We start from the raw sequence: 55,279 nt of genomic DNA on the forward strand, positions 1-55,279 counted from the left end.
CTCGGCCTCGGCGGCGTATCCGCCCTTGGTGAGGAACTCGGTCTCCAGGCGCTCGTACCGCTTCATCGCCTTCTCGCGGGTGGCGCCCTGTCCGTTCGCCATCCGGTCCTCGTTCTCGCGCATCTTCTTCAGTACGGAGTCGAGGTCGCGGGCGGAGAGGATGCGGTCGCGGGCGAGGACGTCGAGGTCGCCGGTGCGCGGGTCCTGCGGGAGATAGCCGACCTCGCCGGAGCGGGTGATGGTGCCGGCGGCGGGGATGCCCTCGCCCGCGAGGCACTTGGTGAGGGTCGTCTTGCCCGCTCCGTTGCGGCCGACGAGACCGATGCGGTCGCCCTTGGCGATACGGAACGAGGCGGACTCGATGAGGACACGGGCGCCGGCGCGCAGCTCTACGCCGGTTGCGGTGATCACGGAAAGACTCCAGGGCGGTATGGACGGCGGAAGAGGGCAGGCGGACGGATTCTTCGACGCCGGCTAATGCACAAGGAGAAATGCCATACGGCCCAGTCTAGCGGGGCGGCGCAACTGCTGTGCCGGGGCGGGCTTCCCGGACGGCCCGCCACCAGGCACGGAGGACGGCTGTCAGTGGTCGGTGCGAGACTGAGACGCGTATCACAGAAGGACCTGAATCGGAGCAGGACCGTACGTACCGGACGGGGCACGGCTGTGCCCGTGCCCGTGAAGGGGTGATCAGCATGACCGGTGGACCGAGCATCTGTCCGTCGCTCCTCTACCAGGACGCGAAGGCCGCGATCAGCACGCTCAAGGACGCCTTCGGCTTCACGGAGGTGAGTGTGTACGAGGGCGAGGACGGCACGGTGCTCCATGCGGAGCTGGCCTACGGCGGCGGGGTGGTGATGCTGGGGTCCCGGAGCAGGAAGGGTGTCTTCGCCCGGGCGATGGCCGACGGCGGCCCGGTGGGGGTCTACGTGGTCGTGGATGACCCCGACGCGCACCACGCGCGGGCGGTGCGGCACGGCGTGGAGATCCTGCTGCCGCCCACGGACCAGGAGTACGGCGGGCGGGACTACATGGCGCGGGACGCCGAGGGCAACATATGGAGCTTCGGGACGTACGCGCCGGCGCTTCCGGGCTGAGGGGCACGGGCCCGCCGCCCCCGGGTGACCGGGGGCGGCGCCCCCGGCCGTGGGGGCGCCGGGCGCGTCAGGATCCTCCGGTGTGCACCTGGAAGGCGGCTCTGCGTACGGCCTTGGCCAGGGCCGGGTCGGGGTGTGCGGCGGCCAGCGCGACCAGGACCTGGACGGTACGGGGATGGCCCAGCGCCCTGACCTCGGCGAGCAGTGCGGGCACATTGCCCTGGACGGCGGATTCGAGGTGCCGGACCAGCAGATCGCTCTCGCCGTGGTCGGCGACGGCCGCCGCCGTGTCGACCCACAGCCAGGTCGACTCCTCCCGGGTCAGCACCTCGGAGGCGTCCTCGGGGTCGGCGCCCTCGTACTCCGCCAGCCAGAGCAGCGCGTAGGGCCGCAGGGAGGTGTCGTGGGCCGCGGCGCGCACGTCGGCCTCCGCGGGGGCGCCGACCACGCGCAGCGCCTCGAAGGCGAGCCCGCGCAGGAGGGCGTCCTCGCCCCGGGCGACGGTGAGGAGTTCGGTGACGGCGCTGCCGACGGTACGGGCGGCGAGCCAGGCCCGGTACTCGGCGCGGGCCGGGCCCGGGGTGAGCCGGGCGCAGCCGCGCAGCATGTGCTCCGCGGACTGCTCGATGTTGCCCGCGGGGCTCTGGGCGGCGACGCAGATCTGTTCGAGCTTGACCCAGACCGCCCAGTTGCCGAGCGGGGTGAGGGTGGCCTGGCCCTCGCCCCGGGTGAGGGCGCCGACGGCGGCCAGGCCGTCCAGGGCCCAGTCCAGGAGCGGGGGCAGCAGGGCCTCGTCCACCGGGTCGGGGGCCTGCGGCTCGGTGGTGGTGGGGGCAGGGGCGGGCTGCGGGCCGTAGGGGACCTCGCAGCGCCCCTCGTGAAGCTCCGCGACGCGCTGCTGGAGCAGGTCGAGCAGGGTCGGTACGAGCACGGGCCCGGCCGAGAGCTGGAGGAGGGAGAGCACCTGGGGAACGGCCTCGATGACCTCGGCGACCGTCGCGGGGGCGATGTCGGCGGGGCCGGGGTGGACGAGCGACCAGGCGTCGAAGAGGGCGACCCAGCCGCGCTGGACGGCGCTGTCGTCGCGGTCCCAGGCCTGGAGGCGCCAGCCGGGGCGCACGGTGCCGTCGTGGAGTTCGACGAGGCCGGCCAGCCTGGCCCGGTCCCATGCCGCGCTCACCTGCTCCGGGGTCAGCTCCAGCGCCGTCGCGGCCCGTTCGCGCGCCCCCTCGGTGAGCGCCCCCTCGGTGAGCGGGCCCGCGCCGGGGTCCCGGTCGACCGCGGCCCAGCGGGCCAGCCGTACCGCGTCGGCGAGGACGGCCCTCGCCTGCCGGGCCAGCTCCGCCGGGGGCGGAGTGCCCTGGGGCGGCCTCGGGGCGGGCCGGCCGCGCCCCTCGGCCACGGCCCGTCGGGCCGTGGTCAGCGGCCGCGCGCGGACGAGTCGGAGTGTGGAGTTGCGCGCCAATTGCTCATCAGGCTTTCGGGACGTCACGAGGGCAGTCTTCCCGGTGACTGCCCGAAAGCCCAAACGGAACCCCTTTCGGCGGTACCGGAACGGCGGAAGTGGCCCCTCGTGCGCAGCGGTCCCACCGGTGCGCGGGGGGCTCCGGATGTCTGTTCGGGGAGGTGGGGAGGGTGGCCGCACGGGGCCGGCCAGCGGTCGGCGCGGTCCGCGCGGGGGCGCGAAGGCGGCGCAAGGAGTCCAAGCGGAGGCGCGCCGGGCGGCGCGCCCGCCGCGTACCGGCCGGGCACGGGTGGAGGCGCGGGCGGGCGCTCCATGGCGGGCGCTACATGAGCGGGGTGAGGAAGCGTCGGAGGGTTTCCTCGTACCCGTCGGGGTCCGCGTTCCACATGGCCGCGTGCGGGGCGTGCGGGACGGTGTGGAGGGTGATCAGTCCCGGCCGGTGGGCGGCGAGTTCGCGTGAGGGGTTCCAGGACGCGATGGTGTCGTCGGGGCCGTGGAAGATCAGCGTCGGTACGTGGAGATTGCGCGGGTCGGCGGCTTCCAGCAGCCGGTCGCCGTGCAGCCCCGTCCGGCCCTGGGCGGCCCGCACCGCGAGCGGCAGCAGGGGTCCGGGGATCCGGCGGGCGGTGGCCAGTGCCCGCAGGGTGGCCTCCCAGTCCAGTACCGGCGAGTCGAGCACGAGTCCGGCGATGCGCTCGCTGAGGGCGGAGTTCGCTGCGGCGTGCAGGGCCATCGAGGCGCCGGTGGACCAGCCGTGCAGGACCACGCGCTCGGCGCCCAGGCGGAGGGCGTGGCGGATCGCCGCGTCGAGGTCGCGCCACTCGGAGTCGCCGAGGTGGCCGAGGCCGTCCGGGGAGCGGGGCGCGCCGGGGTCGCCCCGGTAGGCGAGGTCGAGGACGGGCAGGCGCTGGGCCGCGAGGAACTCCATGACGTTCAGGGGGTGCTCGCGGGTGGTGCCGAGGCCGTGCACGGTGATCACCCAGGTGTCGCGCGGCGCCGGCACGAACCACGCGGGCAGGGAGCCGAGTTCGCCCGGGACCCACACGTCCTGGTGGGCGAGGCCCAGGGCGGTGCCGGGGTCGCCGCTGTGCACCTGCGGGGTGAGCCGTACGCGGCTTCCCGGCACGAGGCTGCCGCGGGTGACCCGTTCCAGTCGGCGCACCACGGTGTCGGCCGGGTGCGGGACGCCGTCCAGGACAGGGCCGACGACGGCGTGCACGCCCGCCCCCTCGATCCCGTACGTTCCGGGGCGCAGGGAGGCGAGCGAACGGGTCAGGGTGACCTGTCCGGCGGCGATGGCGTGCACGGTGATCTTCGGGTCGCTGGGCAGGGGCCGCCCCGGCGGTGCCTTGAGCGCGGCATCGCTGGCGTACCGGCCGGCCGCGACCGCAGCCGCGCCGACCCCGAGCACTGTGGTGACGGCCGCTGCCGTCGCTGTAGCCGGGCGCACGCTCCCAGTGTCACCACCCGCGCCGGACCCGGCCAGCGGGCGGGGGCCGTCGGGGGCGGAAGGCGGACCCCGCCCGGCGCGGGCGCCACGGGTCCGGCGCCGCGGGTCCGGCGCCACGGCCTGCGGGCCCGCGCACCGGTGCCCGTCCCGGGGTCAGCTCCGCTGGCCGTAGCCCCGTAGCTTCTCCCCCACCTCCCGGACCTGCTCCTCCGACAGCAGCGAGGGCCGGTGTCCCGGCACCGCGCTCGCCGTGAGCCAGAGCTGGCACATCCATTCGAGCTGGGCGGTGCGGTCGTACGCCTGGGCGAGGGTGTCGCCGTACGCCACCGTGCCGTGGTTCCGCAGCAGGCAGGCCGTACGGTCCTCCAGGGCCTCGCACATCCCGCGGGCCAGCTCCTCCGAGCCGTACAGCGCGTACGGGGCGACGCGGACCGGGCCGCCGAGGGCCGCCGCCATGTAGTGGATCAAGGGGAGCTCGGGGACGAGGGTGGAGACCGCGGTGGCGTGCACGGCGTGGGTGTGGACCACGGCCGTCGCGGACGTGTCGCGGTAGACGGCCAGGTGTAGAGGGAGTTCGCTGGTGGGGGTGAGGGTGCCGAGCACCTGCCGTCCCGCGAGGTCGACCGCGATCGCGTCGCCGGGGGTGAGCCGGTCGTACGGCACTCCGCTCGGGGTGACGAGAATCAGCTCGCCGACCCGCACCGAGACATTGCCGGAGGTGCCGACGACGAGCCCCTCCGCCGCCGTTCTCCGGGCGGTGTCGACCAGCTCCGTCCAGGCCCGCTCCAGGGCGCCCCGCTCGACCGCCGACTCACCCTGTCCGCCGGTCAGTTCACCTTGCTCGCCGGTCCGCTCATCCGTCATACGCCGATCCTGCCAGGCGTCGCGGACATCTCCACGGAGTGGGTCACTCCGTAGACCCGCCCAGTTCATCTTCCGTTCACTCTGACTCCCTACGTTCACCGAGGCCACCGACGTCGAACGATTGCCTGGGTCCTGGGTCAATGGAACACATCACGCTGCTGCTCGCGATCGTGATCGTGACAGCTCTCGTGTTCGATTTCACGAACGGTTTCCACGACACCGCCAACGCGATGGCGACGACCATCTCGACCGGCGCTCTGAAGCCCAAGGTCGCGGTGGGTATGTCCGCGGTCCTGAATCTCGTCGGCGCGTTCCTGTCCGTGGAGGTCGCCAAGACGATCTCCGGCGGGCTCATCAACGAACAGGGCATCAGAACTGAAGTGATCTTCGCGGCGCTCGTCGGCGCCATCCTGTGGAATCTCTTCACCTGGCTGCTCGGACTCCCGTCCAGCTCCTCCCACGCGCTCTTCGGCGGCCTGATCGGCGCCACCCTGATGTCCGTGGGCGCCTCCGGCGTCAACGGCGGTGTGGTCGTCACCAAGGTCCTGATCCCCGCGCTCGCCGCCCCCGTGGTCGCCGGGCTCGCCGCCCTGCTGGCGACGAAGCTGACGTACCGGATCGGCCGCGACACGGACGACAAGGCCACCGCCAAGGGCTACCGGGCCGGGCAGATCGCCTCCGCCGGGCTCGTCTCGCTGGCCCACGGCACCAACGACGCGCAGAAGACCATGGGCGTCATCACGCTCGCCCTGGTCACCGGCGGCGTCCTCGCCCCCGGCTCCAACCCGCCCCTGTGGGTCATCGTCTCCGCCGGGATCGCCATCGCGCTCGGCACGTACCTCGGCGGCTGGCGCATCATCCGCACCATGGGCACCGGCCTCACCGACCTCCAGCCGCAGCAGGGCTTCGCCGCCCAGACCAGCGCAGCGACGGTCATCCTGGCCTCCTCGCACCTGGGCTTCTCGCTCTCCACCACGCAGTCCTGCTCCGGTGCCGTGATGGGCGCCGGGCTCGGCCGCAAGGGCGGAGTGGTGCGCTGGTCCACCGCCACCCGGATGTTCGTCGCCTGGGGGCTGACGCTGCCGGCCGCCGGTCTGGTCGCCGCGGGCGCCGAGTTCCTGACCGGCCAGGGCACCTGGGGCATCGCCGTCGTCGCGGTCCTGCTGGTCGCGGGCTCCGCCGGGATCTGGCTCGCCTCGCGCCGCCGTCCGGTCGACCACACCAACGTCACCGCCGGGACCGGCGCCGACACGGACACCGACCTCGCCGCCGAGCCGGCCGGAGTGGTGACCACCGCCATCGCGGCCGTCACCCCGCCTCCCCCGGCGGGCGCCCCCGGCCAGGACCTCTCGACCACCATCCCGGCCCCCGCGGCCACCACCCCGGGCCAGACCGGCGAGCCGGCCCGCCCCGCCACGGTGTAAGGAAGCGACCGTATGAACATCGACTGGGCAGCACTCGGCTCCGTCTTCGGCGTCAGCCTCGTGGCGACCGTCGCCCTCGTGGGCCTCTTCACCCTCGGCATCGTGGGCCTCGCCAAGCGGGGTTCCACGGCCCCCCAGGGCCCGGCCGGCACCTCGGCCGCCGCCTCCACCCCCGCCACCGGCTCCGCACCCCTCGCGGCCCGCGCCGGCGCCTACCTGTGCTTCGCGCTCTGCGTCGGGGCCGTCGCGTACGGGATCAGTCTCATCGTGGCCTGAGCCCACGAGCGGCCCTCAGAGGAGCCCCGCATCGGCCGACCGGTCCGATGTGGGGCTCCGCACACTGTCCCGTCGCAGGTCAAGGATGAGTTGACGGGTGTTGCACGGCGTGGTGGACTTCCGAGGCCATTGACGACGGCAGTAGAGGAAGCCGGTGCGAATCCGGCGCGGTCCCGCCACTGTCACTGTGAGTCTCGCCTCCAGGAGCCAGGAACTCTCGCCGTCGCACTACGTACGTCGAACCGGGGCGCGGACCCTGAGTGAGGACACTTCGCCATGCCTGGCTGCGGTTCCGCCGCGCGCGGCGGTTCAGCCGCCCCTGCCGCCGAGCGGGTCTTCGCGTACGGCGCCACCCTCGGCCTGCTGGGCGACCGGCTGTTCGGCGATCCGCGCCGGGGACATCCGGTGGCCGCCTTCGGGCGGGCCGCCGGGGCCGTCGAGCGCGCGCTGTGGCACGACCACCGCGGCTGGGGCGCGCTGCACACCGCGCTCTGCGCCGGAGGCGCCGCCGGGGCCGCGGCCCTGGCCGCCACCGCGGTACGCCGCGGCCCCGCCGCCTCCGTGGCGCTGACCGCCGCCGCCACCTGGTCCGTGGTCGGGGGCACCTCGCTGGGCCGCGAGGCGCGGGCCGTCGGCGCGGCGCTGGCCGCCGGGGACCTCGAAGGCGCCCGGCGGCGCCTGCCGCATCTGTGCGGGCGCGACCCGTACTCCCTGGACGAGGCGCAGATAGCGCGCGCCGTCGTGGAGTCCGTCGCCGAGAACACCTCCGACGCCGTCGTGGGCGCCCTGGTGTGGGGCGCGGTCGCCGGGGCGCCGGGGCTCGTCGGGTTCCGCGCCGTGAACACGCTGGACGCGATGGTGGGCCACAAGAGCGAGCGTTACCGCCGGTTCGGCTGGGCGTCGGCCCGCCTCGACGATGTCGTGGGGTGGCCGGGGGCCCGGCTGACCGCCGCGCTGGCCGTCGCCGCCGGGGCGGACAGGCGCGGCGCGCTGCGGGCCGTACGGCAGGACGCGCACCGCCATCCGAGCCCCAACGCGGGCCCGGTGGAGGCGTCGTTCGCCGGGGCCCTGGGCGTACGCCTCGGCGGGACGCTCACGTACGGCGGGCGGGTGGAGCACCGGCCCGTCCTGAACGGCAGGGGGCGCCCGGTCGGGGTCCCGGACATCGAGCGCGCCGTGCGGCTGGCCCGCCGGGTCAACGTGCTCGCTCTCGCGGCCTGTGTCACGGGCCGCCTCGTGTACGGCGCGGTGCGCGCGGCCGGGACCACCAGGAGGCGTGGATGAGCCGGAACAGCGGCGGCACCGGGCTCGGCGGAGGGCTGCTGATCGCCGGCACGACCTCCGACGCGGGCAAGAGCGTCGTCACGGCGGGGATCTGCCGCTGGCTGGTGCGCCGGGGCGTGAAGGTGGCGCCGTTCAAGGGCCAGAACATGTCGCTGAACTCGTTCGTGACACGCGAGGGCGCCGAGATCGGGCGCGCCCAGGCGATGCAGGCGCAGGCCGCGCGCGTGGAGCCGACCGCGCTGATGAACCCCGTCCTGCTGAAGCCGGGCAGCGACCGCAGCAGCCAGGTGGTGCTGATGGGCAAGCCCGTCGGGGAGCTGAGCGCCCGGGGCTACCACGGGGGACGGCAGGAGGCACTGCTCGGGCCCGTGCTGGCGTGCCTGGAGGAGCTGCGGTCCACGTACGACGCCGTGATCTGCGAGGGCGCGGGCAGCCCGGCCGAGATCAATCTCCGTCGTACCGACATCGTGAACATGGGGATCGCGCGGGCCGCGCGGCTCCCGGTGGTCGTGGTCGGGGACATCGACCGGGGCGGGGTCTTCGCGTCCTTCTTCGGGACGACCGCGCTGCTGAGCCCCGAGGACCAGGCGCTGGTCGCCGGGTATCTCGTCAACAAGTTCCGGGGAGATGTCTCGCTGCTGGAGCCGGGGCTCGACATGCTCCGGGGGCTGACCGGGCGGGCGACGCTCGGGGTGCTGCCCTTCCGGCACGGTCTGGGCATCGACGAGGAGGACGGTCTGCGGGTCTCGCTGCGCGGCGCCGTGCGCGAGTCGGTGGTGGCTCCCCCGTACGGCGCGGACGTGCTGCGGATCGCGGTCTGCGCCGTACCGCTGATGTCGAACTTCACCGATGTGGACGCGCTGGCGGCCGAGCCCGGGGTCGTGGTGCGGTTCGTGGACCGTCCCGAGGAGCTGGCCGACGCCGACCTGGTGATCGTGCCGGGCACGCGCGGCACGGTGCGGGCGCTGGCGTGGCTGCGGGAGCGCGGGCTGGCCGACGCGCTGGCCCTGCGGGCCGCCGAGGGCCGCCCCGTGCTGGGGATCTGCGGCGGCTACCAGATCCTCGGCGAGCGGATCGACGACGAGGTGGAGTCCCGGGCGGGTGAGGTGGCCGGGCTCGGACTGCTGCCCGTACGCGTCAGGTTCGAGCGGGAGAAGACCCTCGCGCGGCCGGTCGGGGTGGCCCTCGGCGAGCGGGTCGAGGGGTACGAGATCCATCACGGTGTCGCGGACGTGCGCGGCGGGGACGCTTTTGTCACGGACTCGGAAGGGCGGGCGCTGGACGGCTGCCGGGCCGGGTCCGTCCAGGGCACGCACTGGCACGGGGCGCTGGAGAGCGACGCGTTCCGGCGGCGGTTCCTGACGGAGGTGGCGCGGACGGCCGGCCGGCGGTTCGTGCCAGCGCCGGACACGAGCTTCGGCGCGCTGCGCGAGGAGCAGCTCGATCTGCTCGCTGACCTCGTCGAGGAGCACGCGGACACGGCCGCGCTGCTGCGCCTGATCGAGGAGGGCGCCCCGGCCGGGCTGCCGTTCATCCCTCCGGGGGCCCCGTGAGCACCGTAGGACTGAGCACCGTGGGACGCCGTCCGGTCATCGATGAGTCATTCGAAGGAGCGATCAGCCTATGAGCACCCCTTTTCCGTTCACCGCCGTGGTGGGGATGGACGATCTGCGGCTCGGCCTGCTGCTGAACGCGGTCAGTCCGGCGGTCGGCGGCGTTCTCGTACGGGGTGAGAAGGGCACGGCGAAGTCGACGGCCGTACGGGCGCTGGCCGCCCTGCTGCCCGAGGTGCCGGTGGTGACGGGGTGCCGGTTCAGTTGCGACCCGGCCGCGCCGGATCCGCGCTGCCCGGACGGTCCGCACGATCCGGACGGTCCGCACGGGAGCGTCCCCGGCGAGGCGCGGGCCGCGCGGATGGTCGAGCTGCCCGTGGGCGCGTCCGAGGACCGGCTCGTGGGGGCGCTGGACATCGAACGGGCGCTCTCGGAGGGCGTGAAGGCGTTCGAGCCCGGACTGCTCGCGGACGCGCACCGCGGGGTGCTGTACGTGGACGAGGTCAACCTGCTCCACGACCACCTCGTGGACCTGCTGCTGGACGCGGCGGCCATGGGCGCCTCGTACGTCGAGCGCGAGGGCGTCTCCGTACGGCACGCCGCGCGCTTCCTGCTCGTCGGGACGATGAACCCGGAGGAGGGCGAGCTGCGGCCCCAGTTGCTGGACCGCTTCGGGCTGACCGTGGAGGTCGCGGCGTCCCGCGAGCCCGACCTGCGGGTGGAGGTGGTACGGCGGCGGCTCGCGTACGACGACGACCCGGCCGGGTTCGCGGCGCGCTGGGCCGGCGAGGAGACCGCGCTGCGGGAGCGGATCGTCGCGGCGCGCGCGCTGCTGCCGGGCGTGCGCCTCGGGGACACGGCGCTGCGTCAGATAGCCGCGACCTGCGCCGCCTTCGAGGTGGACGGGATGCGCGCGGACATCGTGATGGCGCGGACGGCGACGGCGCTGGCGGCGTGGGCGGGGCGTACGGACGTCACCGCCGACGACGTACGGCAGGCGGCGCTGCTGGCGCTGCCGCACCGCAGGCGCCGTAACCCCTTCGACGCGCCGGGGCTCGACGAGGAGAAGCTCGACGACACGCTGGAGGAGTTCCAGGGCGACGAGGACGGCGAGGACCCGGATCCCGACGGCCCCGACGGGCCCGGAGGCGGGGGCGGGCAGCCGCCGCGCGGCGGCCCCGAGGCCCCCGACACGCCCGCGCAGGACGGTCCGGCGCAGGACGACACGCCCGGCCCTCAGGAGACGGACGCCCAGCCAGAAACACAGCCCGAGGGCGGGCAGCCGCGCGCCGGGGCCGGTGAGCAGGCCCCCGTACGGTCCGCCGAGCCGTTCCGCACGAAGGTGCTGAGCGTGCCGGGGCTGGGCGAGGGCGCGGCAGGGCGCCGCTCCCGGGCCCGTACCGAGCGCGGCAGGACGACCGGGTCGCGGCGGCCCCGGGGCGCGCTGACCAAGCTGCATCTCGCGGCGACCGTGCAGGCGGCGGCGCCGCACCAGCGGGCGCGCGGGCGCAGCGGTCCCGGTCTCGTGGTGCGCAGGGACGATCTGCGGCAGGCGACCAAGGAGGGGCGCGAGGGCAATCTCGTGCTGTTCGTGGTCGACGCGTCCGGTTCGATGGCGGCGAGGCGGCGGATGAGCGCCGTGAAGGGCGCGGTGCTGTCCCTGCTGCTCGACGCGTACCAGCGGCGCGACAAGGTCGGTCTGGTCACCTTCCGGGGGAAGGACGCGGAGCTGGCGCTGCCGCCGACGTCCTCGGTGGACGCGGCGGCGGCCCGGCTGGAGTCGCTGCCGACGGGCGGGCGCACCCCGCTGGCGGCCGGGCTGCTGAAGGCGCACGACGTGCTGCGGGTGGAGCGGATGCGGGACCCCGCGCGCCGTCCGCTGCTGCTGGTGGTGACGGACGGGCGGGCGACGGGCGGCCCGGACCCGGTGGCGCTGGCGGCGCGCGCGGCGCGGCTGCACGCGGCGGACGGGACGGCGTCGGTGGTCGTGGACTGCGAGGCGGGTCCGGTACGGCTCGGGCTGGCCGCCTCGCTCGCCGGCGAGCTGGCGGGGACGGCGATCACCCTGGACGAGCTGCGGGCCGACAGCATCGCCGGACTGGTCAGGGACGTACAGCAGAGGAGTGACGGACACCGCGAGGGTTACGTCACCGGGGACCCCAGGAGGGCCGCTTAATGCCGCAGGGACAGCCGGAGAACGTACCGGACGACGGTCTCACCACCCGCCAGCGCCGCAACCGTCCGCTGGTGCTCGTCCACACGGGCACCGGCAAGGGCAAGTCGACGGCGGCGTTCGGACTGGCGCTGCGCGCGTGGACGCAGGGGTGGCCGATCGGGGTCTTCCAGTTCGTGAAGTCCGCGAAGTGGAAGGTCGGCGAGGAGCAGGCGCTCAAGGTGCTCGGGGCGAGCGGCGAGGGCGGCTCCGTCTCCTGGCACAAGATGGGCGAGGGCTGGTCCTGGGTGCAGCGGGACGCGCAGTTCTCCAACGAGGAGGCGGCGCGGGAGGGCTGGGAGCAGGTCAAGCGCGATCTGGCGGCCGAGACGCACAAGCTGTACGTGCTGGACGAGTTCGCGTATCCGCTGCACTGGGGGTGGGTGTCGACCGACGAGGTGATCGAGGTGCTGCGGAACCGGCCCGGCACCCAGCATGTGGTGATCACCGGCCGCAACGCGCCGCAGGAGCTGATGGACTTCGCGGACCTGGTCACGGAGATGACGAAGGTCAAGCACCCGATGGACGCGGGGCAGAAGGGGCAGAGGGGCATCGAGTGGTGAACGTCCCGCGTCTGGTCATCGCCGCGCCGTCCTCCGGAAGCGGGAAGACGACGGTCGCGACGGGCCTGATGGCGGCGTTCTCGGAGCGCGGCCTCGCCGTCTCCCCGCACAAGGTCGGCCCGGACTACATCGATCCCGGGTACCACACCCTGGCTGTTTCTTCGGGGTTCTCGGGCTCCTCGGGTGGCGTCACGCGCCCCGGCCGGAACCTCGACGCGTACATGTGCGGCCCGGGGCTGATCGGGCCGCTCTTCGCGTACGGCGCGGCGGGGTGCGACCTGGCGGTCGTCGAGGGCGTGATGGGGCTGTACGACGGCGCCTCCGACCAGGGCGAACTGGCCTCCACCGCCCAGGTGTCGAAGCTGCTGCGGGCGCCGGTGGTGCTGGTCGTGGACGCCTCGTCGCAGTCGCGTTCCGTGGCGGCGCTGGTGCACGGCTTCGCGTCCTGGGACCCGGAGGTGCGGATCGGCGGGGTGATCCTCAACAAGGTCGCCACGGACCGGCACGAGCGGCTGCTGCGGGACGCGCTGGACGGCTCCGGGGTGCCGGTCATGGGGGTGCTGCGGCGTACGGACCAGGTCGGTACGCCGTCGCGCCACCTCGGTCTGGTGCCGGTGGCCGAGCGGCGTACGGACGCGCTCGACGCGATGGCGGAGCTGGCCGGGCGGGTCAGGGCCGGGTGCGACCTGGAGGCGCTGCTGGCGCTGGCGCGCAGCGCGCCCGAGCTGGCCACGGAGGCGTGGGAGCCGGGTGTGGCGCCGGTCGTGGACCCGGAGCGCGGGCGGCCGGTGATCGCGATGGCCGGCGGGCCGGCGTTCACGTTCTCGTACGCCGAGCACACCGAGTTGCTGACGGCGGCCGGCGCCGATGTCGTCCCCTTCGACCCGCTGCGGGACGAGGCGCTGCCCCCGGGCACCCGGGGGCTGGTGATCGGGGGCGGCTTCCCCGAGGTGTACGCGCCGGAGCTGTCCGCCAACGAGCCGCTGCGCAAGGCCGTGGCGGAGCTGGCGTACACGGGCGCGCCGGTGGCCGCCGAGTGCGCCGGGCTGCTCTATCTGGCGCGCTCCCTGGACGGGAAGCCGATGTGCGGGGTGCTGCCGGCCGACGCCCGGATGTCGGGGCGGCTGACGCTGGGCTACCGGGAGGCGGTGGCGATCGGCGACAGCGCGCTGGCGGTGGCGGGGACCCGGGTACGGGGCCACGAGTTCCACCGGACGGTGCTGGAGCCGGGGGCCGGGGCGGAGCCCGCGTGGGGTCTGGTGCATCCGGAGCGCCGGGTGGAGGGGTTCGTCAGGGGCGGCGTGCACGCGAGCTATCTGCACACGCACTGGGCGGCGACGCCGGAGATGGCGCGGCGGTTCGTGGCACAGGCGGTGGGCAGGGACGGGCGGTGAACGCCTTTACGGCGTGGGGGTCAGCCGGCGACCCCCACGACCAGCCAGATGAAGCCGACGCCCAGGACGGTGCACAGGAGCGTGGAGCGGGCCGGGTGGTCGTGGTGCGCCTCGGGCAGGATCTCGGCGGCGGCGAGATAGAGCAGCGCGCCGCCGAAGAACCCGAGGTAGCTGCCGAGCAACTCCTCGGGGAGCGTGAAGAACAGCGTGGACGCGGCGCCGACGACCGGTGCGAGGGCGTCCGCGACCAGCATGGCGATGGCCCGGCGGCGGTCGTTCCCGTACAGGCTGGTGATCGTGTACGTGTTGAAGCCGTCGGCGAAGTCATGGGCGATGACGGCGAGGGCGACGGCGGTGCCCATGCCGCCGCCGATCTGGAAGGCCGCGCCGAGGGCGATGCCGTCCATCAGGCTGTGGCCCACCATGGCCGCGGCGGCGGTCAGCCCCACCTGGGGGACGCGCCCGTCCCTGCCGGGGCCGTGGCCGTGGGTGTGACCGGGCCCGGCGGGGCCGTGCGGGTCGCCGCCGTGGGCGGCCTGACGGACGGCGAGGAGCCGTTCGACCAGATGGGCGACGAGGAATCCGCCGACGAAGAGCAGCAGCGCCCGCGGCACCCCCAGGAACTCCTCACCGGCGGCGTGCAGCGCCTCGGGCAGCAGGTCGAGGCCGACCACGCCGAGCATCAGCCCACCGGCGAGTCCCAGCACGAGATGACGCCGGTCGGTGACGCGCTGCGCCGTCCAGCCGCCGAACAGCGTCATGAGGAACGCGCCGAGCGCGACGAAGACCGCCATGGGCCCTTGCATAGCCGATCGGACGGGGTCGGCGCACATCAGGATCCGGGGGCGGCGCTCGTGGTGGGGGTCGGCGCGCGCGACGGCGCGTCGGTGGGCGAGGTGCTCGGGCTGATCGAGGAGACGCTGCGGGAGGCGGGACTGGCCCCGTCCCGCGTCGTGGAACTGGCGACGGTCGAGACGAAGGCGGGGGCGGCGGGGATCACCGGGGCGGCGGCGCGGCTCGGTGTGCGTGTACGGGGCTATCCGGCCGCGCTGCTGGCCGGGATCGCCGTACCGCATCCGTCGGCGGCGGCGCTCGCCGCCGTGGGGACGGCGTCCGTCGCGGAGGCCGCGGCGCTCGCGGGCGGCGGGGGTCTGCTCGTACCGAAACGGAAATCCCGTCCGATTTCCGGGCCGGTTTCCGGTCCGGGGCGGGTCACCTGTGCGGTGGCGTACAGGGGCCAGTCGGAGTGGAACCGGCCCGGGCGGAAATGATGTCGGTGTCGCCCGTACCCTCACCTTCCCCGGCCCTTCGGCCCTCCGGCCCTCCGGCCGTCCGGGACCGTCCCTCCATCGAGAGCAGAGTGAACCGTGAGCATGGCACCCCACCAGCGGGGATCGTCTCCCCTGCCGCCGGCGGTCCGGTCCTGCGGGCCCGCCGCCATATCCGATGATCATCACAGTGGTGGCCGCCATGTCTACGCGCGCTGACAGCTACGACCTGCGCCATCACGGCGACGCGGAGGTCCGGGACGGCGCCGCGTGCCTGGTCGACCTCGCGGTCAATGTCCGTACGGGCACGCCCCCGGCCTGGCTGCGCGCGCGGATCGCCGATTCGCTGACCGGGCTCGCCGCCTATCCAGACGGGCGCGCGGCGCGTGCGGCGGTCGCGGCACGGCACGGGCTGCCGGTGGAGCGGGTGCTGCTGACGGCGGGGGCGGCGGAGGCGTTCGTCCTGCTCGCACGGGCGCTGCCGGCCCGCAGACCCGTCGTCGTGCACCCGCAGTTCACGGAGCCGGAGGCGGCGCTGCGGGACGCGGGCCACGAGGTGGGCCGGGTGCTGCTGCGGGCGGGCGACGGCTTCCGGCTCGACCCGGCGGAGGTGCCCGAGGACGCCGATCTGGTGGTGATCGGCAACCCGACCAACCCGACGTCCGTGCTGCACCCGGCCGACACGATCGCGAAGCTGGCCAGACCGGGCCGGACGCTGGTGGTGGACGAGGCGTTCATGGACGCGGTACCGGGCGAGCCGGAGGCGCTGGCGGGGCGTACGGACGTACCGGGCCTGGTGGTGCTGCGCAGCCTCACCAAGACCTGGGGGCTGGCGGGGCTGCGCATCGGGTACGTACTGGCGGAGCCGGGGACGGTGGCCGCGCTGGAACGCGTCCAGCCGCTGTGGCCGGTCTCCACACCCGCGCTGGCGGCGGCGCAGGCGTGCATGGAGCCCGCGGCGCTCGCGGAGGCGGAGCGGGCGGCGCGCGCGATGGCGGTGGAGCGCGCGCATCTGCTGGCGGGGCTGGCGGAGTTCGAGGAGGTACGGGCGGTGGAGGCCGCGGAGGGCCCGTTCGTCCTGATCGCCATGGACCGCGCGGACGCGGTACGGGCCCGGCTGCGCACCCTGGGCTTCGCGGCCAGACGCGGCGACACCTTCCCGGGCCTGGGCCCCCGCTGGCTCCGCCTGGCGGTCCGGGACCGCACCACGACGAACCGTTTCCTCCAGGCGCTGGACCAGGCGCTCACGGCGGTCGGGGGCTGAGGAGTCCGCCGGTGCGCGCCGGACGCGAGGCCGTGGCCTCCCGCCCGGCGCGCACCGGCAGGACGGATCAACGCCTGGCGCGCACCCTCCTCGTCAGGGCCAGGGCGCCCGCGCCCGCGGCGAGGAGCGCCGCCGCGCCGCCGGCCAGATACGGCGTGGCGGAGTCGCCGCCCGTCTCCGCCAGGTTGGCCTGCTCGGGTTCGGCGGCGCTCTGCGGGTTCGGCCCGGCCTGCTCCGGCTTCGCCGGTTCCCGCACCGTGGACGTCTCGGAAGGCTCCGGCACCGCGGCTGCGGGCGCCTTCGGGGACTCACAGGTCGCCTCGGCGAGCGTGAGCGTGCCCTCGACCTCGGCGACGTTCAGCTTCAACGGGTTCACCGAGACCGTGAGGCCGAGCGCCGTCGCGGCGGCCGTACGGGAGGTGGTACGGGTCTTCGACAGGTCGAGGGTCACCTCGCCCACGCCCGGCACCTCGACCCGCGTCGGGCCGCCCGCCGAGAGCGTGACCTTCTTGCCGAGCACGGTCACCTGCCCCAGCAGGTTCGAGTCGGCGACCGGCCTCTTGCCGGCCTCGCAGACCGCGCTGGAGGTGACCTCCTCGATCTCGACGAGCGAGAGCAGCGGAAGCCCGGGGACATGGACCTTCGCGTGGGCGAGCCGGGTGTAGCCCTTGGACCGGCGCGCGTCGGCCGTCGCCTTCGCCGTGGCGACATCGGCGCGCAGCACGCTGAAGGGCCTGCCCCGGTCGACCCCGTCCAGCTCGACGGAGAGCGCCGTCCTCTCCGCGCTCGCCGGGGCCTGGACCTCGTTGAGCGAGGCCCTCAGCGGCACGTTGACGGTCTTGTTGAGCAGGGACACATCGAGACCGGCCCGCAGCACGACCGCACTCGCCCGCCCGTCGCCCGTACCCGCGTCCTCGCCCGGCCCGTCGGTGGCGCCCGCCGGCGCGGCGAGGAACACGGGGCCCGCCGTCAGCGCGGCGGCGGCCACGACGGCGGCGGCGCGGTGGCGGCGTGCGGGCATGCGGAAGGTGTTGCTGTTCAAGAGAGTGGAACCCCCACAAGAGATCTGGCGTCGCCCGTCCTGCCTGCTCGGGGACACGAGACTGCGGCAGCGGCGACCGGGACACCGGAATCCTTACGTACGGAGAGTGAACTGGTGAGCACCTGAAGTCAGTTCACCCTAAAGTGGGGTTTTCGGGGCCACATTCGATTCTTACGGCACGCGCGTTCCTCAGCGGGCACGTGTGTTCCCGGCCGGGGTCGTGCGCCGGTGGACCGGCGGCCGAGGGCAAAGGAGAAGCTGGCGGTCGTCACCAAGGAACTCGCGCATGAGCAAGCCGTCAGCGCCGCGTTGCGACGGATCGTTGCCGAGCTCGACCTGGAGGGGAAGGCGGATCATCACGATTCCTTGAGGTCAGGCGACGGCGGGCGGGCCCGATGCGGGCCGTCCCGCCGTCGCAGGAGCCCTCGTTCGGGCCCGGGGTGTTACCAGTTCTGGCGGGTGGGGGAGATGACGAGGTCGTTGACGGTGACGTCGGCGGGCTGGTCGAGTGCGTAGACGACGGCGTCGGCGATGGCCTCGGGACTGATGGCGATGGTGTTGAGCTCTTGGGCGGCCTTGCGTCCGGTGGGGTCGGTGACCTTGTCGGCCCAGCCGGTGTCGATGACGCCGGGGCTGATCGTGGACGCCTTGATGCCCTCGCGGACGCCGAGTTCCTTGCGCATGGACTCGGTCATGGCCTGCACGAAGAACTTCGTCGCGCTGTAGACACCGGCGCCGTCGCCGACCTGGTGGCCGGCCACCGAGTCCATGTTCAGGATGTGGCCCGACTTCTGGCGGAGCATTACGGGGAGGACGGCATGGACACCGTTGAGGTAGCCGCGGATGTTCACGTCGAGCATCCGGTTCCAGTCGTCGAGCGCGAGATCCTTCCAGTACGAGAAGAGCATCAGTCCGGCGTTGTTGACGAGGACGTCGATACGTCCGTAGGTGTCGACGGTGAAGTCGGCCAGTGCCCGCATGTCTGCGGCGTCGGCGACGTCGGTGAGCCGGGCGGCCACCGTGCCGCCGGCCTTCCCTATGTCGGCGACCAACTGGTCGAGGTCTTCCTGGCCGCGGGCCGCGGCGACAATCTTGGCGCCGCGTGCGGCGAGGGCCTTGGCGCTCACGGCGCCGATGCCGGAGGAGGCGCCGGTGACGACGACGACCTTGTCCTGCAGGTGGTTCATGGGGATCTCCCAGTGCGGCGGTTCAGTGCGCATTCCCTGGTGGGGCAGCGCGGCGGAGGCTGTAAGGGGTGGGGGGTCAGTGCTTGCGGCGCTTGACGGCGTAGGCGTACTGGTCCGGCCAGGTCGGCTCGGCGTCGAGTGCGAGCGCGGCGTGCTGGGCCCAGTAGGGGTTGCGGAGCAGTTCGCGGCCGAGGAAGACGGCGTCGGCCTGCCCGCCGGTGAGGATCTCCTCCGCCTGCCGCGGTTCGGTGATGATGCCGACGGCCGCGGTGGGGATGCCGGTGGCCTGGCGGGCCTGGGTGGCGAAGGGGACCTGGTAGCCGGGCCCGGCGACGATCTTGGCGTCGCGGACCATACCGCCGGTGGACACGTCGAGCAGGTCGACGCCGCGAGCGTGAAGTTCCTTGGCCAGGCGCACGGTGTCGTCCCCGGTCCAGCCCTCGCGGGTGTCCTCGGGGTTCTCGGTCAGCCAGTCGGTGGCCGAAGTGCGGAAGAACACCGGCAGGTCCTCGGGCCACACCGTACGGACCGCGTCGACGACCTCCAGCGCGAAGCGGATCCGGTTCTCGAAGCTACCGCCGTAGGCGTCGGTGCGGTGGTTGGAGGCCGGGGAGAGGAAGGAGTTGATCAGGTAGCCGTGGGCTCCGTGCACCTCGACCACCTGGAACCCGGCGGCCAGCGCGCGCCGCGCGGAGTCCGCGAAGTCGCGTACCAGCTGCTGGATCTCGTCCACGGTCAGCTCGTGCGGGACAGCAAGGCCGTCGTAGGCGATCGCGCTGGGGGCGACGGGCTGCCAGCCGCCCTCGGACTCGCTCAGGTAGCGGTCGGACAGCCAGGGCTTGTCCACCGACGCCTTGCGGCCGGCGTGCGCGAGCTGGACGGCCGGGACGGCACCGTGGGCCTTGATGGCCTCAGTGATGCGGGTGAACGCCTTCTGCTGGCGGTCGTTCCACAGGCCCAGGTCCCAGGGGCTGATGCGCCCGTCGGGGCGTACGCCGGTGGCCTCGGCCATGACCAGACCGGCGCCGCCGGCGGCGCGGGAGGCCAGATGCGTGAGGTGGAAGTCGGTCGGCGCCCCGGTGTCCGGGCCCTCGGGGGCGGCGGAGTACATGCACATCGGGGACATCCAGACCCGGTTGGGTATCTGAAGGGATCGCAGGGTCAGGGGGGTGAACAGGGAACTCATGCGGGGGTGCTTCTTTCGTGGTCGGTGAGCGATGCCATCGGACGGGGCGGCTGCCGTCCGGTGTCAGGCGATGATCGTGTGGAGGCCCGCGAGGGCGGGGGCGTAGGCCGCTTCGAGGACCGTGGCGGCCTCCTGGGCTGTGGTGCCGTCGGCCGGATCGAAGGTGGCGTGCCAACTGAGGAAGGCGCCGCCGGTGTCGGAGACGGGCTGGACGTGCAGCGTCGAGCGGTAGCCGCGGACCGGCAGCGGTGCCTCGACGATCTCGTAACTCAGCTTCCGGTCGACCTCGTCCAGCGCCACGAGGCGTTCCCGGTAGATGCTGCCGTCCACCCCGGTGAGAAGGCGGACCGCACCGGGGGTGAGCCCGTTGCCGCCCCCGATGATCTCGCTCGCCCGGATGGCCGGGTGCCAGTCGGGCAGGCCGTTGAACCGCCGGACGACGGCCCATGTCTCGTCTGCGGAGCTGGTGAAGACTGAGCTCCAGTACGCCTGTGCCATCAGGCGGGCAGACGGGTGTCGATGACGAAGTTGGTCTCGATGAGCTGGCCGGGGAAGAACAGGTGGGCCACGCCGATGGTGCTGCTGGTGGGGCGGTGATCGCCGAAGTAGGCCAGGTTGGCGGCCGCCATCGCGTTGTTGTACTTCGGCAGGTCCACGATGTACTGGGTCTCGGAGACGACCTGGTTGCGGGTGGCGCCGTAGTGGGCGAGGACCTTCTCGAAGTTGGCGAAGACCTGCGCGGTCTGGGCCTCGAAGTCGTCCGGGTGGAGGAAGTTGCCCACTTCGTCGTGGGAGAGCTGGCCCGAGACATGGATCGTGTGCTCGACCTTGATGGCCTGGGCGAAACCGAACTCGCGCTCGCCCGGGACGCCGTGGCTGTAGGAGTCGATCGCAGTCATGGTGGTTGTCCTTCTCCGGTGGGGGATGCAGGGGTGGGTGGGGCGCGGGCTCAGGCGGCCAGGCGGGCGACCGCGTCCGCGACGGGGGTGTCGCCGGAGGTCAGCTCGACGATCACGCGGCTGAGGGCGGGCTCGTGCAGGGCGGCGTCGATGAACGCGGCGACATCGTCGCGGTGCACGTCGCCGTACTCGACAGCGGACCCGGCGGTGACCCGGCCGCCGCCGGGAGTGTCCAGCAGGGTTCCGGGACGGACGATCAGCCAGTCGAGATCCGTGCGCGTCAGGTACACGTCGGCACTCTTCTTGACCTTGATGTAGTGCTCGAAGCCCGCACCTCCCTCGCCGCCGCGCAGCGCGTCGGGGAAAACCGAGACCAGGACGAACCGTGTCACCCCGGCGAGCGCGGCCGCGTCGGCGGCCTTCTGAAGGCCCTTGCCGTCGATGAGGGTCGTCTTGTCCATGCCGGTGCCGTGCGCGCCGGCCGAGAAGACCACCGCGTCGTGGCCCTGCATCTTCCGCGCGAGGTCGTTGACCGCGTCGGTGATGAGATCGCCGATCACCGGTGTCCCGCCGGCCTCTCGCACGGTCTCGCCCTGAGCGGGCCCGCGATGCATGCCGGTCGCCGAGTCCCCACGAGCGGTGAGGAGTTGGGTGAGGCGGCGGCCGACTCCACCGGCAGCGCCGATCTGGAACACCTTCATGAGTTCGTCCCGTCTTTCGTGGGTGGAAAAGGGGTGTGGTGTCCGCCGGTCAGGCGGCGAACACCTGGGAGTCGTCGGCGAACGCTTTGAACTCCAGGGCGTTGCCGGCCGGGTCGAGGAGGAACATCGTGTGCTGCTCGCCCTGCTGACCCTCGAAGCGGACGTAGGGCTCGATGACGCACTCGGTGCCCGCCGCACGCAGCCGGTCGGCGAGGCCCTGGAAATCGGGGATCGAAAGGATCACCCCGAAGTGCGGCACCGGGACGTCGTGACCGTCGACCGGGTGTGTATGCGCTGCGCGCGCTCCGGTGCGAGATCCGTGACGCATTGGTGGCCGTGCAGATTCCAGTCCACCCACGTGTCCGCGCCGCGGCCCTGCTCCAGGCCCAGCACGTCGCCGTAGAGCGACGCGCGGCGGCCAGGTCGTCGACCGGCACGGCCAGGTGGAACCGGGGGATCGGGGAGTCGAGAACAGTCACGGCACCGCCTTTCCGAGAGTGGATTCAAAGAGGATCACCCCATTGTCCTAATGTTAACAATGAGACAACCCGTTGATGTTAACATTAGGACGTAGCCCAGGAGGTGCAAGTCGGACATGAGTGATCAGGGCAAGGTGTCCCCGGCCCGCCGCCGTGGCCTGTCGGACGAGGTCGCAGACCGGATCCGGGAGGCCATCTTCAGCGGGATCTACGCCCCCGGCGCCCAGCTTCGCGAGGTGGAACTGTCCGCCACGATGGATGTCAGCCGCGGCCCGGTACGTGAAGCACTGCGGGTACTGGAGCGCGAGGGGCTGGTCCACTGCGCGTGGCACCGCGGGACGACAGTGACGACAGTGACTCCTGAGGATGTCGCTGAGCTCGACAGCCTGCGTGGCGCACTGGAAGACCTGGCCGTCCGCCAAGTGATCACGCGGGCCTCGGACGAGGACCTCGCGTCCCTCGCCAAGGCGGCCGAGGTCATGCAGCACGTAACGGACGCCCACGAGATGGTGCGACTGGACATCGCCTTCCACGACGCCGTCTTCGCCGCCGCCGGCCACCAGCGCCTCGCCGACGCCTGGGACGGCATCCGGTGCCAGGTCCACCTGTTCCTGCTGACCCGGATCAACCTCAGCACCGACGGGTACCTCGGCTGCATCCCGCGCGAGCACCACGGGCTCGTGACCGCGCTGCGCTCCCGCGACACCGAAACCGCGCTCGACCTCTTCGCCGCACACCGCCGCCACGCCGTCGACGTAGTGACCGGGAACGCCGCCGCGAACTGAGTGCTACGGACGGCCGCCCGCAGTCAGTCGGCCCGGAGTCGGCTTCTGAAGAGATTCCCCCTGGACCGGCGCAGCGCGGAGCCAGTCCAGGCCCTGCGGACCTGTTCCAGCGGCCGGGTTCGCCGAGCAGCCATGCGGTACGTTCACCGGCGCGGGCCCCTTTGCCTGCGGCACCACGACTCCCGCCAATGGATTCCCCGACAGCCCACTTGCCTCATGAACGCCGGGCAGGAACATGTCCTCGCCGCCGTGCCGGGGGGAAATCGGCGGCCAGGACGGCGACCATGCCGTCCCGGGCCACGGGCCACGATGACGGAGGCGTCACGCATCGCTCCCTGTTGGGACGTGTCAGTCATGGCCCGGGAGCGTAGCCGCCTGCTCGGGAGGAGTGGTGGTCATGCCGGAGCCTGCGTCGCGCAGAGCTGGAGGGCGTGCTCGATGGCCAGCTCCTGGCTGGCGGGGTCGCTGGTGACACTGACGTACCGGATGTTCTCCTCGCGTAGAAGATCATGGGTGTGGAGGTCGACCAGCGTGCGGTAGCGGGCGTCGTAGTCATGCTTGCGTTCCACGGGGAGGCTCGGGTCGAGGACAGTGGCCAGGAGAAGGTCGTAGGTGTGGCCGTGGGCGGAGGCGAGCCGGTGCGGCGCCTCGCGGTCCGCCTGCGGGGCGGGTTGCCGGCGCCACTCCTGGGCGGCTCGGAAGTAGGCGAGCGCGTCCCAGCACGCCCGGTCGGCGAGCACGACCTGTACGGGGCCGTCCTCCAGTCGGGCTGTGACGGCGATCTCGTCGGCGATGCCGGTGGCGATGACCCACGTGGCGGAGGCGACGGTGTTGTGCTGCATCTTGGGCAGCGGCACGAGGGCGGCGCGCCGGCCGAGCTTGCCGGTGCGGGCCACCGGAATGCCCTGGCTGCGCAGTTCCATCTCGATGCGGCGCATCAGCAGGGTCTTGCCGGTGGAATGGGCTCCCATCACACCGATACGGATGAGAGTAGGCGAGGTCACCACAGGGTGGGCTCCTGTTCTGGTTCAGGGGCTCCGGGCAGGCCGGGCGGTACGGCGGCGGCGACGAGTTGGTCCCAGCTCTCGTAGCGGTTGGCCATGGCGATGAGGAGTTGTGCGGTCGCGTAGGCGTCGAAGGTTGCGCGGTGACGTTGCGCGGGGGCTTCGCTCAGATCCGGCGCTGCGTGTTCGATCAGGACGTCGAGGCTGTACTTGGCGAGGTCGGGATAGGTGGCCCTGGCCAGCCGGAGAGTGTCGAGCACTCCGGCCGGCTGCCACTGGGGAAGGTGCGCGGAGAGCACCTTGTAGTCCACGTGCGCGTTGTGGGCGCAGATCCATGAGACGCCCAGGAACGTATGGACCTGGTTGGCGATCGCCTCCCAGCCCGGCGCCTTCTCCAGCCGCTCGTTGGTCAGACCGTGGACGCGTGCGGCAAACGGGGTGACGGGGCGGCGCGGCCTGGTCAGCCACGCCCCCGCTGTGCCCGTGTCCGGGCGCCCTTCCCGTACGGGGAGGGCAGCGACCTCGACCAGGTCGGGCGGGTTGGTGCCGTTGCCCTCGACATCGACAACGAGCACCAGGGGCCATGAGGAGAAGTTCATGTGCCGGTGTTTCCGTTCTCCGCCTTCCAGCCGATAGGGGCCCGGCCGTGCCGGCGGTGGTGATGGGGCTTGGCTTGGTCGTGGCACTGGAAGCCGAAGCCGTGCTGAAGGTAGTAGCGCGGCGGCTCATCCAGTCCCTCCACGACAATGGCACGGTCGTTGACCTCGATCGGACCGGTCGCGCCGAGACCTCGTGCCTCCCGGATGACGTTCGCCAGATCAGGCTTGAGCCACGCGGCCCGACACTTCGCGACCTGCTCCGGCGGACAGATGTCGCACAGTTCCCGGATGCCGTAGTGCCCGTTGTAGTCGGCCTCTTCCTGGGCGTAGGCCACGCCGCAGGAGGTCTTACGGAACAAGGCTCCCCAGGAGTCGTCCCGCTCGAAGGCGTCGAGTATCCGCTGCTCGGCGGTCTCGGGCATGATCTTGCGCCGGGCCGTCTCCTCGTACGGCATCGTCAGGCCGTGTGCCTCGTAGTACGCGGCGATCTCGTCACGGAAGAACAGGCCGGTGAACACAGTGGCGTGCGCATGCAGGGACAGTTCGCGTGCGCGTGCGATGTCGGAGTCGGAGTCGTTGAGGCCGGGCACGATGGGCCGCCAGTACAGGACAGTCCGGTACCGCTCGGCGTGCTCGTACAGGGTTCGCAGGCTCTCGGCGGCGATGTTGCTGTCCACCGGCTCGACAGCCGGATTCTGGATGTTCGAGTGCGTGACCAGGACGGTCAGGCACGCCATGTCGGGGTTGTCACTGACCGCCAACTCGGAGGCGGAGAAGACGGGGAGGTATCCGCGCTTGCTGTCGGTCTCCGTACGGAGCAGCTCCAGGACACGGTCGAACGGCGAGGCGGTGTCGCCGTCGGCAGGGTTGAAGAGGGTGTAACCGTAGGCGGACCCGCCCAGGGTGATCCCATCCGGTGAACTGGACCGCATCGACGGGGCATAGTGGCCGATCATCTCCAGGTCGCGGCGGCCGGCCAGGTACCAGAGCGCTTCGGCGAACTGGAAGACCGGGTTGGCCTTGCGTGTGGCCAGGTAAGGAAGCCTCTGACGGGGGTCGGGCAGTCGGAAGCCGACACCGATCACCTCGCGGGCGTCGTTTCCACGGGCGGCGATGTGGTGCTCGGCGTTGTTCGAAGCCAGTTGCAGCAAGGTGAGGTATGCGCCTTCAACGCTGCGACAGGTCGGGGCTGTAAGCATCATCTCTCCAGGTCAGCGGGCAGCCGTAGGACAGCTGATGAAACAGGGGCGTGCTCTGTGCTGGAACCGCCCGACGGTCCGGCTTGTGACTCCGGACAGCCGGGAGGCCACCGGCAGTTATTCGGCCAGCAGGGCCAGGGCAATAGCTGTCAGCAGTCCGGCCATGTCCGCGACCAGCCACCAGACTTCCCAGCCGCACATCAGCGGGTTGTGACGCTCAGGGGCCCGGCGAGGGCACCTACGGGGCTGATGGCCGGTCACTTCTCACCACGGGCGTCTGGAGGGCACCCGGCCTCGCAGATCCACAGCCGGAACGGCAGTCCCCGGTAGCGCACTTCGCCCAGGACACGGCCGGACATCCCCAAATGCCGAGCGCACCGGGCGCAGTCGATGGCCATCTGCTGCCGGGGCCTCAGCCGGGCCAGGTCCGGCAGGGGCGGGAGCACGGGCTCTCCGGTCACTGTCCGGACTCGACAAGGATCTCCGCCCAGACCTCTTTGCCCCATACGCGCCTGCCGCTTCCATGGAGGTCGTAGCCCCAGAGGTCGGCGATCGCGTCGATGAGGAGCAGGCCGCGGCCGGACTCGTCGTCGGCATAGGCAGGTTTGAGTACCGGCAGTCGCGAGGGCGCCCGGTCCACCACTCCGATGCGTACCCGTCTCGCGCTCGGCCGCCCGATCATCAGGCGGATCGTGGGGCACGGAGTGTGCCGGGTGGCGTTCGCGATCAGCTCCGAGATGATCAGCACCGCGCGGTCGGCGAGATCGTCGAGGTGCCATACGGCGAGCGCGTCACGGACGAGCCTGCGGCCGGCCTCGGCCGTCTCCGGCTCGCACGGAAACGTCTGGCTGTAGGCGGGGTGGCCGACGGGAGCGGCCTGAACCGGGTTACTGAGACTCGTCATTGTTGGAGCCTTCGTCGTTGTCTCGGCGCCCGGCTCGCCCCCTCGGGGGACTTCAGGGGCGGGCCGGGCCGTCAACAGCCGCACACACGTTGTTACGGGCGGCCAGTAACCAGACAACTCCCCTTCGCAGCAGAACAGTTAGGGCGATCAGAGGCTTAGACGGCGGAATGCCCTAGGGTGATTTGACTTCCCATTTACATGACGGACGGAGATCGTGACGCTACGGTGCGGGTATGGAAGCCACGCGTAATGCGGCTCTTGAGGTATGGATGGCCGAGCACGGGCATAGCTCCAACAGCCTGGCCGACGCCGTGAACGGGGCCCTTGAGCGACTTACCGGGCGGGCCGGCGGGCTGGACGGCTCATCGATCCGGTCCTGGAAAGCAGGCCGGGTCAAGTGGCCCAAATCAGCTACCCGCAAGGCCCTTGAGGACGTCACCGGCCTGCCCGCCATCGCTTTAGGGTTCGTTCCACGGGGCCGGACCTCGCTCACACCGGCCCCATCGCAGGAGGACTCCGACATGAAGCGCCGTACCCTCGTCGGCGGCATCGCTGCCGCCGCCGCAGCGGCAGCGATGCCCGGCACATCGCCCCGCCGTATCGGTATGAGCGACGTCGACCGTCTGCGGACGCGCTTCACCGAGGTCATCGCCAGTGACCACCGCCACGGCGGACAACTCGGCATCGAGCAGCGGGCCGCCACGCTTGCCGATGAGGCGCTGAACCTTCAGAACGCGGGCAGTGCCACCCAGCGCGTACGCAGCAGCCTGTACGCGTGTGCGGCGTCTTTCCGCTCCTCGGCGATGTGGGCGGCGATCGACGGCCGCCGCTACGACGACGCGAAGGGGCACATGCGCGAAGCGCAGGCCCTCGCCGAGATGTCCGGCGACCAGGCGATCAAGTTCCGCATCTGGAGTCACACGGGGACGATGTACCGGCACATGGGGCGCCCTGCCGATGCGCTCGCCGCCAACGATGTCGCCCGCAATCTGCACATCACGCGCCGTGACCCCCTGTTCGCGTCCCTGGGACATGCTCGCCAGGCCGCCACCTACGGCCTCACCGACAACGCCGCAGCCGTGGAGCGCTCCCTCGGCTGCGCCCAGGACGCACTCGAACGCGCCGATCCGGATCTCGCTCGGCCGCTGTGGATGGCTGCGGTCCACATCGGAGCAGAATTTGAAACACTCGCTCTCGCCGCGCACTTCCGCCTCGGAAACTTCGAACAAGCCGAAACGCATGCCCACCGGAGCCTGACACTGCTCCGCCCTCAGATGCGGCGCGACCGCGCCATCAACACCGCCCGGCTCGCCGCCGCCCAGCTCGGGCAAGGCGATGTCGAACTGGCCATCGCCACGGCGATGGATGTCCCCTCCGACATCGCTACCCAACACGCCCGGGTGACGCGCATGCTGCAGGAGTTCGGAGCCGCACTGCACGCCACCGCGCCGAGCAGCACCGCCGTACGGTCCTGGACCGAACACGCCTCCACCTGGAGGACCACCGCATAACCGCGGCGCCCGCCATCGAGTCTGCATACGTTCACCGCCCTCGCCCCCGTCTTCGGCGATCCCCTCGATGTGTACGCCGACGTGCGCGCCTCATGGTCCACCTGCCTAACAACGGGTCACGGCATTCGGCGAGCGTCTGGACCGGCACGGGGCCGAACCGGGGTTCATTGCCGTCCTCGGTTACGCGGACGGGCACCCGGTCGGCTACGCGTATGGCAACACGATCGAGCATGGTGACCGGTACTGGCAGCGCACCACACCGATGCCGGCGGATGAGTACACCGAGCGTCCAGCCGTGGCTCTGAAGGAGATCGGTGTACGTACCGCGTGGCGTGGCACGGGGACCGCGCGGCGCATCTTTGACGCCTTCCTCGCCACGCGCGAGGAACCGTACGTCACGCTCATGGTCAACCCGGCCGCCGGTGACGGGAAGGTGCACGCGCTCTACCGTTCGTGGGGGTTCGAAGGCATCGGGCAGAGTCAACCCTCGGCAGCCTCACCACTCCTCACCGTAATGATCCGCGCCGCCCGCTGACGCGCACAGCCACTCAGTCTTCCGTGGCTGTGCCCCTCAACAAGCGCAGGGCGCCCCGCTACGACGTAGGCAAGACGCTCAGACACCTCAAGATCCTCAAGGCCATCGGCAAGCCAGGCAGATCCTGTTGGGCAGAGAACAAGCTCAGCAAGTGGCCGTATAGCTCAGATCGTGGGCTGTCAGGGACGAGGGGGTCAGCCGCAGCCACACCGTGCCGCGCTGTTGATCGTCATGGAGGTAGCGGACGAAGCGTGAATCCCAGCGGGACTCATCCGTGCCCAGATAACGGACCAACTTGCGGCGCCCACGCGGGACGTCGAAGGGAACGAGTTCGGCACGGCCACGGGCGATGACCTGGCGGACAAGCCCCGTAGTGATGTCACATACATCCACCACCAGAACGATCCGCGCATCCGCGCGCACCCGGTGAAACAGCTTGGTCCACGGCCCGGTCAGAACCCAGAAGGCGCCCTCCTCCCACAGAAACCACACAGGCCGCACGCTCGGTCCGTCGGTAGCGATGCGCGCGGTGAGCGGCTGACCGAGGAAGGCGTCAATGTCAAAGGGAGGAGGCGTCACGTCTCCATGCTCGTTCCATTGACCACCGCCGAACACCCCGCCCTTCGGCCTGGATGATCAATTCCGTGCTCCCGTCGGCCGCCTCTCACTCCTCCTGAGTGATGACATGGATACGCCCGGCGGTTGACGCCCGTGGGGGCGGTGGTGAATGAGACTTGAACTCCGTTGCTTGAATGGGGAGTTCAAGTGGATCGATGGGATCGGGCCGGGCGGGTCGCGGCGTATGGGGCAGCGCTGGCGCTGACGCCTTACCTGCTGATCAAGGTGTCGTGGGTGGTCGGTTCGCTCTTGGGGCTGCTGCCGGTCGGGACCGGGTTCGGCACAGCGGAGTGGGTGGTACTCAACAGCGCCACGATCGGTATGGCAGGGATCGGGATCGCGGTGGCGCTCGCGCTGGTGCGGCCGTGGGGGATGCGCATACCGGCAGTGCCGTTGGCTTTCTGTGCTTGGGTCGGGACGGGGTTCCTCGTCCCGGTGTTGCCGTACGCCGTTCTCAGTTCGCTGCTGGGCTCGGAGGACGGCGATCCGAAGAGCGGGAGTGACGCGGGCCCGTCGATGCCGGCCTGGGAGGCCGCGCTGGTTCAGATCGGGTTTGTAGGCATGGGGCTGGGTCTGGCCATCGCCCTGCCCGCGTACCTGCGGCGGCGCTGGCCGGACGCGTTCGCGGGTCGGCTCGGGGACGGCGGAGAGGGCTCGCCAAGGGCGCTGCCATGGATGGCCGTGGTCGGCGCCGCAGTCGGTCTTGTCTGGCTGTACTGGGCGTTGGGCGGCACCGCAGGGGTCGCCCACCGCGGCGAGCGGGGCCTCGCTTGGCATGTGCTGTCCGGCGTCTTCGGGCTCTGGGCCTTCGTGGCGTCCGCCGCCACCTGCGCTGCCGTCCGAGGCCGGCCCGCACGAGTCCCCCGATGGGGCCCGATGGTGCTCGGCTGGCTCGGCTCGGGCTCGTTGTTCGCCTGGAACGGCTGGAAGCTTCCGTTCACCCTGTACCTGGCGGTCGCACAGCCGGCCGATGCGGCCCTGCCGGAAAACCTCGCGCTCGCGGCGGTCCTGCACCTTGCAGCAGTGGGGGCAGGCGCCGCAATGCTGCGAGCGCTCGTTCGTACGCGGCTGGTGTCAGCGAACTCGTAGCCGACCCTCTCCCGCGTGCCTCGCTCGGCAGGGTGAGCGCTTCACTCGAACTCAGCGAGCCGCATCACCTCCGGGCCGCCGTAGCGGTCGTATTGAAGGCGCTTCACGAGGCGTATTCGTTCGAGATCTCGGTGGCGTAGTTCTTCCAGAGCGGTTGCATGGTCTCGGCGTTGACCGGCTGCCCGGAATCGATCATGGCCTTGAAGTCGCGGAAGTACTGCACATACAGGTCCGGCGTGAAGGTGTTCAGCATGACCGCGTTCTCGTCGCCGACGTTGGCGAACGTGTGCGGCGCCCCGGTCGGCACAATGACCCAGGTGCCCGGCCCGGCGTCGTAGTGGTCCTCGCCGACGGTGAACCGGAAAGTTCCCGCCAGCACGTAGAAGCCCTCGTCATGCTGGGCGTGGCGATGCTGCAACGGGCTCGGGGTGCCCGGCGGAATGGTGACCTCGGCGAACCCCAGCCGGTGGTCGGTGTGCTCGCCGTTCTCCAGGATGCGGATCTGCTGCGCCCCGCTGCCGAGGATCTCGCCCTCACCGGGGCGGACGATGTTTACCTTCGCCACGACTTCTCCTAGTGCTCTTGCCTGCCTTGGTCACCACCATCCTTGTCCGGGCCGGCTGTGCGCGTCTTGGTCGTCTGTGCACGGTTGCTGGTCACCAGTGCACGGGCGTTGTAGCCGTACGTCGCCTTGAAGAGCTTGCTGAAATGGGTGGGATCGGAGAATCCCCACCGGGCGGCCACGGCGGTGACCGTACGTCCGCTTCCGGTCAGCTCGGCCCGGCAGCGCTCCAGGCGGCGACGGCGGATCAGGGCCGCGACGGTGAGCGGCTGGTCCTCGAACAGCTTGTGCAGCCGACGTACGGAGATGTTGTGGGCGGCGGCGATGCCGGGCGGGGACAGATCGGGATCGGCCAGCCGGGTCTCGATGTAGCCGGCGATCCGGCTCCGCAGCCACTCGTCCGGGGCCGGTTGTTCGTCGCCGAGCCGGGCCTCCAGTGCGACCGCGATCAGCTCGACGACGGCCGCCGCCGACCGCAGCGCCTCCGCCTCGCGGAACTCGGTCGCCGACCACGCCGACTCCCGGGCCAGCACGGAGACGAGAGCGCCCGGGCCGTGGCTGCCGTCGATGCGTACGCCGACAAGCCGGTCGATCTGCGCGGGCCGGATCCGAAGCTCCCGGCGCGGAACCAGGATGGTGACGTGCGCCGCGGCGGTGCTCTCGAACCGGAGCGTACGCGTGGGATCGAGCAGTACCAGGTCGGTCGGCCCGAGTTCGGCGTCGCCGCGCCCTTGCTCGATCCGCGTCCGGCCCCGGGTCATCACCTTGACCGCCAGGTTCTCGCCGTCGGAGGCGTCGCGCTCCCGCCCGATGCAGGCGCTCTCGGGCGTGTCGAGGGAGACCAGCCGCAGCGGACCGAGGTCACGGGTGGCGATCCGGCCCCGGAAGCCGGCCCCGGCCAGCTTGTTGACCAGCGGCGGAAACCCGCTGGCGGCCAGCTCGTCCTGGAACGACTCAAGGTTGCCGATCACCGGTCAATGGTAATGGCGACACTCCTGCTCAGGCACGGTGTTCGGCGGGGGGGGGGCGGGGGGGGTACAGCGGCGCCGGCCCGCATCTGCTCCACCAGGCTCTGGTGCACGCGGTGGACGGCTCGTTTTACGGCTGCGTGCCGACCTACGGGACACGCCCCGGGCCGAGCCCATCGGTGGACCTGGCAGATCCTGGTGGGCAGAGAATGGGCGGAGAACAAGCTCAGCCGACCACATGCCCGTCCAGCACGATCCGCCGCGGCGCCGCCAGCACTCGTACGTCCGCCCGCGGGTCCTCGTCGTACACCACGAGGTCGCCCGGGGCGCCCTCCTCCAGGGACGGGCGGCCGAGCCATGTGCGGGCGCCCCAGGTCGTCGCGGAGAGGGCTTCCAGGGGTGGGATGCCCGCCTTCGTCAGTTCCTCGACCTCGCCGGCGACCAGGCCGTGGGCGAGGCCGCCGCCCGCGTCGGTGCCGACGAAGACCGGGATGCCCGCGTCGTACGCCGCGCGCACGGTGTCGTAGCGGCGCTCGTACAGCCGGTTCATATGTGCCGACCAGCGGGGGAACTTCTCCTGGCCGCCCGCAGCGAGCGCCGGGAACGTCGCGATGTTGACGAGTGTCGGGACGATCGCAACGCCGCGTTGCGCGAAGAGCGGGATGGTGTCCTCGGTGAGGCCGGTGGCGTGTTCGACGCAGTCGATGCCCGCCTCGACCAGGTCGCGCAGGGCTGCCTCCGCGAAACAGTGGGCCGTGACACGGGCGCCGAGGCGGTGGGCCTCGGCGATGGCCGCCTCGACCTCGGCGCGGGGCCAGCAGGCGGTCAGGTCGCCCGCGTCGCGGTCGATCCAGTCGCCGACGAGCTTGACCCAGCCGTCGCCGCGCCGGGCCTCCCGGGCGACGTAGGTCACCAGGTCGGCGGGTTCGATCTCATGGGCGTAGTTGCGGATGTAGCGGCGGGTACGGGCGATGTGGCGGCCCGCCCTGATGATCTTCGGCAGGTCCTCGCGGTCGTCGGTCCAGCGGGTGTCCGCGGGCGATCCGGCGTCCCTGAGCAGCAGGGCGCCCGCGTCGCGGTCGGCGCGCGCCTGCTTCTCGGTGGTCGCGTCGTCCACCGCGCCGTGGTGGTCGAGGCCGACGTGGCAGTGGGCGTCGACGAGTCCGGGCAGCGCCCAGCCGTGGACCGTACGGACGTCACGGGCGCCGGCGGGCCGGTCGAAGGTGATTCTGCCGCCCACCACCCACAGCTCGTCCCTGACCTCCTCGGGGCCCACCAGCACCCGTCCCGTCACCCGCAGCACCGCGTGATCGCTCATGGGCAGCACTGTACGAGGCCGTGAGTACCCTCGACCGCGAGGGATTCCCCCCTCCGCCGCCACCCCGAAGAGAGCACCGCCGTGACACATCCCCTGCTGGACCTGCCCCCGCTGACCGCCGCACGCTTCGCCTCCGTGGAGCGCCGGGTGGCCGCCCTCCTTGCCACCGAGAACGATGTCGTGATCACCCAGGGCGAGGCCCTGCTCCCGCTGGAGGGGTGTATCCGAGGCGGCGCGGGGCCCGGCTCGACCGCGCTGAACGTGGTCACGGGGCCGTACGGGCAGACCTTCGGGAACTGGCTGCGGGACTGCGGCGCGACGGTCGTGGACCTGGTGGTGCCGTTCCACACCGCGGTGACCGCCGCCCAGGTCGAGCGGGCGCTCGCCGACCGTCCGGAGATCGACTTCGTCTCGCTGGTGCACGCGGAGGCGGCGACCGGCAACACCAACCCGGTGGCCGCGATCGGCGAGGTGGTACGGGCACACGGCGCGCTCTTCATGCTGGACGCCGTCGCCTCGGTGGCCGCTGAGCCGCTGCTGACCGACGCCTGGGGCGTGGACCTGTGCGTGATCGGCGCGCAGAAGGCGATGGGCGGGCCGGCCGGGGTCTCGGCGGTCGCGGTGTCCCCGCGCGCCTGGGAACGCTTCGCCGCCAATCCGCGGGCGCCCCGGCGCTCGTACCTCTCGCTGCTCGACTGGAAGGAGCGCTGGATCGACGCGGGCCGTACGGCGCTGCCGCACGCCCCCGCCCAGTTGGAGATGCTGGCGCTGGAGGCGTGCCTGGAGCGGATCGAGGCGTCGGGCCTGGCGGCGGTGACCGGGCGGCACGCCGCCGCCGCTGCCGCCACGAGGGCGGGCGCGCTGGCGCTGGGGGGCGGCCTGGCGCCGTTCGTCCACGAGGCAGCGGAGGCCGCGCCGGTCGCCACGACGCTGCGTACCCCCGCCGGGGTGGACGCCGGCGAGCTGGTCGCGAAGGCGCTGGCCGCCGATCCGTCGCTGCCGCTGGTCGCGGGTGGTGGGGGGCTGGCCGCGGAGATGGTCAGGGTGAACCACTACGGGGCTGACGCGACGCCCGAGGCGGTGCGCTCCTCGCTCGCGGCGCTGGGGGCCGTGCTGGCGGGCGCAGGCGTGGCGGTGGACCCGGCGGGAGCCGCCCGGGCCGCCGACGAGGCGTGGGCCGCCACCCGTACGGAGCAGTCCCCGGCCCGTACGGATCGCACGGACCCGTCCGAGAATTAAGGAAATCTCCAATAGGCGATGAATTAACGAATACGGGAAGCTGCTTTATTCAGCGCAGCTTCCCGTATTCTTCTGCCCGCTTTCCTTTGACCTAAACACCTGGGTTTCCGAGGCGCCGCAGAAGCGATTCCGGCCGGTCTCGCGAGCGTTACGGACATGTGACCGACCCCACAAAGACGGCCGATTTGCCCAAATATTTCCGGACATAGTACACCGAACCTTGGGAGGTTCGCCACTGCGTCCGCGCCCGCGCGATAACACAGAAACACATATCTCCCAACCCCTGCCGAAGATGCATCTTCCTCATTCGCTCGGTAAATTTAATTCCCATGACCGCCGCACAAGCAGACCTTGCAGGCGCCCGAAGCGAATTCAACCGACCCCTGACGATCGACGCACCACGAGTGGAGGACGGGGCCGCGATCTGGCGCATCGCCCGCGACTCCGAGGTCCTGGACCTCAACTCCTCGTACAGCTACCTGCTCTGGTGCCGTGACTTCGCCGCGACCTCCCTCGTCGCCCGCGACGACGGAGGAGTCCCGATCGCCTTCGTCACGGGGTACGTCCGGCCCGAGCGCCCCGAGGCGCTGGTCGTCTGGCAGGTGGCCGTCGACGCGAGCCACCGCGGACGCGGGCTCGCCGGCACCCTGCTGGACGAGCTGACCGTCCGGACCGCCAAGGAACTGGGCATCACGGCCATAGAGACCACCGTGACCCCGGACAACACCGCATCGGACCGTCTGTTCACCGCGTACGCGGCCCGCCACGGCGCGGAGCTGGAGCGCGAGGTCCTCTTCGACGGCGGGCTGTTCCCCGACGGGGTGCACCAGCCCGAGGTGCTGTACCGCATCGGACCGCTCGCTCCCTGAGCCCGTCCGACCCTGCTCCGTACGCACGAACACTCCGTACGCGCGAACACTCCGTACGCACACCGTCCGAGCAGGCACGCACCTGTACCCAAGCCCGGCGTACGTGACGCGCACGCCTCCCGAGCTTCCTTGTCGCACCTCCCATCGGCTGGAGATCCCCATGACCATCACCCCGCCCGCACTGAGCGTCTTCGAAACCCTCGAATCCGAGGTACGCAGCTACTGCCGCGGCTGGCCCGCCGTGTTCGACCGCGCGCAGGGCGCCCGTCTGACCGACGAGGACGGCCATGGCTACCTGGACTTCTTCGCCGGTGCCGGCTCACTCAACTACGGTCACAACAACCCGGTACTGAAACGGGCGCTGATCGACTACATCGAGCGTGACGGCATCACCCACGGCCTCGACATGGCGACGACCGCGAAACGCGCCTTCCTGGAGTCCTTCCAGAACGTGGTGCTCCGGCCGCGCGACCTCCCGTACAAGGTGATGTTCCCCGGCCCGACCGGCACCAACGCGGTCGAGGCCGCCCTCAAGCTGGCCCGCAAGGTGAAGGGCCGGGAGTCGATCGTCTCCTTCACCAACGCCTTCCACGGCATGTCGCTGGGGTCGCTGGCCGTCACCGGCAACGCGTTCAAGCGCGCCGGGGCCGGTATCCCGCTGGTGCACGGCACCCCGATGCCGTTCGACCACTACCTGGACGGGCAGACGCCCGACTTCCTCTGGTTCGAGCGGCTGCTGGAGGACCAGGGCTCCGGCCTGAACAAGCCCGCCGCGGTGATCGTCGAGACGATCCAGGGCGAGGGCGGCATCAATGTCGCGCGCCCCGAGTGGCTGCGCGCGCTGGCCGACCTCTGCCACCGCCAGGACATGCTGCTGATCGTCGACGACATCCAGATGGGCTGCGGCCGTACCGGCGCCTTCTTCTCCTTCGAGGAGGCGGGCATCACGCCGGACATCGTCACGCTGTCGAAGTCCATCAGCGGGTACGGGCTCCCCATGTCGCTCTGCCTCTTCAGCCCCGAGCTGGACATCTGGGAGCCCGGCGAGCACAACGGCACCTTCCGGGGCAACAACCCGGCCTTCGTCACCGCCGCCGCCGCGCTGAACACCTACTGGGCCGACGGGCAGATGGAGAAGCAGACCATCGCGCGCGGTGAGCAGGTCGAGCGCGCGCTCAACGCGATCCGCGCCGAGTCCACCGGCGACGTACCCGACATCCGCGGCCGTGGTCTGGTCTGGGGCGTCGAGTTCGCCGACAAGACCCGCGCCTCCGCGGTCTGCGCCCGCGCCTTCGAGCTGGGGCTGCTGCTGGAGACCTCGGGCCCGCAGAGCGAGGTCGTGAAGCTGCTGCCGCCGCTCACCATCACGGCCGACGAGCTGGACGAGGGGCTGCGGACGGTGGCCCGCGCGGTCCGCGACACCTCCTGACCGCTCGCCCCCGAAACCGACCGCTCGCCGCGGAAAACCTCAGGGCCCCGTAAACCTCAGAGCCCCCGTCCGTTCCGGCGGCCCGCACGGGCCGCCGGAACGGACGGACCGGAAACAAGCAGAGAGCACGACTGTCGAGAGAAAGGCGTCAACGCACCGTGATCGTTCGATCGTTCAAGGACATCGAGAACACCGACCGGCATGTGAGGTCGGCCTCCGGCACCTGGGAGAGCAAGCGCATCGTGCTCGCCAAGGAGAAGGTCGGTTTCTCGCTGCATGAGACCGTCCTGTACGCGGGTACGGAGACGTCGATGTGGTACGCCAACCACATCGAGGCCGTCCTGTGTGTGGAGGGCGAGGCCGAACTCACCGACGAGGAGACCAAGGAGACCCACTGGATCTCCCCCGGCACGATGTATCTGCTCGACGGGCACGAGCGCCACACGCTCCGGCCGAAGACGGACTTCCGCTGCGTCTGCGTCTTCAATCCCCCCGTGACCGGGCGGGAGGACCATGACGAGAACGGCGTCTACCCACTGCTGACCGAGGAGGGCTGACCATGACCACCACCACTCCCGTGCACACGACCGACCTGTACCCGACGCGCGGTCTCGGCGAGGTGACCACCCCGCGGCAGGACCCCGTCGTGTGGTCCGCGCCGGACGCGCCGGGTCCGATCTCGCCGACCGGCCTCGCGGGGTTCGAACGGGACGGTTTCCTCCCCGTCGACCAGCTCATCGGCCCGGACGAGGTGGCGCTCTACCGCGCCGAACTGGAACGGCTGATCACCGACCCGGAGGTACGTGCGGACGAGCGCTCGATCATCGAGCCCAAGTCCCAGGACGTACGGTCCGTCTTCGAGATCCACCGCATCAGTGAGATCTTCGCCGGACTCGTGCGCGACGAGCGGGTGGTGGGCCGCGCACGGCAGATCCTCGGTTCCGACGTCTACGTCCACCAGTCCCGGATCAACGTCAAGCCCGGCTTCGGCGCCTCCGGCTTCTACTGGCACTCGGACTTCGAGACGTGGCACGCGGAGGACGGGCTGGCGAACATGCGGACCGTCTCCGTGTCGATCGCGCTGACCGAGAACCACGACACCAACGGCGGCCTGATGATCATGCCCGGGTCGCACCGGACCTTCCTGGGCTGCGCGGGCGAGACGCCGAAGGACAACTACCGGCAGTCCCTGAAGATGCAGGGCGCCGGTACGCCCTCCAACGAGGCGCTGACCTCTCTCGCCGACCAGCACGGCATCCGGCTCTTCACGGGCAAGGCCGGCTCCGCGACCTGGTTCGACTGCAACTGCATGCACGGGTCCGGCGACAACATCACGCCGTACCCACGCAGCAATGTCTTCATCGTGTTCAACAGCGTGGAGAACGCCGCTGTCGAACCGTTCGCGGCGCCGATACGGCGTCCGGAGTTCATCGGGGCGCGGGACTTCACCCCGGTGCGCTGACACCTGCGGCATCCGCGGAGGCGAGGGGTGCGGGACCAGCCGTCATGACTGGTCCCGTGCCCCTCGCCTCCGTTCGTCCCGCGGTGCCCGCGCCGCGTTCCGTGCTGCGCGCCTCGTTCCGTAGTACCCGCGCCGAAAGGTCAGCTCTCCAGGGCCGGGTAGTCGATGTACCCCTGGTCGTCGCCGCCGAAGAAGGTCGACGGGTCGGGGGTGTTGTACGGGCCGCCGGCCTTCAGCCGCGCCGGCAGATCGGGGTTGGCGAGGAAGAGCCGCCCGAAGGTGATCAGGTCGGCCGTCCCGTCCTCGATCACCTTCAGCGCCTCGGCGCCGGTGCCGGTCTCGGTCCTGGCGGTCAGGACGAGCGTCCCCGAGTAGATCTTGCGCACGGTCTGGGCGAATTCGCGGGTGTTCTCGATCAGGCTGAGGTAGCCGAGGCCGAGCGGCTCCAGTTCCTGGACGAGCGCGGTGTACGTCGGCTCCGGGTCGGGCTCCTCGGTGCCCAGCAGCCCGATGGCCGGCGAGATCCGGATCCCGGTGCGCGCCGCCCCGATCTCGGCCGCGACGGCGCGGGTCACCTCGACGGCGAAGCGGATACGGCCCTCGACGGAACCGCCCCACTCGTCGGTGCGCAGATTGGTGTTGGGGGCGAGGAACTGATGGATCAGATAGCCGTTGGCGCCGTGCAGTTCGACCCCGTCGAAGCCCGCCTCGATCGCGTTGCGGGCGGCGGAGACGAAGTCGGCGACGGTCGCGCGTATCTCGTCGGAGGTCAGTTCGCGCGGGGTGACGTAGTCCTTGGGGCCGCCGTGCAGATAGACCTGACCGGGCGCGGCGACGGGCGAGACACCGACCGGCACCAGGCCGTCAGGGAGCAGATCAGGATGGCCGATCCGGCCGCCGTGCATGAGCTGGGCGAAGATCCGGCCGCCCGCGGCGTGCACGGCGTCGGTGACCTGCCGCCAGGCGTCGATCTGCTCCTGGCTGTGCAGCCCCGGGGTGTCCGGGTAGCCCTGGCCGATGACGGAGGGCTGGATCGCCTCGGTGATCAGCAGCCCGGCGGAGGCGCGCTGCGTGTAGTACTCCACCGTCGACGCGGTGGGAGAGTTCCCCGGGCCGAAGGCGCGGCTGCGGGTCATCGGGGCCAGCGCGACGCGGTTGGCGAGCTGCGTACCCGAGAGGTCGATCGGGTCGAAAGCGGTGGTCATGGAATCTCCTGGCGATGAGGACATCGGTAGACGAAGCGGGGAACACCGGCGTACGGTCGGCGTCCGGTGGCCGACCAGGTAGTCAACCCCGACTCGCCCCCGCTCATTCCTCGGTCCGGTACTCCTCAGTCCAGCCGGCCCGTCGACGCCATCGCGGCGAGGGCGATCAGCTCGGCCGTCCCGTCGAGCGCCGCCCCGTCGTCCGTGAGCCTGCTGGTGGCGATCCGTACATGGGGCAGGGCGTACGCGACGCAGAAGCGGCTGCCGGGTGAGACGGTGACGCCCCGCGCGGCCAGGGTGACCAGCGCGGACGCCTCGTCCGCCACGGGCACCCAGAGCATCAGCCCGTCCCGGTTCGCGGTGGGCACACCGCGCCGGGCGAGCCGCCCCGCGAGCCCTTCGCGCCGCAGGTCGTAGCGGTGGGCGGCGGCCTGTACGCACCGGGTCGCCGCGTCGTCGGTGAGGAGATGGGCGAGGGCGTCCTGGAGGATCCGGCTGGTCCACCCCGTACCGAACGTCCGCAGCACCCGTGCCCGTTCGACCACCTCCCGGGGCCCGCCGATCACCGCGATGCGCAGGTCGGGGCCGTACGCCTTGGAGTACGAGCGCACCAGGACCGTACGGCCGGGCAGGTGGGTGCCGATGCTGGCCACCGGGTCGGCGGCGAGCGGCCCGATGCCGTCGTCCTCCAGCACCATGACGTTCGGGGCGGTCTCCAGCACCTTCGCCAGCGCCGCCGCGCGCTCCTCGCCGACCGTCCAGCCGCAGGGCGCCTGCGCCCGCGACTGGTGCAGGAAGAGCGCGGGCCGACGCTCCAGCGCCTGGGCGAGGGAGCCGGGCAGCGGCCCCTCGGCGTCGCAGGCCACGGGCACGATCTGCGCGTCCAGCGCCTCCAGGATGTCCAGCAGCCGCGCTGCCGTCGGGTCCTCCACGGCGACCCGGTCCCCCGGCACGATCAGCGCCTGGCAGAGCAGTTGCACCCCTTCGTACCCGCCGCCCACCGCGGTCCACGCCTCCGCCTCGAACGGCCAGGTGTCCCGTACGGCGTCCAGCAGACCGGCGGTGATGGCCGTACGCGAGTAGTCGTTGAGCTGCGGGGTGCGCGCCCCGGCGAGCAGGGCGTCCGCCAGTTCGGGCAGCAGCGCCGGGTCGGGGGCCGCGACCGCGAGGTCCAGGGTGAGGTGGCTGCCGAGGTCGCCGACCCGTTCGTAACGGGCCGGGTGCGGGACGCTCGGCGGTCCGCTGACCACGCTGCCGCGCCGGCCCAGCGTCGTGATCATCCGGTGCCGGCGCAGGACCGCCCAGGCCTCCGCGACGGTGCCGGGGCTGACCCCCAGTTCGACGGCGAGGCCGCGCACCGTCGGCAGCGCGCTGCCCGGGGCCAGTTCGCCGGAGCGTATGAGGTCGGTCATGGCCGCCGCGACCCCCCGCGCGCTGGGGTCGACGATGCGCCCGGCCAGTCTGGCCGCGCCCTGCGGCCCCGCCGCCCATGCCTTGTCCACCGTTTCCGTCTCCCGCCTCGCCGACACGCTCCGTAGATTACGGCACGGAAAATTTATGTTCGGACACAAACCACATCTTGTTTGACCTATCGCTGAACAATAGTGTTCCAGCCATCGCAGGCCGAATACGGCTTGTTCGGCTTGATTGTGAACCATGCGCCAAGTGCACCAAAAGGCAAGGAGCGTCCGCTGTGTCATCTCCCGTGATCCATCTGGGACTGCGTGACTGGGACCATCTCGTACCGCTGGCCTCCGGCCTGGTGGACGTGGCGGGTTTCACGGTCCGGGTCGACTCGCGGGACGTCACCCCCGACGTACTCGCCGAGCCGGGACTCGACGGCGGCGAGACCTCGTTCAGCCGCTATGTGCAGGCGCGGGCGGCGGGTGACGACCGGCTGGTGGGGCTGCCCGCGTTCATCATGCGGGGGTTCCGCCACCGCTGCGTCCTGGTACGGGCGGACAGCCCGGTCCGTACCCTCGCCCAGCTCGCCGGGGCCCGGATCGGGCTCACCGGCTGGCCCGACTCCGGCAACACCTGGACCCGCGCCCTGCTGCGCGGCGCGGGCGTGGATCTGACGGGGGTGGAGTGGCGGGTGGGGCCCCTGACCGCCGGGGAGTCCGGAAAGGACCGGCTGGGCAGCAGGCCCCTCCCGTCGAACGTCTCGGTCCTGGCCGAGGGCGACTCGCTGGAGGAGGAGCTGGCCGCGGGCCGGCTGGACGCGGTCCTCACCCCGTTCATGCCGGCGGAACTCTTCACCTCCGCCAGCCGCTTCCGGCATCTCCTCGACGACCATCCGGCCGCGGAGCGCGCGTACTGGGAGACCACCGGATTCGTCCCCGGGATCCATCTGGTCACGCTCAAGAAGGAGACGGTCGAGGCCCACCCCACGCTGCCCGCCGCGCTGCTCGCCGCACTGGAGCGGTCCAAGCTCCGCTGGGTCGCGCGGCGCCGGCTGCTCACCGACACCACCCCCTGGCTGCTGCGTGAACTGACCGAGTCGGCACGGGTGTTCGGCGACGACTGGATGCCGTACGGGACCGATCCCAACGCCGAGATGACCCGGGCCTTCTGCGAGGAGCTGTACGCGCAGGGGATATGGCCGGAGCCGATCGACCCCCGCGTGGTCTTCCCCGACCCGGCGCTCGCCACCGCCCGCTGACCCCGCCGCCCCATCCACCCACTCCGGAAAGCCCACACCATGCGTATCGCCGTCGGACAGTTCGCCGCCACCCCCGACTGGAAGGACAACCTCGCCGCCTGCCAGGAACTCACCGCCGAGGCGGAACGGGGCGGCGCGGACCTGCTCGTACTCCCCGAAGGGGTCCTGGCCCGCTTCACCGAGGACCGTCACCGCATCCGTGAGGTCGCCCAGCCGCTGGACGGACCGTTCGTCACCGAGCTGCGCGCGGCCACCGCGGGGGGCCGTACCACCGTCGTCGTCGGCATCCACGAACCGTCCGACGACGGCCGCGTGTTCAACACGCTCGTGGCGCTGCGCGACGGGGAACTGATCGCCCGCTACCGCAAGATCCACCTGTACGACGCCTTCGGCGACCAGGAGTCCGCCCATGTACGCCCGGCGGACGAGCCGCCGGTGATCATCGAGGTCGCGGGCACCAAGGTCGGCCTGATGACCTGCTACGACGTACGTTTCCCCGAGCTGGCCCGGCTGCTCGTGGACGCCGGCGCCGAGGTGCTCGCCCTGCCCGCCGCCTGGGTGCGCGGCCCGGCCAAGGAGCGGCACTGGGAGGTCATGACCGCGGCGCGCGCCCTGGACAACACCTGCTGGGTCGCGGCGAGCGGGGAGTGCGGGCCCCGCAACATCGGCAACAGCCTGATCGTGGACCCCCTCGGCACCGTACGGTCCCGGCTCGCCGCGGTCCGCGGCCTGGCCTGGGCCGAGGCCGACCCCGACATGACGGCGGCGGCCCGCCGCACGCTGCCCGTCCTGGCCAACCGGCGCTTCGCCGTCGACCCCACCGTCCTTCCCCTCGGAGCGCACTGATGCGAGTGATGAGATCCCCGAAACGCCCAACGAGCCCGAAAACCCCCAGGAGTCGCCAGGGCGTGGCCGTGCTGGCCACCACCGCCCTCTCCTGTTGTCTGGTCCTCACGGGCTGCGGCGCCAACCCACCCCAGGCCGAGGGCGCCACCGACACCACCACCGGAACCACGGCCGAGGCCGCCGGGTCCCGGCTCACCGAGGACAAGGCGCTGCACGCGCTGCTGCCGGAGAAGATCCGCACGTCCGGCACGCTGGTCTCCGTCAACAACGGCTCCTTCCCGCCGTACGAGATAGCCGGTTCGGACGGTCACAGCCTCACCGGTGCCTCCGCCGACCTCGCCACCTCGCTCGAACAGCTCCTCGGGGTGAAGATCGAGCACGTCACCGCCGACGGTCTGCCCAGCGAGCTGACCGGCATCAAGGCGGGCCGCTACGACCTCGCGATCGGCCCCGTCGGTGACTTCGAGGAACGCCAGGGCGCCAACGACTTCGTCGACTGGGTGAAGGAGTTCGTCGTCTTCGCGGTGCCCAAGGGGAACCCGCGCTCCCTCGGCACCCTCGACGACACCTGCGGCCGGCGGATCGCGGTCATGGGCGGCGGCTCGGCGGAAGGCGTGATCAGGACGCAGTCCGAGAAGTGCGTCAAGGACGGCAAGGCCGCCGTGAAGATCCAGTCCTACAAGGACCAGCCGGGCTCCATCCTGGCCGTGCGCTCCGGACGGGCCGACGCGTTCTTCTCCTCGCAGGCGCCGCTCACGTACTTCGTGTCGCAGGCCAAGGGCGACCTCGAACTGACCGGCACCGGTCAGGCCAACGGGTTCAGCGACCTGTACCAGGGCGCCGTCGTCGCCAAGGACTCGCCGCTGCGCGACGTACTCCTGAAGGCGATCGGGAAGCTGATCGACAACGGCACCTACGGACAGATCATGAAGAAGTGGGGCCTGTCCGCCAACCAGATCGACAAGCCCGGCGTCAACCTCGGCGGCGCCGCCTGAACACCGTGAGGAGGTGGGCCGATCATGGCCACCACTGACGCTCCCCCGCCCATGACCGGTTCCGGTACCAGTACCGGAACCGGCCCCGATTCCGGAAGCCGCTCCGGCCCGGTCCCCACCGTGGACGTCGCCGGGGCCACCCCGGTCCGGCATCCCCTGCGCTGGCTCTCGGTCCTGGTCCTCGCGGTCCTCGCCGCCCAGCTCACGCACTTCCTGGTGACCAACACCAACTTCGAGTGGTCCACGGTCGGCAGCTACTTCGGCGCCCAGGTCATCGGCCAGGGCATCGCCACGACCGTCGAACTGACCGTGGTGGCCATGCTCATCGGCATCGTCGGCGGCGTACTCGTCGCGGTCGGCCGGATGTCGGAGAACCGGGTGCTGAGCGCGGTCTGCGGCGCGTACGTCTGGTTCTTCCGCGGCATCCCCGTCCTGGTCCAGCTCGTGTTCTGGTACAACCTGTCCGCGCTGCTGCCCAGGATCTCCTTCGGGGTGCCGTTCGGCCCCGAGTTCGTCAGCGGACAGACCAACTCGCTCATCACCCCGCTGCTCGCCGCCATCCTCGGCCTCGGGCTCAACGAGGCCGCGTACATGGCGGAGATCGTGCGCGGCGGACTGCTCGGTGTCGACCAGGGCCAGTCGGAGGCCGCGGCGGCGCTCGGCATGGGCCGGGCGCGGATCCTGCGGCGGGTCGTCCTGCCCCAGGCGATGCGGTTCATCGTGCCGCCCACCGGCAGCCAGGTCATCAACATGATGAAGGCCACCTCACTGGTGAGCGTCATCGCGCTGGCCGATCTGCTGTACACCGTGCAGTCGATCTACAACCGCACCTTCGAGACCATCCCGCTGCTGATCGTGGCCTGCCTCTGGTACCTGGTGATGACGTCCGTGCTGTACGTCGGCCAGTCGTTCATCGAGCGGTACTACGCGCGCGGGGCGACCCGTGACGCCCCGCAGGGGTTCTGGGACTTCGCCTTCTTCCGGCGCCGGAGTGCCGCGAGCACCGCCACCGCCGGGGCGCCCCTCGCCCCTGAGCAGGAGGAGAGGACACCATGACGAAGGACAGCCTGACGAAGGACAGTTCGACGAAGGGCAGCCTGACGAAGCCCGGGAAGGCCGGGAAGGCCGCGTCCACCGATGCGCACGACCAACCGCTCGTCGTGGCGCGGGACATCCACAAGCGGTTCGGCCACCTGGAGGTGCTGCGCGGCATCGACCTGGACGTCCACGCGGGCGAGGTGGTGGTGCTGCTGGGCCCGTCCGGTTCCGGCAAGTCGACGTTCCTGCGGTGCGTCAACCACCTGGAGCGGATCGACTCGGGGTCCGTCCATGTCGGCGGCCAACTGATCGGCCACCGCCGTTCCGGCAGCCGGGTCCACCATCTGCGCCCCGGCGAGGTGACCCGGCAGCGCCGCGACATCGGCATGGTCTTCCAGCACTTCAACCTCTTCCCGCACCTGACGATCCTGGGGAACGTCACGGAGGCCCCGGTGGGGGTGCTCCGGACGCCGAAGGCGGAGGCGCGGAAGACGGCGCTGGCCCTGCTGGAGCGGGTGGGCCTCTCCGACAAGGCCGATGCCTACCCGCGCCAGTTGTCCGGCGGCCAGCAGCAGCGGGTGGCCATCGCCCGCGCCCTGGCGATGCGGCCGAAGCTGATGCTCTTCGACGAGCCGACCAGCGCCCTGGACCCGGAACTCGTCGGCGAGGTCCTGGCCACGATGCGTGATCTGGCGCGCGACGGGCTCACCATGCTCGTGGTGACGCACGAGATCGGCTTCGCCCGGGAGGTGGCCGACCGGGTGGTGTTCATGGACGGCGGCCGGGTGCTGGAGAGCGGCACTCCCGAAGAGGTACTGGACCGCCCGTCCAACCCGCGGACCAGGGCGTTCCTCTCCCGCTTCCTCTGACCCGGCTCCGAATTCAGGGGGCCTCGGCGAGCACCTCCAGCGCCCGGTCCACGTCCGCGGTGGTGTTGTACAGGTGGAAGGCGGCCCGCAGCGACCCGGCGCGGACCGCGACCGCCACCCGGGCCCGCCGGAGCTCGGCGTGGCGGTGGTCCAGCCCCGGTACGCAGACGATGGCGGACTCCCCGGCGTCCACCGGTTCGTGGCCGAGGGAGGTCAGCCCTTTGCGGAAGCGGGCGGCGAGGGCGGTGGCGTGGGCGTGGATCCGGCCGACGCCGATCTCCTCCAGGAGGGCGAGGGACCGTTCGGCGCCGTAGTACGAGAGGAAGGACGGCGACTCGTCGAAGCGGCGCGCCGAGTGGGCCAGCTCCCCCACGGGCCCGTAGACGCTCCCCCAGCGGTCCTCGCCCGCGCCCCAGCTCGCGTGGATCGGCACCAGCCGCTCCTGCGCCTCCTCGGTCACGGTGAGGAAGGACGTACCGCGCGGGCAGCACAGGAACTTGTAGCCGGCGGTGACGGTGCAGTCGTACGCCCCCGCCTCCAGCGGCAGCCAGCCGGCCGACTGGCTGGCGTCCAGCAGCGTACGGGCGCCGTGCGCCGCGGCGGCCGACCGTACCGCCGGCAGATCGGCGAGCCTGCCATCCGCGGACTGGACGGCGGAGAAGGCGACGAGCGCGGTCTCCGGCCGTATCTCCTCGGCCAGCCGGTCCAGCGGGACGTACCGCGGCCGGAGGTCGCCCCGGACCGCGAAGGGCGTCGGGAGCGAGCTGAACTCACCCTCGGGCAGCAGGACTTCGGCGCCGGGCGGCAGCGAGGCGGCGATCACCCCGATGTGTACGGAGACCGAACCGCCGGCGGCGACCCGGTCGGCCGGGACCCCGGCGAGGCGGGCGAAGGAGGCGCGGGCCGCGTCCAGGACCTCGAAACTCCCCGGCCCGTCCCCGCCCCGCCCGGTCGCGTTGGCCTCGGCCAGCGCCTGGACCGCGGCGACGGACCGGCGGGGCAGCAGACCGCAGGTGGCGGTGTTCAGATACGTCATGTCCGGCGCGAACTCGTCACTCACCAGAGTCTCCATGCGCTCCACCCTGCAAGCCCGCCGTCCCCCGGTCAATCACGCGTTGCTGAAGGGTGGACCCCAGCGTTGCTCACGCACCGGCCCCGGCCTGCGTACGGCTGTCCCACGCCTGCTCCAGCGCCTGCGTGAAAACCTCGGCCGGCTGGCCCCCGGAGACGCCGTACCGCCGGTCGAGCACGAAGAACGGCACCCCGCTCGCGCCCAGCTCAGCGGCCTCGCGCTGGTCGGCCCGTACCTCGGCGGCGTACGCGTCGGGATCGGCGAGCACCCCGCGCACCTCTGCGTCCTCAAGGCCCGCCTCGACCGCGAGTCCGACCAGCGTGTCCACGTCGAAGACGGAGCGCTCCTCGGCGAAGTTGGCCCGGTAGACGAGGTCGAGGAGCGTGTCCTGGCGGCCACGGACCTTGGCGAGATGGAGCACCCGGTGGATGTCGAAGGTGCTGCCGTAGTCACGGCCGTCGACGCGGTAACCGAGCCCCTCGGAGCGGGCGTTGGAGGCGACGTGCTCCTCCATCTCGCGGGCCTCCGCACGGGTGCGCCCCGTCTTGGCCGCGAGCATGTCGATGACCGTCCCGGTCTCCCCCTTGGTCAGCCGGGGGTCCAGCTCGAAGGACCGGTGCACGACCTCGACCTCGTCACGGTGCGCGAAACCGGCCAGCCCCTTCTCGAACCGGGCCTTGCCGATGTAGCACCAGGGACACGCGATGTCGCTCCATATCTCCACACGCATGTGTCTGATTCCCTCCAGGGTCACGTTCGCCGCGATCGCGCCCCTTACGGGTGAGGCGACGCCGCTCTGCCGGTACGGAGGCACCCTCCGTACCCTGGGCAACGCCGCCCGGTCGGTGTCTCATTCCCTCGCGGTCATTGCCTCACAGCATGTGGTGGGGGACCTGGTGGATGTAGAAGGCGCCGCAGCCGTGGCAGAGCGGCTGTCCGGTGGGGGTGCCCCACAGGTCGGCGGACTGCGTGGCGGCGGCCGGGTCGAGGTCGCGTCCGCAGAGCGCGGTCGTCTCGCCGTCGCGTGTCATGTGCCAGACGAAGAACCGGGGTTCGGGGTCATGGGGCGAGGCGCCCTCCTGGTACTCCGCGCGCATTTCGTAGTCCATGGTGTATCTCCTGACCTGCGCCATGACCGGGGAACCGAGCCGGGACGGAAATGCCCCGTCCGGCGCAGCGGGCCGGACGGGGCGTTTCCGGGACGCCGGGGTCAGCGGCGCCGGAGGGGTCAGAAGAAGATGACGGAGCGCAGCTTGAGCCGTTCGGACGCGGAACCGCCGGGGCGCAGCGTGTAGTGCTCGCCGTCGCAGTCCGGTCCCGTGAAGACCCGCGCGGGGGAGGTGGTGCCGTTGCGCGGCGAGTGGGCGGGCGGTACGTACTCCCCGGCCGCCTCCGGGATCGTGATGCACGTCCAGCTCTCCGGGTTCACCAGCTCGCCGGGGCGGGGGTGGCCCGCGATGTCCGTGTAGACGTAGCGGAAGGTGCCCTCGGCGGCCGAGGCCGGCCCCGGGAGGGCGACGAGCAGGGTGAGGGCGCCGACGGCGGCGGCCAGGGTGGTGCGCAGACGCATGCGGGGGAACTCCTTTGTCGTGCGGGGCCTTGAGGCTGCACGACGCTTCCCGGGAGGACGGGCCTCCAGGCACGGAGTCACCCGAAAGCGCTCGCGGAAACGTTCCGTCCTCACCCGTACGGCGCAGCGCTCGTACGGAGCAGCGCCCGTCCGGAGCGGCGTTCCCCCGGTGGCGCGTGGGCGCCGGAACGTGCCGCGCCGGCGCCCGGAACGCGGCTGCCCCACCGCACGGACGCGCGGTGGGGCAGCGGAGCGGGAGGCTGGGCGGGCTCAGCTCTCCGGGCGGCCGTCGACGCGGCGCGGCAGGTCCAGCGGGTTCTCGTCGCGCAGCTCCGGCGGGAGCAGCGCGGCCGGCGTCGACTGGTACGAGACCGGGCGCAGCCAGCGCTCGATCGCCGTGGCGCCGACCGAGGTGGAGGTGGAGGTGGTCGCCGGGTACGGGCCGCCGTGGTGCTGCGCGGGGGCGACCGCGACGCCGGTGGGCCAGCCGTTGACCAGGACGCGGCCGGCCAGCGGGGTCAGCTCGGCGAGGAGTTCGGTGGCACCGGGCTCGGTGCCGTCGGCCTCCTCGTCGGCGAGCTGGAGGGTGGCGGTGAGGTTGCCCGGGAGGCGGGAGAGGACCGAGGTGACCTCGTCCGTGGAGGTGTAGCGGGCGACGACCGTGACCGGGCCGAAGCACTCCTCCAGCAGCAGGTCGTGCGGTCCCTCCGCGGTGAGCAGCTCGGCGGGCAGGGTCAGGAAGCCCGCGCTGACGGTGTGCTCGCCGCCCGCGCCGGGGGTGATGGGGGCGTCCACGCCGGGGAGCGCGGCCCGTTCGGCCACGCCCGCGACGAAGGCGTCGCGCATCCGGTGGTCGAGCATCACGCCGGGCTCGGTCTCGCTGACCGCGGTGGTCAGGGACTTGAGGAGCCGGTCGCCGGGCTCACCGGCGGGGGCCAGGACGAAGCCGGGCTTGACGCAGAACTGGCCGACGCCCAGTGTCATCGAACCGGCCAGTCCGGCGCCGATCTCCTCGGCGCGCCCGGCGGCGGCGGCCTCCGTGATCACGACGGGGTTGAGGGAGCCCAGTTCGCCGTGGAAGGGGATGGGGGTGGGCCGGGCGGAGGCCGCGTCGAAGAGGGCGCGCCCGCCGCGTACGGAGCCGGTGAAGCCCGCCGCCGACACCAGCGGGTGCCTGACCAGCTCGACCCCGGCCTCGAAGCCGTGGACGAGGTTCACCACGTCCTCGGGCAGCCCCACCTCGGCGGCGGCCCTGCGCAGCACGGAGACGCACAGCTCGGAGGTGGCGGGGTGGTCGGGGTGCGCCTTGACGACGACCGGGCAGCCGGCCGCGAGGGCGCTCGCGGTGTCGCCGCCGGGGACGGAGAAGGCGAACGGGAAGTTGCTCGCGGAGTAGACGGCGACGACGCCGAGCGGCACCTTGTAGCGGCGCAGATCGGGCCAGGGCGGGGTGCGGTCGCCGTCGGCGTGGTCGATGCGTACGTCGAGGAACGCGCCCTCGTCGACGACCTCGGCGAAGGCCCGCAACTGGGCCGTGGTGCGGGCGAGTTCGCCGGTGAGGCGGACAGGCCCGAGGGCGGTCTCGGCGTCCGCCGCCTCGATGACGTGCTCGCCCGCGGCGTCGAGCAGGTCGGCCGCCGTACGGAGCAGGGCGGCGCGCACCGTACGGTCCGCGAGCGCTCCCCTGACTGCGTGCGCGCCCCGTACCGCGCTGTCCACTTCCTCGGCCGTGGCCTCGTGCGCGACCTGCTCACGCGGCTTCCCCGTTCGGGGGTCGACACTCCAGACTGGTGCTGCTGCCACCGCGGCTTCCTTCCCTACTCACGAACGTACGGACCATTCACCGTCATCGGCTCCCGACCCGGAAACGTTCGGTATTCTGAACAGGGTTCCTGATAGTGAATATGCAAGGACTCTATTTCCGCACGTTCTATGTGGTCAAGAGCGGTCAAGCGGGCAAGGCGAGCGGGACAGAAGAGGCGAGGGACGATGTCGACTGCGGAAACCGGTGGAGCGCAAGTCAAGTCCGCGGTACGGACGGTCGAGTTGCTCGAATACTTCGCCGGGCGCCCCGGCATGCACTCCCTGGCCGCCGTCCAGGAGGCGGTCGGCTACCCCAAGTCGAGCCTCTACATGCTGCTGCGCACGCTGGTCGAGCTGGGCTGGGTCGAGACGGACGCGACGGGGACGCGGTACGGCATCGGCGTACGGGCGCTGCTGGTCGGCACGTCGTACATCGACGGGGACGAGGTCGTGGCCGCCGCGCGGCCGACCCTGGACCGGCTCTCGGACGACACCAGCGAGACCATCCACCTCGCGCGGCTCGACGGCACCAATGTGGTCTATCTCGCCACCCGCCAGTCCCAGCACTATCTGCGGCCCTTCACCCGCGTCGGCCGCCGGCTGCCCGCGCACTCGACCTCGCTGGGCAAGGCGCTGCTCGCGACGCACAGTGACGAGCAGGTGCGCAAGCTGCTGCCGGAGACGCTGCCCGCGCTGACCGAGCACACCATCACGGACCGTGAGCGGCTGATCGAGGAGCTGCACGCCGTGCGCGAGCAGGGGTACGCCGTGGACCGCGAGGAGAACACCCTCGGGCTGCGCTGCTTCGGGATCGCGATCCCGTACCGAACACCGGCGCGGGACGCGATCAGTTGCTCGGTGCCGGTGGCCCGGCTCACGCCCGCGCACGAGCAGATGATCAAGGACACGCTCTTCGACGCGCGCGACCGGCTCACCCTCGCCACGCGGCGGCTCTGAGCCCTGGGGCGCCGGACCCCGCGGCGCCCCGACCCCGTATGAAGAGTTCCTGAGAAGAGCCCTCAGGGGGAACGCGGCCCCCTCCCCCGCTCGTCCCTCGTACGGGATGAACAAGACGATCAGACACACAGCGGTCATCTGCCTGTCCCTGGTGCTCGCCCTCCTCGTGCGGGCGACCTGGGTCCAGGCGTACGAGGCCAAGGCGCTCGCGGACGACAAGCACAACCGTCGTACCGCCATCGCCCAGTACGCGCGGCCACTGGGCGACATCATCGTGGCCGGTTCGCCGGTCACCGGTTCCGCGAGAACGAGCGGGAGCGATCTGGAGTACGAGCGGACGTACAAGGACGGCGCGCTCTACGCGCCCGTCACCGGCTACAGCTCGCAGGCGTACGGCTCCACCCAGTTGGAGGGCATCTACGCGGACGTCCTCGACGGGACGGACAGCCGGCTGAAGAACCCGCTCGACGCGCTCATCGGCAAGCAGACCCGGCCGGGCGACGTGCTGACGACGATCGACCCCGCCGTGCAGCGCGCCGGATACGACGCGCTCGGCTCCACCAAGGGCGCCGCCGTCGCGATCGACCCGAAGACCGGCCGCGTCCTCGCCGTGGTCAGCACGCCCTCGTACGACCCCTCGGAGATCAGCGGGACGACGGACGGCGCGGCGTGGCGGAAGCTCACCGGGGACACGGACAAGCCCATGGTCAACCGCGCCCTGCGGCAGCCGCTGCCGCCGGGATCGACGTTCAAGCTGGTGGTCGCCGCGGCGGCGCTGGAGGACGGTCTCTACCGCTCGGTGGACGAGGCGACGGACAGCCCCGACCCGTACACGCTGCCGACGACGTCCAGGGTCCTGCGCAACGAGAACACCTCCGCGCCGTGCGAGAACGCCACCATCCGTACGGCCCTGCGGTACTCCTGCAACACCGTCTTCGCGAAGATGGCCGACGATCTCGGCCAGGACAAGGTGCGCGCGACGGCGGAGAAGTTCGGGTTCAACGACTCCTCGCAGGACATGCCGGTCCGCGCCTCGGCGAGCGTCTACCCGTCCGGCATGGACAAGGCGCAGACGGCGCTGACGGGCATCGGCCAGTTCGATGTGACGGCGACGCCGCTCCAGATGGCGATGGTGTCGGCGGCGCTGGCGAACGACGGGCTGATGGCCTCGCCCCACATGGTGTCCAAGGTCGTGGACGCGAGCGGCGACACCCTCCAGTCGTACCCGGACGGGGACACGACCCGGATCGTCTCGTCCACGACGGCGGAGCAGTTGCGCAGCGCGATGGTGACGGTCGTCGAGGACGGCACCGGGACGAACGCGAAGATCGACGGCGCCGAGGTGGGCGGCAAGACGGGCACCGCGCAGCACGGCGTGGACAACAGCCGCACGCCGTACGCCTGGTTCACGTCGTACGCGAAGGACTCGTCCGGCGGCAAGGAGGTGGCGGTCGCGGTGATCGTGGAGGACTCGGGCGCGGCCCGCTCGGAGGTCAGCGGAAACGGGCTGGCCGCGCCGATCGCGCAGAAGATGATGCGGGCGGCGCTGAAGTGACCCGGTACGGCCCGCCCGCTCCGAGCGCCTAAGGGTCCTCAGAGTTCGCGGGCCCCGTTCCGGGGCGGGAAGCAGGTCGTTCTCCCCATGCGCCGGCCCTCCCCTCAGCGGCCACAGTGACGCCCCGTGCGGTTCGGCGGCAGGAGTGGGGGAGACCATGGGGGCGACGCGTGGCGGCGTGCGTGCTGATCGCCGCGCTGACGGCCGTCCAGCGGGAGACTCCGGACGCGGTGCTCGGCCGGACGGTGGCGAGCGCCAACACCCTGATCTACCTACCGAACACGCTGGCGCCGGCAGTGGGCGCGGGGCTGGTCGCCGTCGTGAGCCACACCGTCCTGCTGCCGGTGGCCGGGGCGGCCGGGCTGCTGACGGCCGGGTGGCTCCTGCGGGCGGCGCCGGCGGGAGCCGCTGCGGACTCAGCCGCGCAGGTCTGACAGCGCCTCCGTGACCGCCTTCAGGTCCGCGTCCGAGGCGAGGCCCGCGTGGTAGAGCCGCAGTTCGGTCGCGCCCAGCTCCGCGGCGTGCGCGGCGTCCTCGGCGAGGGTGGCCGGGCTGCCGCCCATGCCGCTGACGACGCCGAAGTTGGCCGCCAGCACGGAGGTTCCGGTGTGGTGGTCCGTGAACGGGCCGAGCATCGCCGCCGCCGCGCCGCCGGAGCAGGGCAGCACGACACCGTCCGCGACGCCCAGGATGTGCGCCGGGTCCACGCCCGGGTTGGCGCCGACGCGGTACGGGGTGGGGTCGGCGTGCAGCAGCACCTGGAAGCCGGGGGCGGCCTCCGCCCGTACGGCGGCGACGGCCGCCTCCTGGAGCCCCCGGGCGACGCCGCCGCGCCATACGGCGGTGAGGGCCGCGAGATCCGCGCCGAGCAGCTTCTCGACGGCGGTCCAGCCGCTCTCCTGGGACCCCGTGGCCCACACGGGGTCCAGCGCGCGCCGTACGGCGGCGGCCAGTTCGTCCGGGGCGGCGCCGAGGCCCGCGTACCCCTCCTGGCAGACCTCGCAGAAGCAGAGCGACATCAGATACTGCGCGGCGTCCCCGAGGGCGACGCCGCCGGTCTTGTCGTGGGCGTGCAGATGGCCCAGTCCGTACCAGCCGCAGGACTCCAGCTCGGTGCCGCCGGTGCCGGGGCGTACGGCAGCCTCGGCGGCCAGCTCCGTCAGGTACGCGGCGACGGCGGGGCGTGCGATGCAGGGCGCCCAGGGGTAGCGGTCGCCGTAGGCGTTCACCACGGAGGTGTCGGGACGCTCGGCGCCGAGGCGGGAGTTGTGCGCGAGGACGACCCAGCTGTGCACGTCGAGCCCCGCGCCCGCCAGCGCCTCGGCGGCCTCGCCGTAGGCGTCGCCGGGGGCCCAGGCGCCCGCGGGGTACGGGCGCGGCTCGCGGCCCGCCCAGCGGGCGGCGTCCGGCGGGTAGAGGACGGCGGCGTGCTCGGCGGTGACGACGCGGTGGCGCGGATGGCGCGGGGTGAGGGCGCGCGTGGAGTGGTAGGCGGCGGCGAGGGTGACCTGCTGGACGCCGAGGCCGGCGATCCTGGCGGGGGCGTCGGGGTCGCCCACCACGTCCCAGGGATAGACGAAGGTGGAAGTCCTCACGCGTCCTCCTTGGTGGACTCGACAGCCTGGTCGGCCTCCGTGGCGTCCGTGGCGTCCGTGGTGTCCGTGGTGTCCGTGGTGTCCGTGGTGTCCGGGAGCAGCGTACGGCCGTGCTCGACGAGTTCCGCGAAGGTCTTGAGGTGGTCGGCCCGGGGCTCGCGCAGCGGCGGCCGTACCTCTCCGACGTCCAGGCCGCCGAGCCGTACCCCGGCCTTGACGAGCGACACGGCGTAGCCACGGCCCAGGTTGCGCAGTTCGACCAGCGGTACGAAGAAGCCGTCGAGCAGCCGGTCGACCGTCGTGTCGTCGCCGGTGGTCAGCGCCCGGTGGAAGGCGAGCGCGATGTCGGGGGCGAAGGCGAAGACGGCGGAGGAGTAGAGGGTGATGCCGATGCCCCGGTAGGCGAGCCCGGTGAGTTCGGCGGTGGGCAGCCCGTTGAAGTACAGGAACTCGCGCCCGGGGAGTTCGCGGCGGACGGTGCTGACGACGCGCTGCATCAGGTCGAGGTCGCCGCAGCCGTCCTTCAGGCCGATGATCTTCTCGATCCGCGCCAGCGCGACGACGGTCGCGGGGGTGAAGACGGCGTTGTCGCGCTGGTAGACGATGGTCTCCAGGGACGTGGCGGCGACCAGCTCCGTGTAGTGGCGTACCAGGCCCTCCTGGTCGGCGACGACCAGATAGGGCGGCAGGGCGAGCAGTCCGTCCGCGCCCTCCTCCTCGGCGATCCGCGCGTACCGCACGGCCAGCGCCGTGCCGTAGCCGGCGCCCGCCACGACGGGGACGCGGCCGGCCGTCTCCTCGACGGCGGCGGCGACGCACCGGCGGTACTCGTCCGGGTCCAGGGCGTGGAACTCGCCGGTGCCGCAGCACACGAAGACCGCGGCGGCGCCCGCGTCGACCCCGCCGCGCACATGCGCGCGGAAGGCGTCGAGGCCGAGGCCGCCGTCAGGACCGTACGCGGTGACGGGGAAGAACAGCGGTCCGGCCACTCGGGTGAGGCGGGCGGCGAGCGGGGCTGAGGTCACGGGCGCTCCCTGGCCGTGGGGCGAGCGTTGATGGCTCGTGCATCATCCTGATTGGTGTCCATATTTCTGAACGCCGCCACGCTAAGCCAGCCGGAAGGGCCGGTCAAGACGGGATGCCGCAACGCGGGGACGGATTCGCTCCCCGCGGGCGACACTTGACGATGGCCCGCCACGCTCCTTATTTTGTCCACGCATGTGAATTATGTCTACGAATCTGAGTATTCTCCGAACAGTCGAGGAGATTCCGCCCATGCCCGCACCCCGTACCGTCCTGCTCACCGGCGCCGCCGGCGGCCTCGGCACCCTGATGCGGGGCCTGCTGCCCGCGTACGGCTACGAGCTGCGGCTCTTCGACGCCACGCCCATCGAGGGCGAGCCGGACGCCATC

Annotated in this window: 56 protein-coding genes, 1 pseudogene and 1 riboswitch (2 of these 58 running past the window's edge); of the genes and pseudogenes, 28 read left to right on the plus strand and 29 right to left on the minus strand. The window is 71.8% G+C overall.

From position 1 onward, the window contains the following. A protein-coding gene (locus ACIBJC_RS30415; protein ID WP_329826242.1) for an ABC-F family ATP-binding cassette domain-containing protein crosses the window boundary here: on the minus strand, nt 1-411 show its start. 1,188 nt of this gene lie to the left of the window's left edge; only the first 411 of its 1,599 coding nucleotides appear in the window; it begins with the start codon at nt 409-411; its stop codon lies beyond the left edge, outside the window. 284 nt (nt 412-695) lie between these two features. On the opposite strand from ACIBJC_RS30415, the gene ACIBJC_RS30420 reads away from it, so the two are divergent. Next, complete coding sequence (locus ACIBJC_RS30420; protein WP_399297942.1) at nt 696-1,097, plus strand: VOC family protein; 402 nt, start codon at nt 696-698, stop codon at nt 1,095-1,097. A 67-nt stretch (nt 1,098-1,164) separates the two neighbouring features. Here the strand turns inward: ACIBJC_RS30420 and ACIBJC_RS30425 are convergent, their stop codons facing one another. The 3 genes from ACIBJC_RS30425 to ACIBJC_RS30435 all read right to left on the minus strand — a co-directional run bounded on the left by ACIBJC_RS30425 (nt 1,165) and on the right by ACIBJC_RS30435 (nt 4,876). Beyond that, a complete protein-coding gene (locus tag ACIBJC_RS30425) occupies nt 1,165-2,589 on the minus strand; it encodes a hypothetical protein (protein WP_399297944.1) in 1,425 nt (474 codons plus the stop codon). Nucleotides 2,590-2,884: 295 nt separating this feature from the next. Then, complete coding sequence (locus ACIBJC_RS30430) at nt 2,885-4,012, minus strand: alpha/beta hydrolase (protein WP_399297946.1); 1,128 nt, start codon at nt 4,010-4,012, stop codon at nt 2,885-2,887. Nucleotides 4,013-4,165: 153 nt separating this feature from the next. Then, a complete protein-coding gene (locus ACIBJC_RS30435) occupies nt 4,166-4,876 on the minus strand; it encodes a class II aldolase/adducin family protein (RefSeq protein WP_399297948.1) in 711 nt (236 codons plus the stop codon). Between the two features lie 140 nt (nt 4,877-5,016). Here ACIBJC_RS30435 and ACIBJC_RS30440 point away from each other — a divergent pair, with 140 nt between their 5' ends. The 7 genes from ACIBJC_RS30440 to ACIBJC_RS30470 all read left to right on the plus strand — a co-directional run bounded on the left by ACIBJC_RS30440 (nt 5,017) and on the right by ACIBJC_RS30470 (nt 13,582). After that, nucleotides 5,017-6,300 carry an anion permease gene (locus tag ACIBJC_RS30440; RefSeq protein ID WP_399297950.1) on the plus strand — a complete coding sequence of 428 codons (1,284 nt, stop codon included), beginning with the start codon at nt 5,017-5,019 and terminating at the stop codon, nt 6,298-6,300. A 12-nt stretch (nt 6,301-6,312) separates the two neighbouring features. Next, nucleotides 6,313-6,576 carry a hypothetical protein gene (locus ACIBJC_RS30445; RefSeq protein WP_329826236.1) on the plus strand — a complete coding sequence of 88 codons (264 nt, stop codon included), beginning with the start codon at nt 6,313-6,315 and terminating at the stop codon, nt 6,574-6,576. A gap of 119 nt (nt 6,577-6,695) precedes the next feature. Further along, a riboswitch (cobalamin riboswitch) is annotated at nt 6,696-6,816 on the plus strand. 36 nt (nt 6,817-6,852) lie between these two features. Beyond that, the gene (locus ACIBJC_RS30450) at nt 6,853-7,860 is read left to right on the plus strand and encodes a cobalamin biosynthesis protein (protein ID WP_399297952.1); all 1,008 of its coding nucleotides are present in this window, start codon (nt 6,853-6,855) and stop codon (nt 7,858-7,860) included. Further along, on the plus strand, nt 7,857-9,413 hold the full coding sequence (locus ACIBJC_RS30455; protein WP_399297954.1) for a cobyric acid synthase: 1,557 nt from the start codon (nt 7,857-7,859) through the stop codon (nt 9,411-9,413). The genes ACIBJC_RS30450 and ACIBJC_RS30455 overlap by 4 nt, the downstream gene beginning before the upstream one ends. Nucleotides 9,414-9,483: 70 nt before the next feature. Then, complete coding sequence (locus tag ACIBJC_RS30460) at nt 9,484-11,589, plus strand: putative cobaltochelatase (RefSeq protein WP_399297956.1); 2,106 nt, start codon at nt 9,484-9,486, stop codon at nt 11,587-11,589. After that, a complete protein-coding gene (gene cobO, locus ACIBJC_RS30465; protein WP_329826232.1) occupies nt 11,589-12,188 on the plus strand; it encodes a cob(I)yrinic acid a,c-diamide adenosyltransferase in 600 nt (199 codons plus the stop codon). The genes ACIBJC_RS30460 and cobO overlap by 1 nt, the downstream gene beginning before the upstream one ends. Beyond that, the gene (locus ACIBJC_RS30470) at nt 12,182-13,582 is read left to right on the plus strand and encodes a cobyrinate a,c-diamide synthase (protein ID WP_399297958.1); all 1,401 of its coding nucleotides are present in this window, start codon (nt 12,182-12,184) and stop codon (nt 13,580-13,582) included. The genes cobO and ACIBJC_RS30470 overlap by 7 nt, the downstream gene beginning before the upstream one ends. 20 nt (nt 13,583-13,602) lie before the next feature. Here ACIBJC_RS30470 and ACIBJC_RS30475 read toward each other — a convergent pair whose 3' ends face one another. After that, entirely contained in the window at nt 13,603-14,376 is a 774-nt protein-coding gene (locus tag ACIBJC_RS30475; RefSeq protein WP_399297960.1) for a ZIP family metal transporter, read from the minus strand. A gap of 6 nt (nt 14,377-14,382) precedes the next feature. Between ACIBJC_RS30475 and ACIBJC_RS30480 the strand changes: the two genes are divergently transcribed. Together ACIBJC_RS30480 and cobC are read left to right on the plus strand one after the other, a co-directional pair. Next, a complete protein-coding gene (locus tag ACIBJC_RS30480) occupies nt 14,383-14,853 on the plus strand; it encodes a cobalamin biosynthesis protein (RefSeq protein ID WP_399297962.1) in 471 nt (156 codons plus the stop codon). A 199-nt stretch (nt 14,854-15,052) separates the two neighbouring features. Then, nucleotides 15,053-16,114, plus strand: coding sequence for an Rv2231c family pyridoxal phosphate-dependent protein CobC (gene cobC, locus ACIBJC_RS30485; protein ID WP_399297964.1), 1,062 nt, complete (start codon nt 15,053-15,055; stop codon nt 16,112-16,114). Nucleotides 16,115-16,181: 67 nt separating this feature from the next. On the opposite strand, the gene ACIBJC_RS30490 is transcribed toward cobC, so the two are convergent. The 7 genes from ACIBJC_RS30490 to ACIBJC_RS30520 form a co-directional block, all read right to left on the minus strand. Then, entirely contained in the window at nt 16,182-17,156 is a 975-nt protein-coding gene (locus ACIBJC_RS30490) for an SCO1860 family LAETG-anchored protein (RefSeq protein ID WP_399297966.1), read from the minus strand. Between the two features lie 443 nt (nt 17,157-17,599). Further along, nucleotides 17,600-18,343, minus strand: a complete 744-nt coding sequence (locus tag ACIBJC_RS30495) for an SDR family oxidoreductase (RefSeq protein ID WP_399297968.1) — start codon at nt 18,341-18,343, stop codon at nt 17,600-17,602. Between the two features lie 76 nt (nt 18,344-18,419). Next, nucleotides 18,420-19,529, minus strand: coding sequence for an NADH:flavin oxidoreductase/NADH oxidase (locus ACIBJC_RS30500; protein WP_399297970.1), 1,110 nt, complete (start codon nt 19,527-19,529; stop codon nt 18,420-18,422). Nucleotides 19,530-19,592: 63 nt separating this feature from the next. Continuing rightward, on the minus strand, nt 19,593-20,027 hold the full coding sequence (locus tag ACIBJC_RS30505; protein ID WP_399297972.1) for an SRPBCC family protein: 435 nt from the start codon (nt 20,025-20,027) through the stop codon (nt 19,593-19,595). Then, nucleotides 20,027-20,428, minus strand: a complete 402-nt coding sequence (locus ACIBJC_RS30510; RefSeq protein ID WP_399297974.1) for a RidA family protein — start codon at nt 20,426-20,428, stop codon at nt 20,027-20,029. Before ACIBJC_RS30510 ends, ACIBJC_RS30505 begins: the two co-directional genes overlap by 1 nt. 50 nt (nt 20,429-20,478) lie before the next feature. Continuing rightward, nucleotides 20,479-21,129, minus strand: coding sequence for an NAD(P)H-binding protein (locus ACIBJC_RS30515; protein WP_399297976.1), 651 nt, complete (start codon nt 21,127-21,129; stop codon nt 20,479-20,481). A gap of 49 nt (nt 21,130-21,178) precedes the next feature. Next, on the minus strand, nt 21,179-21,388 hold the full coding sequence (locus ACIBJC_RS30520; RefSeq protein WP_399297978.1) for a hypothetical protein: 210 nt from the start codon (nt 21,386-21,388) through the stop codon (nt 21,179-21,181). Between the two features lie 336 nt (nt 21,389-21,724). On the opposite strand from ACIBJC_RS30520, the gene ACIBJC_RS30525 reads away from it, so the two are divergent. Beyond that, a complete protein-coding gene (locus tag ACIBJC_RS30525; RefSeq protein WP_399297980.1) occupies nt 21,725-22,393 on the plus strand; it encodes a GntR family transcriptional regulator in 669 nt (222 codons plus the stop codon). A 395-nt stretch (nt 22,394-22,788) separates the two neighbouring features. Here ACIBJC_RS30525 and ACIBJC_RS30530 read toward each other — a convergent pair whose 3' ends face one another. The 4 genes from ACIBJC_RS30530 to ACIBJC_RS30545 form a co-directional block, all read right to left on the minus strand. Continuing rightward, nucleotides 22,789-23,397, minus strand: a complete 609-nt coding sequence (locus tag ACIBJC_RS30530) for an AAA family ATPase (protein WP_399297982.1) — start codon at nt 23,395-23,397, stop codon at nt 22,789-22,791. Then, entirely contained in the window at nt 23,394-23,996 is a 603-nt protein-coding gene (locus ACIBJC_RS30535; protein ID WP_399297984.1) for an exonuclease domain-containing protein, read from the minus strand. The genes ACIBJC_RS30530 and ACIBJC_RS30535 overlap by 4 nt, the downstream gene beginning before the upstream one ends. Further along, nucleotides 23,993-25,147: a hypothetical protein gene (locus ACIBJC_RS30540; protein ID WP_399297986.1), complete on the minus strand. Its 1,155-nt coding sequence runs from the start codon at nt 25,145-25,147 to the stop codon at nt 23,993-23,995. The genes ACIBJC_RS30535 and ACIBJC_RS30540 overlap by 4 nt, the downstream gene beginning before the upstream one ends. A gap of 505 nt (nt 25,148-25,652) precedes the next feature. After that, complete coding sequence (locus ACIBJC_RS30545) at nt 25,653-26,099, minus strand: ATP-binding protein (protein ID WP_399297988.1); 447 nt, start codon at nt 26,097-26,099, stop codon at nt 25,653-25,655. Nucleotides 26,100-26,332: 233 nt separating this feature from the next. Between ACIBJC_RS30545 and ACIBJC_RS30550 the strand changes: the two genes are divergently transcribed. Beyond that, nucleotides 26,333-27,610 carry an XRE family transcriptional regulator gene (locus ACIBJC_RS30550; protein WP_399297990.1) on the plus strand — a complete coding sequence of 426 codons (1,278 nt, stop codon included), beginning with the start codon at nt 26,333-26,335 and terminating at the stop codon, nt 27,608-27,610. Beyond that, nucleotides 27,607-28,145, plus strand: a pseudogene (locus ACIBJC_RS30555) (GNAT family N-acetyltransferase). The gene ACIBJC_RS30550 and the pseudogene ACIBJC_RS30555 overlap by 4 nt, the downstream one beginning before the upstream one ends. A 144-nt stretch (nt 28,146-28,289) precedes the next feature. Here ACIBJC_RS30555 and ACIBJC_RS30560 read toward each other — a convergent pair. Continuing rightward, complete coding sequence (locus ACIBJC_RS30560; protein ID WP_399297992.1) at nt 28,290-28,724, minus strand: pyridoxamine 5'-phosphate oxidase family protein; 435 nt, start codon at nt 28,722-28,724, stop codon at nt 28,290-28,292. A 186-nt stretch (nt 28,725-28,910) separates the two neighbouring features. Between ACIBJC_RS30560 and ACIBJC_RS30565 the strand changes: the two genes are divergently transcribed. Beyond that, a complete protein-coding gene (locus ACIBJC_RS30565; protein ID WP_399297994.1) occupies nt 28,911-29,852 on the plus strand; it encodes a hypothetical protein in 942 nt (313 codons plus the stop codon). Nucleotides 29,853-29,955: 103 nt separating this feature from the next. Here the strand turns inward: ACIBJC_RS30565 and ACIBJC_RS30570 are convergent, their stop codons facing one another. The 3 genes from ACIBJC_RS30570 to ACIBJC_RS30580 all read right to left on the minus strand — a co-directional run bounded on the left by ACIBJC_RS30570 (nt 29,956) and on the right by ACIBJC_RS30580 (nt 32,700). After that, a complete protein-coding gene (locus ACIBJC_RS30570; protein ID WP_195888700.1) occupies nt 29,956-30,417 on the minus strand; it encodes a cupin domain-containing protein in 462 nt (153 codons plus the stop codon). A gap of 8 nt (nt 30,418-30,425) precedes the next feature. Beyond that, nucleotides 30,426-31,385, minus strand: a complete 960-nt coding sequence (locus ACIBJC_RS30575; RefSeq protein ID WP_399297996.1) for a helix-turn-helix domain-containing protein — start codon at nt 31,383-31,385, stop codon at nt 30,426-30,428. Nucleotides 31,386-31,608: 223 nt separating this feature from the next. Beyond that, nucleotides 31,609-32,700: an amidohydrolase family protein gene (locus tag ACIBJC_RS30580; RefSeq protein WP_399297998.1), complete on the minus strand. Its 1,092-nt coding sequence runs from the start codon at nt 32,698-32,700 to the stop codon at nt 31,609-31,611. An 81-nt stretch (nt 32,701-32,781) separates the two neighbouring features. On the opposite strand from ACIBJC_RS30580, the gene ACIBJC_RS30585 reads away from it, so the two are divergent. The 5 genes from ACIBJC_RS30585 to thpD all read left to right on the plus strand — a co-directional run bounded on the left by ACIBJC_RS30585 (nt 32,782) and on the right by thpD (nt 37,699). Next, nucleotides 32,782-33,939, plus strand: coding sequence for a pyridoxal-phosphate-dependent aminotransferase family protein (locus ACIBJC_RS30585; protein ID WP_399298000.1), 1,158 nt, complete (start codon nt 32,782-32,784; stop codon nt 33,937-33,939). A 329-nt stretch (nt 33,940-34,268) separates the two neighbouring features. Further along, nucleotides 34,269-34,808, plus strand: a complete 540-nt coding sequence (gene ectA, locus ACIBJC_RS30590; protein WP_399298002.1) for a diaminobutyrate acetyltransferase — start codon at nt 34,269-34,271, stop codon at nt 34,806-34,808. A gap of 160 nt (nt 34,809-34,968) precedes the next feature. Continuing rightward, nucleotides 34,969-36,237: a diaminobutyrate--2-oxoglutarate transaminase gene (gene ectB / locus ACIBJC_RS30595; RefSeq protein WP_399298004.1), complete on the plus strand. Its 1,269-nt coding sequence runs from the start codon at nt 34,969-34,971 to the stop codon at nt 36,235-36,237. 158 nt (nt 36,238-36,395) lie between these two features. Further along, entirely contained in the window at nt 36,396-36,794 is a 399-nt protein-coding gene (locus ACIBJC_RS30600; protein WP_329826210.1) for an ectoine synthase, read from the plus strand. Nucleotides 36,795-36,796: 2 nt separating this feature from the next. Then, the gene (gene thpD, locus ACIBJC_RS30605) at nt 36,797-37,699 is read left to right on the plus strand and encodes an ectoine hydroxylase (RefSeq protein WP_399298007.1); all 903 of its coding nucleotides are present in this window, start codon (nt 36,797-36,799) and stop codon (nt 37,697-37,699) included. Between the two features lie 140 nt (nt 37,700-37,839). Here thpD and ACIBJC_RS30610 read toward each other — a convergent pair whose 3' ends face one another. Both ACIBJC_RS30610 and ACIBJC_RS30615 read right to left on the minus strand, forming a co-directional pair. Continuing rightward, entirely contained in the window at nt 37,840-38,904 is a 1,065-nt protein-coding gene (locus ACIBJC_RS30610; RefSeq protein WP_399298009.1) for an alkene reductase, read from the minus strand. 125 nt (nt 38,905-39,029) lie between these two features. After that, entirely contained in the window at nt 39,030-40,433 is a 1,404-nt protein-coding gene (locus ACIBJC_RS30615; protein WP_399298011.1) for an aminotransferase class I/II-fold pyridoxal phosphate-dependent enzyme, read from the minus strand. A gap of 164 nt (nt 40,434-40,597) precedes the next feature. Between ACIBJC_RS30615 and ACIBJC_RS30620 the strand changes: the two genes are divergently transcribed. The 5 genes from ACIBJC_RS30620 (at nt 40,598) to ACIBJC_RS30640 (ending at nt 45,314) form a co-directional block, all read left to right on the plus strand. Then, nucleotides 40,598-41,566: a hypothetical protein gene (locus ACIBJC_RS30620; RefSeq protein WP_399298013.1), complete on the plus strand. Its 969-nt coding sequence runs from the start codon at nt 40,598-40,600 to the stop codon at nt 41,564-41,566. Nucleotides 41,567-41,605: 39 nt separating this feature from the next. After that, on the plus strand, nt 41,606-42,412 hold the full coding sequence (locus ACIBJC_RS30625; RefSeq protein WP_399298015.1) for a deaminated glutathione amidase: 807 nt from the start codon (nt 41,606-41,608) through the stop codon (nt 42,410-42,412). Nucleotides 42,413-42,474: 62 nt separating this feature from the next. Further along, on the plus strand, nt 42,475-43,407 hold the full coding sequence (locus tag ACIBJC_RS30630) for an ABC transporter substrate-binding protein (protein WP_399298017.1): 933 nt from the start codon (nt 42,475-42,477) through the stop codon (nt 43,405-43,407). A 24-nt stretch (nt 43,408-43,431) separates the two neighbouring features. Continuing rightward, the gene (locus tag ACIBJC_RS30635; protein WP_399298019.1) at nt 43,432-44,463 is read left to right on the plus strand and encodes an amino acid ABC transporter permease; all 1,032 of its coding nucleotides are present in this window, start codon (nt 43,432-43,434) and stop codon (nt 44,461-44,463) included. Beyond that, nucleotides 44,460-45,314 carry an amino acid ABC transporter ATP-binding protein gene (locus ACIBJC_RS30640; protein WP_399298021.1) on the plus strand — a complete coding sequence of 285 codons (855 nt, stop codon included), beginning with the start codon at nt 44,460-44,462 and terminating at the stop codon, nt 45,312-45,314. Before ACIBJC_RS30635 ends, ACIBJC_RS30640 begins: the two co-directional genes overlap by 4 nt. A 13-nt stretch (nt 45,315-45,327) precedes the next feature. On the opposite strand, the gene ACIBJC_RS30645 is transcribed toward ACIBJC_RS30640, so the two are convergent. The 5 genes from ACIBJC_RS30645 to ACIBJC_RS30665 all read right to left on the minus strand — a co-directional run bounded on the left by ACIBJC_RS30645 (nt 45,328) and on the right by ACIBJC_RS30665 (nt 49,759). Next, nucleotides 45,328-46,386 carry an aminotransferase class V-fold PLP-dependent enzyme gene (locus tag ACIBJC_RS30645; RefSeq protein WP_399298023.1) on the minus strand — a complete coding sequence of 353 codons (1,059 nt, stop codon included), beginning with the start codon at nt 46,384-46,386 and terminating at the stop codon, nt 45,328-45,330. Between the two features lie 70 nt (nt 46,387-46,456). Beyond that, nucleotides 46,457-47,116 carry a DsbA family oxidoreductase gene (locus ACIBJC_RS30650; protein WP_399298025.1) on the minus strand — a complete coding sequence of 220 codons (660 nt, stop codon included), beginning with the start codon at nt 47,114-47,116 and terminating at the stop codon, nt 46,457-46,459. Nucleotides 47,117-47,258: 142 nt separating this feature from the next. Beyond that, a complete protein-coding gene (locus tag ACIBJC_RS30655) occupies nt 47,259-47,495 on the minus strand; it encodes a hypothetical protein (protein ID WP_399298027.1) in 237 nt (78 codons plus the stop codon). A gap of 119 nt (nt 47,496-47,614) precedes the next feature. Next, a complete protein-coding gene (locus ACIBJC_RS30660; RefSeq protein WP_399298029.1) occupies nt 47,615-47,956 on the minus strand; it encodes a hypothetical protein in 342 nt (113 codons plus the stop codon). Between the two features lie 270 nt (nt 47,957-48,226). Beyond that, nucleotides 48,227-49,759 (minus strand): aldehyde dehydrogenase (NADP(+)), encoded by a 1,533-nt coding sequence (locus ACIBJC_RS30665; RefSeq protein ID WP_399298031.1) that lies wholly within the window; start codon nt 49,757-49,759, stop codon nt 48,227-48,229. A gap of 186 nt (nt 49,760-49,945) precedes the next feature. Here ACIBJC_RS30665 and ACIBJC_RS30670 point away from each other — a divergent pair, with 186 nt between their 5' ends. From ACIBJC_RS30670 to ACIBJC_RS30680, 3 genes are all read left to right on the plus strand, one after another. Then, entirely contained in the window at nt 49,946-50,716 is a 771-nt protein-coding gene (locus ACIBJC_RS30670; RefSeq protein ID WP_399298033.1) for an IclR family transcriptional regulator, read from the plus strand. A gap of 106 nt (nt 50,717-50,822) precedes the next feature. Next, nucleotides 50,823-52,271 (plus strand): peptidoglycan D,D-transpeptidase FtsI family protein, encoded by a 1,449-nt coding sequence (locus ACIBJC_RS30675; protein ID WP_399298035.1) that lies wholly within the window; start codon nt 50,823-50,825, stop codon nt 52,269-52,271. Nucleotides 52,272-52,441: 170 nt separating this feature from the next. Further along, nucleotides 52,442-52,705 (plus strand): hypothetical protein, encoded by a 264-nt coding sequence (locus ACIBJC_RS30680; protein WP_399298037.1) that lies wholly within the window; start codon nt 52,442-52,444, stop codon nt 52,703-52,705. Here ACIBJC_RS30680 and ACIBJC_RS30685 read toward each other — a convergent pair. Next, nucleotides 52,688-53,866, minus strand: coding sequence for a hypothetical protein (locus ACIBJC_RS30685; RefSeq protein ID WP_399298039.1), 1,179 nt, complete (start codon nt 53,864-53,866; stop codon nt 52,688-52,690). The two genes, ACIBJC_RS30680 and ACIBJC_RS30685, sit on opposite strands and share 18 nt — an antisense overlap. Next, the gene (locus tag ACIBJC_RS30690) at nt 53,863-54,891 is read right to left on the minus strand and encodes a 5-dehydro-4-deoxyglucarate dehydratase (protein ID WP_399298041.1); all 1,029 of its coding nucleotides are present in this window, start codon (nt 54,889-54,891) and stop codon (nt 53,863-53,865) included. The genes ACIBJC_RS30685 and ACIBJC_RS30690 overlap by 4 nt, the downstream gene beginning before the upstream one ends. A gap of 250 nt (nt 54,892-55,141) precedes the next feature. Here ACIBJC_RS30690 and ACIBJC_RS30695 point away from each other — a divergent pair, with 250 nt between their 5' ends. After that, a protein-coding gene (locus tag ACIBJC_RS30695) for an NAD(P)-dependent oxidoreductase (protein ID WP_329826193.1) crosses the window boundary here: on the plus strand, nt 55,142-55,279 show its start. Its footprint extends 672 nt past the window's final position; the window shows 138 of its 810 coding nt (coding positions 1-138); it begins with the start codon at nt 55,142-55,144; its stop codon lies off the right edge, out of view.

Source organism: Streptomyces sp. NPDC050509 (assembly GCF_044457965.1).
In the GTDB taxonomy this organism is placed as follows: Bacteria; Actinomycetota; Actinomycetes; order Streptomycetales; family Streptomycetaceae; genus Streptomyces.

Excerpts from the sequence above, each read along its gene's own strand:
- ACIBJC_RS30445 (WP_329826236.1), top strand. The coding sequence starts at position 6,313 with ATGAACATCGACTGGGCAGCACTCGGCTCCGTCTTCGGCGTCAGCCTC.
- ACIBJC_RS30550 (WP_399297990.1), top strand. The coding sequence starts at position 26,333 with ATGGAAGCCACGCGTAATGCGGCTCTTGAGGTATGGATGGCCGAGCAC.
- ACIBJC_RS30475 (WP_399297960.1), bottom strand. The coding sequence starts at position 14,376 with ATGGCGGTCTTCGTCGCGCTCGGCGCGTTCCTCATGACGCTGTTCGGC.
- ACIBJC_RS30625 (WP_399298015.1), top strand. The coding sequence starts at position 41,606 with ATGCGTATCGCCGTCGGACAGTTCGCCGCCACCCCCGACTGGAAGGAC.
- ectA (WP_399298002.1), top strand. The coding sequence starts at position 34,269 with ATGACCGCCGCACAAGCAGACCTTGCAGGCGCCCGAAGCGAATTCAAC.
- ACIBJC_RS30645 (WP_399298023.1), bottom strand. The coding sequence starts at position 46,386 with ATGGAGACTCTGGTGAGTGACGAGTTCGCGCCGGACATGACGTATCTG.
- ACIBJC_RS30460 (WP_399297956.1), top strand. The coding sequence starts at position 9,484 with ATGAGCACCCCTTTTCCGTTCACCGCCGTGGTGGGGATGGACGATCTG.
- ACIBJC_RS30580 (WP_399297998.1), bottom strand. The coding sequence starts at position 32,700 with ATGAGCGATCACGCGGTGCTGCGGGTGACGGGACGGGTGCTGGTGGGC.
- ACIBJC_RS30650 (WP_399298025.1), bottom strand. The coding sequence starts at position 47,116 with ATGCGTGTGGAGATATGGAGCGACATCGCGTGTCCCTGGTGCTACATC.
- ACIBJC_RS30660 (WP_399298029.1), bottom strand. The coding sequence starts at position 47,956 with ATGCGTCTGCGCACCACCCTGGCCGCCGCCGTCGGCGCCCTCACCCTG.
- ACIBJC_RS30640 (WP_399298021.1), top strand. The coding sequence starts at position 44,460 with ATGACGAAGGACAGCCTGACGAAGGACAGTTCGACGAAGGGCAGCCTG.
- ACIBJC_RS30420 (WP_399297942.1), top strand. The coding sequence starts at position 696 with ATGACCGGTGGACCGAGCATCTGTCCGTCGCTCCTCTACCAGGACGCG.
- ectB (WP_399298004.1), top strand. The coding sequence starts at position 34,969 with ATGACCATCACCCCGCCCGCACTGAGCGTCTTCGAAACCCTCGAATCC.
- ACIBJC_RS30455 (WP_399297954.1), top strand. The coding sequence starts at position 7,857 with ATGAGCCGGAACAGCGGCGGCACCGGGCTCGGCGGAGGGCTGCTGATC.
- ACIBJC_RS30495 (WP_399297968.1), bottom strand. The coding sequence starts at position 18,343 with ATGAACCACCTGCAGGACAAGGTCGTCGTCGTCACCGGCGCCTCCTCC.
- ACIBJC_RS30440 (WP_399297950.1), top strand. The coding sequence starts at position 5,017 with ATGGAACACATCACGCTGCTGCTCGCGATCGTGATCGTGACAGCTCTC.
- cobO (WP_329826232.1), top strand. The coding sequence starts at position 11,589 with ATGCCGCAGGGACAGCCGGAGAACGTACCGGACGACGGTCTCACCACC.
- cobC (WP_399297964.1), top strand. The coding sequence starts at position 15,053 with ATGTCTACGCGCGCTGACAGCTACGACCTGCGCCATCACGGCGACGCG.
- ACIBJC_RS30655 (WP_399298027.1), bottom strand. The coding sequence starts at position 47,495 with ATGGACTACGAAATGCGCGCGGAGTACCAGGAGGGCGCCTCGCCCCAT.
- ACIBJC_RS30435 (WP_399297948.1), bottom strand. The coding sequence starts at position 4,876 with ATGACGGATGAGCGGACCGGCGAGCAAGGTGAACTGACCGGCGGACAG.
- ACIBJC_RS30535 (WP_399297984.1), bottom strand. The coding sequence starts at position 23,996 with ATGAACTTCTCCTCATGGCCCCTGGTGCTCGTTGTCGATGTCGAGGGC.
- ACIBJC_RS30610 (WP_399298009.1), bottom strand. The coding sequence starts at position 38,904 with ATGACCACCGCTTTCGACCCGATCGACCTCTCGGGTACGCAGCTCGCC.
- ACIBJC_RS30635 (WP_399298019.1), top strand. The coding sequence starts at position 43,432 with ATGGCCACCACTGACGCTCCCCCGCCCATGACCGGTTCCGGTACCAGT.
- ACIBJC_RS30670 (WP_399298033.1), top strand. The coding sequence starts at position 49,946 with ATGTCGACTGCGGAAACCGGTGGAGCGCAAGTCAAGTCCGCGGTACGG.
- ACIBJC_RS30515 (WP_399297976.1), bottom strand. The coding sequence starts at position 21,129 with ATGAAGGTGTTCCAGATCGGCGCTGCCGGTGGAGTCGGCCGCCGCCTC.
- ACIBJC_RS30505 (WP_399297972.1), bottom strand. The coding sequence starts at position 20,027 with ATGGCACAGGCGTACTGGAGCTCAGTCTTCACCAGCTCCGCAGACGAG.
- ACIBJC_RS30675 (WP_399298035.1), top strand. The coding sequence starts at position 50,823 with ATGAACAAGACGATCAGACACACAGCGGTCATCTGCCTGTCCCTGGTG.
- ACIBJC_RS30525 (WP_399297980.1), top strand. The coding sequence starts at position 21,725 with ATGAGTGATCAGGGCAAGGTGTCCCCGGCCCGCCGCCGTGGCCTGTCG.
- ACIBJC_RS30500 (WP_399297970.1), bottom strand. The coding sequence starts at position 19,529 with ATGAGTTCCCTGTTCACCCCCCTGACCCTGCGATCCCTTCAGATACCC.
- ACIBJC_RS30450 (WP_399297952.1), top strand. The coding sequence starts at position 6,853 with ATGCCTGGCTGCGGTTCCGCCGCGCGCGGCGGTTCAGCCGCCCCTGCC.
- thpD (WP_399298007.1), top strand. The coding sequence starts at position 36,797 with ATGACCACCACCACTCCCGTGCACACGACCGACCTGTACCCGACGCGC.
- ACIBJC_RS30545 (WP_399297988.1), bottom strand. The coding sequence starts at position 26,099 with ATGACGAGTCTCAGTAACCCGGTTCAGGCCGCTCCCGTCGGCCACCCC.
- ACIBJC_RS30510 (WP_399297974.1), bottom strand. The coding sequence starts at position 20,428 with ATGACTGCGATCGACTCCTACAGCCACGGCGTCCCGGGCGAGCGCGAG.